The following is a 57,671-nucleotide window of genomic DNA, read 5'->3' as shown; positions in this document are numbered from 1 at the left end:
TCCAACGTGAGGTTTTGAATCATGTGATCGGCCACCGACCCAATGAACAGACCGTTTTCGGCGTTACAGGTGATGTTGGTGAAGCTCACGTTGCGAATCCGCTGGCCGGTCAGGTCGGTTTGCGCGTCACGGGGGAGCAACGAGATGAAGATGGGTTCCCCGGAACCCCACCATTCCTTGCTGTAATGTTTGGTGACGATCGAAATATCGTTAAACCGGATATTTTCGGCACTGCCGGGATCGCGAAGCTGAAAGGTCAGACCCCGGTTGGTATCGGTGATGGTCAGGTGTTGGAAGTGGCAGTTATAGAAGTTACCGAAACTGCTACTGCCAAATTTGACCGCGGAACTCTGGGTTTTTAGGGTGCAATTTTCGACCAAGAGGTTGGTGCAGTCGCTGTACGCCGCGGTCTCTTCGGTACACTTGGGGCAGATGGCGTCGTCGCCGGTGACGATATCGCAGTCGTGAATGTAAGTATTCTTGCTGCGGTCGACGTCGATGCCGTCGGTATTAGGCATGCGCGGTTCGTTATGAATGGTGACGTGGGCGATTTCGGTATTCTGACAACCGACCAGGTGGACCGTCCAGAACGGGGCGTTTTGTAACGTCACGTCTTGTAAACACACCTGGTGGCAGTCTTCAAAGTAGACCGTCATTGGGCGGGGGTATTTGTAGAATTTCAGGTGGACCTCGTCACCTTGGTCCGGGTAAATGAACCGTTGATAGTTACCGTCGATGGTTCCGGCCCCGGTGATGGCGATGTCGGTCTGGCCCTTGGCGTAGATCAAACCGCAGATGGGCGTAGCGTTGCGGTTAAGTTCAAACGGGCCCGGCCGGTGGGTGTACCGGTCTTCGTTGCCGGACCCCACGAGGGTGGCCCCGGCGGCGATATGTAAGGTAACGTGACTCTTTAACACCAGGCCGTCGATGGTGTAGGGGCCGCTACCGGGAATGAGGACCGTGCCCCCGCCGACTTGAGCACAGGCGTCGATGGCCGTTTGAATCGCGGCGGTGGCGTTGGCGCGGACGTCAGCGTAGGTCAGGTGTTCTAGGACGTTTAATTGCATGAAACCACCAGCTTTCTGAGAAGGTACCGGGCTTCTGGTAATTACGAAACCCATAGCAGATACTTCTAGAGTAGCAGGCGAAGAAACCGCTTTCAATAGGTGGCCGATAGAAAATTGCCCCAAATTAAAAAAACTGGTGAACCATCGGAAGGGTTCGCCAGTTGATGCGGTTTAATGAACTTTCGTGAGTCGTTGAATCCGGAGGGCGCCGATGATGGCGACCACGATCAACCCTACGTAAACGAAATTTTGCGGTAGACCGGTGGGATTGACCCGAAAGGCCCAACCGTACAGCGACGGCCCCAGAGCGGCCATGAAGTACCCCCCGGCTTGGGCCATACCGGAGAGACGTGCGGTGGTCAGGGGATCGTCGGTTTTTAGACCGAACATGGTCGTGGTGTAGATGAAGAAGAAACTAATAGCAATGCCGACCAGGATATTTTCGGTCAACCAGAAGCCAAACGAGGCGGTGTTCTGGAAGAAGAGCATGAGACCGGCAATGATTCCGCAGGCCCCGGGGATGGCGACCAGGACCTTTAAGCCGGTTTTTCCTAATTCCATCAAAAGGTGGGGCGTTAAGATGTAGACGGGAATCCCAACTAGCGAGTAAACGGCCATGATAAAGCCGATGTGCCCGGCGCTGAGATGATGGTAGCCCATCAGCACGGGGAACCAGGCGGCCATGGTGTAGTTGAGTAACGACTGACACCCGAAGGTCACTAAGAACAGCCAGGCGTGGGGGTTGGTCCAAATACTCCGGTGCGGCGTGCGAACGGCCTGGTTAGCGGGTAAGGCCTTCATCTTTTCCGGGAGGTGGTGGCTCATCAGTCCCCAAAAAATCATGACCAGTAGCGGCACCACGGTCAGAATCAGCAGGATGGCCTGCCAGCCCCAGTGGGTCACGACTGGCGCGGTCACCAAGTTAAACCCGGCACTTCCCAGGTTCATCGAAAACGAGTAGAGCGTGGTGTACAGGGCAATTTTTAGGGGAAAGTAGGCCTTGATGAACGCCGGCATGAAGACGTTTAGGTGGGCAATACTGATCCCAATCAGGATGGTGCCCAGTAACATGGTGGGCAGGGTAATCACCATCCGCAAGGCCGAGCCTACTAACAGTAGAATTAGCGCCACGGTCATCGCGGGTTTGATCCCCCATTTGGCCAGCGGGAGGGCGGCAAAGTTAGAGAAGAGCAGAAACATGACCAGGGGCAGAGTAGTTAGGATCCCTAAACTCCCGGTCGAGACGGTCAGGTGCTGAGCCAATTGCGTGAGCACCAGGGGTAAGGTGGTGATGGGGGAGCGCATCAGAATTCCGATGGCCAAGACGACCAGCAGGATCTCGGTCGTGTGTTCGATTTTTTTCGCCATGGTGGCCTCCTTAGAGCATAGAAAATGACTAGTCGGGGGACTAGTCATTTATTTTATGTATAAGTTCATTCTATAACTAATTACGGTCGGAAGACAACCGGTAATTGGGCCACTGAGGCCACGCAAAAAGGCCAGCCCGTTATGGACTGACCTTTTCAGTAACTTGTAACGACTTATTTGAAGAAGCCGAAGTAGTTCTTAGCGTTGTTGTAGGAGATATCTTGGACGATCTGACCTAGGTAAGCGTAGTCGTCAGGGACTTGACCCCGGACAACCCATTCACCGATCAGGTCACACAGTACCCGACGGAAGTATTCGTGCCGTGGGTAAGAGAGGAAGCTCCGTGAGTCGGTCAACATCCCGACGAAGTTTGGCAGCAAGCTTTGTTGCGCCATAATGCGTAATTGATCGTGCATTCCTTCGCGGGTATCGTTGAACCACCAAGCACAACCGAGTTGCAGCTTTTGCTTGACGTCGCCTTGGAAGCTTTGCATCCCAGTGGCCAGTTCCAACCAATCGTTCGGGTTGGTGGAGAAGAGGATGGTCTTAGGAATGTTGTTTTCTTCGGCCATGTCACTGAGTAATTTCATCATTTCGCCGGCGATACCTGGTTCGGACCCCATGGAGTCAAACCCAGCATCGGCGCCTAACTTCCGGAACATTGGGCCGTTAGCGTTCCGCAACACGTTCATGTGGTATTGCATAGTGAAGTCGTATTGCTTGTTTAACCGCATGAGTTCTTCTAACAGCAGGGTGGTATAACCGTCAACTTCGGCGTCGGTCAACTGGGTATTGTCCTTAGCGGCCTTAGCCAAAATCTGGTTAAATTCATCCTTGGAAATCTTGCGGTAGTGGTATGAGTTCAACCCGTGGTCGGACAGACGGCCGCCCATTTCGGTGAAGAACTTGAAGCGGTTGTCTAAGGCCTTAACCAGGCTGTCGTAGTCGGTGATTTCGACACCGGCCACGTCGCCTAACTTCTTCAGGTAAGCCCCGAAGTCGCCTTGGTTGATCCGGACCAGGTTATCTGGCCGCATAGCTGGGAGGACCTTGAAGCCGTTTTCAGCTTCGTCTTCTCTGATCAGCTTGTGGTAGTGCAAATCGGAAGCCGGATCGTCGGTGGTGCAGACCACCTTGACGTTCATGTTCTTGATCAGGTTGCGGGGCTTGAAGGCTTCGCTTTGAACCAGTTCGTTGGCTTTCTTCCAGATAGCGGGAGCAGACTTGGTGGTTAAGGGTTCGTCAATGCCGAAGAACCGCTTTAATTCCAAGTGGGTCCATTCGTAGAGGGGATTCCCGATGGACTTTTCGATGGTCCCAGCCCAGGCGAGGAACTTTTGGTATTCGTCGCCGTCACCGGTAATCAGGTCTTCGGGAACACCGTTAGCCCGTTCGAGGCGCCACTTGTAGTGGTCACCTAAACTCCCGTCGTTTAACCATAAACGGGTGATGTTCGGGTAGTTCTTGTTTTCGTAAATGTCTTTTGGTTCCAAGTGACAGTGGTAGTCGATGATCGGCATGTTTTCGGCGTAGTCGTGGTATAACGTCTTAGCGGGATCATTCGTTAATAGAAAATCTTCGTTTAATAAAGTCATGAGAAAACTCCTTCATAAAGTAATGATGTCGTTTATCTGAACCTTAATTGACGTCGGCGCTTAAGGGATTAACCTTCAGCGTTTTCCTTCTTTTCTTCTTCGGCGTTAGCGTTGTGAATCTTAGCTAATTGAGCGGCGTTAGAGTTGACGCGCTTCTTGCTCAGTGGGTAGAAGAAGAGTAACAGTAAGGCAGCGACTAACAGGCAGACCGTTGGGACACCAGTTGCCAAGTTGTAGATCTTGTCAATAACGGCTTGCGACTGAATGGCACCACCACCAGTGGAGGACTTGTAACCGATGAAGGTTAACATGAATCCACCGAAACCACCGGCGATCGCTTGGGCAACCTTACGAGCGAAGGAGTTAACCCCGTATACGATCCCGTCTTCACGGACACCCGTCAAGACTTCGTGGTTATCGATAACGTCGGTGATGAAGGCCCAAACCATCAGGTTGAAGACCCCGGCACCTAAGGAACCAAAGAACATCATCGTTAAGTAGAAGTACATGTTGCTCGTGTGAGAAACCATCAAAGTTCCGTAAATAGCGGCACCGATTAACAGCGCCACGATGGAACATTCCTTACGACCAAACGTCCGCGTCATCCAGTTACTGAATGGGGCCAACAGAATAACGGTCGCAAAGTTGAAGATCAAGGCAATCCCCATGGCAGAGGTGTTCTTGAAGTAGTCGTTAAACAGGTAGGAAATCAAAGTCCCGGACAAGTTTTGGTTAATAACGATCATGATGTCGACCAAAACCAAGACAATCAAGGCCTTGTTTTCGAACATCCCTTTAACCACGCGGCCCAAAGGAACCTTTTCAGACTTTTCAGTCCGGACACGTTCCGTGGTCAGCTTCGTCGTTAATTCGTAGCAGACGTAACCTAAAACGGCACAAGCGACAACCACCCAGAAGAACCGGCTCCCGGAAATCTTTTGGGAAGCCCCGATGTAGATGAACATTGGAATGATGTAGCTGGTAATGGCGGAACCAACGGCGGACCCAATGGAACGGAACGTCGACAGAGACGTCTTGTCGTTCGGGTCACTACTGATGGCAGAGGCCATAGAACCGTAAGGGATGTTAACTGAGGAGTAGAAGATCCCCCAAGCGATGTAGGTGATGAAGACCCACCCAAGACGCATTGGTAATGCCCAATCCTTAACGATTGGTACGAATAACAGAACCAAAGCAATCAGTAATGGGTAACGCATCCGGTTGATCCAAGGCTTGAACCGACCAATCTTATGTAACTTACTGTTATCAACTAAACGACCCACCGTGATGTCGGCAAAGGCATCGACGAACCGAGCGATTAAGAAGATAATCCCAACTTGTGACCCGGTTAAACCAAGCACGTTGGTGTAGAAAATCATTAAGAACGAGTTAACCACGTTAAACGAGAAGTTATTCCCGATATCACCGAACATGTAACCAATCTTATCTTTAATGTTGAACGGCGCCGCGGAAATCGTAACAGTCTTTTGTGTCTTATCCAACGAAATTCACTTCCTAAATAAATTTTTTTGATAAAAGACGTTTACCAAAGCGGTGAAACTGAACAATAGCTAAAACCTCTAAGTGTGTGGTCGTGGTGGGTTAACCAGGACCAAATTATCTGCCTCCAAACTGATATAGAAGTTACCTAGAGAATAGCACGTAAGGAAACCGCTTTCAACATAAAAATGTTAAATCACAATCTTAAAATAAAAAAGATAATAGCGGCAAACCGCTAAACCACGGGGATTGTACGGGAAATTAAAAAAGTTTAGGAATTTCGTTGACAGCGCTTACAGAGTCAATTAAAGTAAACCTGTCACGATATTCTGGTATATCACTTGAAACTAATTAGAGGGTCTAGCGCCGGCTAATGGCGGTTAAGCCTAAGTATGCGGCGGATTTTCTCGTGATTTTAGCGACTTGGCGGCTGCCGAGTGACCGTTAAAATTCGTGAAAGCGTCCTCAAAAGGAGACGGTGATGTGTTAGACTATGACCAATTGAATAGCAACAACCACTAAATTTCGGAGGTGCACGACATGAAAGTTAGTTCTAAACTACTGAACGTCACCGATCATCACGATTATTTGGACGTGGCGACGGATGGTGCTCAGTTCCGCATTTACCTATTGGATGAAAACATCATCCGGATTCGCGGGACCTTTGATCAGGAATTTGCGCCGGAAGAGTCTTACGCCTTAGTCAAGACGGCGTGGGACGATGCCACCGACGACCTATTGGCCGATGAACGGCAACGGGTGACCCCGATTGCCATCGACCTACAGACCACCGATGATGGGTACACGGTCAACAACGGCAAGTACACGTTACATATCCACGCCGATCCGTTCTACTTTGAAATCATCGACGAAAACGGTCACGTGGTCCACAAGGATTTGGCCAAGCGCTCGTTCGTTCAAGACAACCTGGGCCGCAGCTTCCACTACAGTAGCATGGGCGACCATGACAAGTTCTACGGCTTTGGTGAAAAGTCCGGCAAGCTGAACAAGTTTAAGCGCCGGATGCGGATGCACAACACCGACTCACTGGGCTGGAACGCCGAGAAATCGGACCCGTTGTATAAGATGATTCCGTTCTACATCGACTTCGATACGCAAGCCAACCTGGCCAGCGGGTTATTCTACAACAACATGTACGATTCCGTTTTCGACATGGACTGTGAACACAGTAACTACTGGTTACGCTACAGCTACTTCCAATGTGACGGCGGCGACCTCGACGTCTTCTTCATTGGGGGCCCGACCATCAAAAAGGTTGTGGAACACTACACCGACCTGACCGGGAAGACGGCCATGATGCCGTTACCGTCGCTAGGGTACATGGGCTCGACCATGTTCTACACCGAACTGGACGAACATTCCGACGACGCAATCTTGGACTTCGTGGATACGTGTAAGAAGAACGGTATCCCGTGTGACGGGTTCTTCCTCTCATCCGGATACACGTCGGGTCAGGATGGTAAGCGTTACGTGTTCAACTGGAACAAGAAGCGCTTCCCAGATCCAGCTAAGTTTGTGGCCGAACTTAAGAAGCGCGGCGTGCTCTTAGCGCCGAACATCAAGCCGGGGATCTTAACCACCAACCCAATCACGCCCGAGTTTCAGCAAAAGAACGCCTACGTGAAGACGGCGGACGGCACGGCCGATGAAATCGACCAGTACTGGGGTGGCCCGGCACACTTTGTGGACTTTACCAGTCCCAACGGTCGGGATGCTTGGGGGCAAAAGATCATTGAAGCCCTCGCGTCCATCGGGATCACGTCGTTATGGAACGATAATAACGAATTTGAAATCAACGATGACAGTGCGACGGTCGACGCCGACGGGGTGCACCAAACCATCGGGGCCGTGAAGCCCATCATGTCGACGTTGATGGCCAAGACGGGAATTAACGCGTTGAAACAACACGATCCAAACGTGCGGCCGTACTCGATCAACCGGGCCGGCTTTGCGGGGATTCAACGGTACGCACAGACCTGGGCCGGGGATAACTACACTAGTTGGACCAACGTGAAGTACAACATCCCGACGATTCTGGGGATGGGTCTTTCCGGGGTCGCCAACCAAGGGTGTGACATCGGCGGGTTCGACGGGCCGTTGCCGGAACCGGAACTGTTCGTTCGCTGGGTTCAAAACGGGATCTTCCAACCACGGTTCTCGATTCACTCCTGCAACAACGACAACACGGTTACCGAACCGTGGACCTACCCGGCCTACACCAAGTACATCCGGGCGGCCATCAAGTTGCGGTACACCTTAGTCCCGTACTTCTACTCTCTGCTGTACGAAGCTTCGACCAAGGGGTCCCCAATCATGCGGCCACTGGTTTATGAATTCCAAGACGACCCGAACGTGGCCGAAGAAAGTTTCGAATTCATGCTAGGGTCGTCGTTACTGATTGCCAACGTGGTGGACAAGGGCCAAACGGAAAAGGCCGTTTACCTGCCAGCCGGTTGTCGGTGGATCGACTTAAAGACCGCCCAATACTACGATGGTGGCCAAACAATCACGGTACCGGTCGACCTGGGTAGCATCCCGATGTTCCTGCGGACGGGTAGTATCGTCCCACGGAGCTTTGGCATCAACAACCTGCATAACGACGTGATCGATCACCTCAACGTGTTGGTCGAGGCCAGTCAAGACGTCGACTTCACGCTGTACGAAGATGACGGGGTGACTAACGATTACCAGCAAGGACAATCGCTACGGACCAAGTTGAGTGCCCGGACCACGGCCGACGGCGTCACAATTGACGTTAGTCGCGACGGGGATTACCAGACTCAGGTCAAAACCATGGAATTTGAAGTTTGCTGCCCGACAATCGCGCCACTGAGTGTGAACTTAGCGGGACGCGACCTGCCACGGTTCCTGAATTCGGCGAAGTTTGCTGAGACCGACGAGGGCTGGTACTTCGACGGCGAGAAGCGCCAAGTCGTGATTCGTTACGCGAACTTAGCGGCTCAAAACTACCAGTTAGGCGTTAACTTCAGCATTAAGGATTTAATTTCAATCTAGAGAATCACACGCATTTCGTGGTAGCATCAGAATAGTCGGGTGAATGCCACGAGATAGTGACGAGGGGAAATCAATTCGATGAAAATTGGTTTCCCCTTTTGCTTGACCTGATTTGGATTTGAAACGTAGTGTCTTCTGTCGGGGCACTGGCCCGATGGGAATTTCATCAGCGACCTAGCCGAAAAACGGTTCCCCGATGAACAGTTAAACAATCAGCGCTGGGGAAATTGGAAGAAACTACCCCAGCGAAACAGAGTCGACTTGATTTGCTATGGTGAGATTAACCTTAGTCGACGTTCCTTGTCGGCTTAGGTTAAGGTCGTGTTTTGGAGACTCGGGTTGTGAGGCTTCGAAACCGTGCCCACCATAGCTAATCTTGCTCGACGGCGTGAAGCGACAGTGACACTGCAATTAAGGAGGTCCGTTTTGGACGCAATTGATTTAACCCATGGGAGTCCCCTGAAAAAGATTCTGCTCTTTTCCCTCCCGCTGGTGGGGGGCTCCATTTTCCAGCAACTCTATAATTTTATTGATACCCTCATCGTCGGCCGACTGTTAGGTATTGACGCTGTGGCGGCCGTAGGGGTCTACTATCCCCTGAACTTCTTGATTCTGGGATTCATTCAGGGCAGCTGCATTGGCTTTAGTATTCCGTTATCCCACAGTGTGGGAAAACAGGACGACCAGGAAAGCCGCGAGTTTTTGACCAACGCGGTCTGGTTATGCCTGATCATGGCGTTGATCTTTACGCCGGTGATGATGGTCTCGGCCCATAGCCTGTTAGTCGCCTTGAATACGCCTAAGAGTATCCTGAAAATGGCGTTGACCTTTACCACGATTTCGTTCTTTGGGATTCCAGCCAATATTTTATACAACTACTCGGCCGACGCGTTGCGGGCGTTCGGCGATTCGATCCATCCGCTATACTTCTTGATGGCCTCGTTGGTCCTAAACATTATCTTGGACCTTGTCTTTGTGTTAGGTTTTCACCTGGGGATCGCCGGGATCGCCTGGGCCACGGTCATTAGTGAGTTTGTCGGCGGTCTATTGAACCTGATGCTTTTTCGGGGTAATCGGCAGCCCATCACGGTTCGGCGCGCGGACTGGCGCTGGCGGGGCCCCCGGATTAAACGCATGTGCGTGATTGGGTTACCGATGGGCCTGGAATACTCCGTGTCGGCCATCGGGGCCATCATCATGCAAGACGCCATTAACCTGTTGGGGCCGACCATCGTGGCGGCCCAGTCGGCGGCCGAAAAGATCCGTCAACTGTTCACCTTACCGATGGAAAGTGTCGGGGCGGCCATCGCGACCTATCAAGCACAAAACGACGGGGCACAGGCGCGCAAACGGATGAAGGCCGGCATTTTCAGTGGTATTTGGATTCAGGTGGTTTATTCGGCGGTGGCTTTCGTGGTCATCAACCTGTTTAAGACCACGTTTGTCACCATGATCTTGGGCCACCACGCGGCCAGTGCCGTGCAGAGTGCTAACCAGTACATTTTCATTATCAGTTTCTTCTTCCCGGTTCACGGCTTACTGATGATCTTCCGGAACACCTTACAAGGGTGGGGGCATAGTCTTTACGCCATCGTATCCGGAATCGGCGAACTCTTAGGTCGGTCGTTGGCCAGTATCCTGGCCATCACCTCACTGGGCTTCGTGGGTATCTGTTACGCCAACCCGGTTGCCTGGGGTTTCTCACTGATCTACTGTGTCGTTATGGTCGTGTGGGTCTTCCGCCGCGGACACCAAGACGTTACTGCATCAGAACTTTAAACGCTCACCGCATCGCCTAGCGACTAGTTAGGGGTGCGGTTTTGTTTTGATCTGAAAATGCGTCAAAATGAAAACGTGTGAAATTTTAATAAGAAATAAAAATAATTGAAGTTAAATTCGTCTATATAATAGGAAGAGATTGGATACTTTTTAAGTGATATATCAGCTGGTGGGATTGAAGATTTTGGGGGACGTGTTATACTATGAGTATAGAAATGTTCACGTTAACATTTGAAAATTGCACCAAAATGTTACCTAATTTGCGGTCTAAAAGCCAACTGATGTATTAGATTAATAAATAAATTGATTTTGTTTGAATCCGGATAATCGCTGATATAGCAACGATAGTCATGTCAATCCACCTCATTTCCGCAAAAATGCGACTTGACATTTTATCCGTATATTGTAAGATGAAATCGGTTACAAGCCATTACTGATATATAAGTTCACCTGAACCGCATGACATTCAGACTTAACGCAATGGATACGACAGAAGAAAGGATGTTTCTAAATGGTTAAATTAAACGACGATTACTTAAATAACAAGGCCGCCTTTGAACAGGCTGGCATCAAAGTTCCTACTTATGATCAAGCGAAGATCAAGCAAGCAACTGCTGATCATCCTCGCTGGGTTCACTTCGGTGGTGGGAACCTGTTCCGGGCATTCCACGCCGCTATTGCCAACACATTAATTGAAAAGGGCGAACTGGACTCCGGTGTCGTCGTTGCTGAAACCTACGATGATGGCGTTGTTAAGGACATCTACAATGCTTACAACAACCGGATCTTACGGGTTGTCACCAAGGCCGATGGAAACTTCGATAAGGAACTCATCGCATCCGTTGGTGAAGCTCACTTCTTCAGCCCAGCTGACCAAGCTGGCTGGGACCGGATGTTTGAAATCTTCAAGAACCCATCCTTACAAGTGGTAACGTTCTCCATTACTGAAAAGGGTTACAACTTGCGGACCGTTGATGGTGCCTTAAATGACATCACCAAGGCGGACATTGCTAACGGCCCAGAAAAGCCTAAGGGCAACATGGCTGGCTTAGTTTCCTTACTGTTGGCCCGTTACCAAAACGGCAAGACGCCATTAGCTTTACTCAGTACCGATAACTTCTCTCAAAACGGGGACCGGTTAAAGGACAGTGTCTTGACCATTGCCAAGGGCTGGAAGGACAACGGATTCGTTGACGACGCCTTCTTAGCTTACTTACAAGATCCTAAGCAAATCAGCTTCCCAATCTCCATGATTGACCGGATTACGCCTAACCCAGCCGAAGCTGTGAGTGACAAGTTAAAGGACAGCGGTTTTGAAGATTACCAAATCGTGCACACCGCTCGTCACACCAACATTGCGCCATTCACTAACACTGAAGAAGTGCACTACTTAGTTGTTCAAGACGACTTTCCAAATGGTCGGCCAAAGTTCGAAGATGCCGGCGTGATCGTTACTGACCGCGACACGGTTAACGATGCCGACCAAATGAAGGTTACCACCTGCTTGAACCCATTACACACGGCCTTAGCCATCTATGGTAGTGTCCTGGGCTTCACGGCCATCTCCAAGGAATTACAAGACAAAGACTTAGTCGCTTTGATCAAGCAAATCGGTTACGTTGAAGGCTTGCCAGTGGTGACGGATCCTAAGGTTATCAACCCGAAGGACTTCATCGATCAATTGGTTAACAAGCGCCTGCCTAACCCATACATTCCAGATACGCCACAACGGATTGCCACGGATACTTCCCAGAAGATCCCAGTTCGTTACGGCGAAACCATCAAGCAATACGTTGCTCGTGACGGCTTCGACCCATCGACGTTGGAATTCATCCCGTTGACGATTGCCGCTTGGTTCCGTTACTTAATGGCCGTTAACGACGAAGGTCAAGCCTTCGAACCAAGTCCAGATCCAATGATGGATGACTTGAAGAAGTACGTTGGCGACATCAAGTTGGGTGAAGACACTGACGTTCACGCCCACTTAAAGGACATCTTGACCAACACGTCTATCTTCGGTCAAGACCTCTACGCCGTTGGATTGGGCACCAAGGTTGAAGGTTACTTCAAGCAAATGATTGCGGGCAAGGGTGCGATCGTTGCCACGCTTGAAAAGGCTCTGGCTGACCATGCCAAGCCCGTTGCCTAACGTAACCCAACTACTGGAGGAGTGACCAATCATGATTACGATTCAAAATGATAAGTTCCAAGCTATTATCAACGAAGTCGGTGCCGAATTAACGCACCTGGTTGACTTAAAGACCCAACGCGACCTGATCTGGAACAACGACCTGTGGCAGAAACACGCCCCAGTGTTGTTCCCCGCCATTGGCCGGTCGAACGACGATGCTTACCTGATTGACGGGCAAAAACACGAAATGCCCCAACACGGGTTTGTCAGCGGCTTACGGTTTGACGTTAAGGACCAAGCGGTGGATCACGTCACGTTAAGCACTAAGGGTAACGCAGAAACGCAACAATATTACCCATTCAAGTACGAACTGGACATTACCTTTACGGTCGTGGCAGACGGCTTACACCTGAGCTTTACGGTCGACAACCAGGACACCCAAGACCTGTCGTACTCTTTGGGGTCTCACCCAGCCTTCAACGTGCCATTTGAAGACGGTGAAACCTTCGACGACTACGAATTAGTCTTAGACCCGAAGCCAACTAAGTTGGAACAATTTGAAATTGTGAAGACGCCGAACCCTTACCGTTCTGGTAAGAAGTTAGAAGTTGCGCAAACGGATGGGGTCATCGCGTTGAACTACAAGATGTTTGACGCCGGCTTGATTATCTTGGACGACTCAGCTTTGAAGAGTATCACGTTACGCTCCAAGAAGAACGCCCACACCATTAAGTTGGATCTGACGGACTTCGATTACGTCACGTTATGGACCAAGGAAGGCGCTAACGCTCCGTTCTTGTGCCTCGAACCCTTCAACGGGCTCCCTGACGTGAGTGGCGACTTGCGGGAATTAGCGACTAAGGAAGCTAACCACCACTTAGCTGCTGGTCAACAAGAAACCATGCAATACACGATTCACGTGAACTAGAAAAGAGTGCGACGAAGGGCGTTTAGCTGGTGAGCATTAACGACAAGTCAGTGATTATCCTGAACTTTGGATAATGACTGACTTGGGGTTAAGCGGAACCGGCTGCCCGTCAGGAACACGTTTCGACGAGGATAAAACTGGTCGCCTTCCGGCGCTCAGGGGCTGGAACGCCAGTGGGCACAACTTTGAGCCTCGCAAAAAGCGCGAGTCTCAAAGCTTGGCCTTATGGTAAGCCGACAAAAAACGTCGACTAACCATAATTTCACCGGCTGAATATTGAGCATTAACTATTCCTGTGAGAATGGTAGTTGTTTAGTTATCCAAGCCGTGAGGGAGGGCCCAGTGAGGCTAAGTAGCCTCGTTGGTCTTAGCCGAGTGGTTTGCTCGGGTTAGACCAAGACCAATCTTGAAGACCGGCCGTTCTTGGGACGGGCTTCAAGTTGTGTCGGCTACGTTCCAGCCTCGCTGGGCCCGACCGGTAAGGCGACCGATATCATCACCTTAAACAGATAATCTACTATTAATATCTTACGTGTCACCAAGAGAATATGGAGGTCAATTAGAAAAATGTCAGAATATAAGATTGCGGTTGTAAACTCAAGTAGTTTTGGTCAAGTCTTCACGGAACACTGGAAGGAACTCGAAGAAATCGGTGAAGTGAAGCGTTTCATGCTCCCAACCGACATCGACGGTAAGTCCTTAGCCGCTAAGCTGAAGGGTTACAACATCATCATTGCGTCCGTGACGCCAATGTTTGACAAAGAATTCTTCGACAACACGGAAGGCCTATTATTGATTTCCCGTCACGGAATTGGCTTTAACAACGTTGATATCAAGGCCGCTAAGGCTCACGGCGTTAAGGTTACTATCGTGCCACAATTGGTTGAACGGGACTCCGTTGCCGAAAACGAACTGGTTAACTTGTTGACCTTGGTTCGTCGCACGGTGGCTGCTGCTGAACGTGAACGTGACGACCGGTACGAAGACCGGGCCGAATTCATGGGTAACGAACTCAGCGGTAAGACCTTTGGGGTCATCGGTTGTGGGAACATTGGTAGCCGGGTCGCTGAATTATTCAGTGTCTTTGGTGGCCAAGTGTTCATCACCGACCCAGATCCAAAAGCGCCAGAAGGCTGGGTAAAGAGCCACAACGTTCAACGCGTGGACCTGGATACCTTGTTGAAGAACAGTGACTACGTTTCCTTAAACGCCTCACTGAACGATGGCAACTACCACTTGATCAACGCCGAAAAGGTTGCTGAAATGAAGAAGGGCGCTTACCTGTGCAACAACGCCCGGGGTGCTTTAATTGACGAAACGGCCGTCTTAGACGGTATCAAGTCTGGTCAATTATCCGGTTACGCTGCGGATGCGGTTGAAGTTGAACCCGTTCGTGCCAGCCACCCATTCTTACACAACGACCGCGTCTTACTGACACCACACACCTCCGCATACACTTACGAATGCTTACACGGCATGGGCGAAAAGTGTGTCAGCGATGTGAAGAACTTAATTGCAAACAAGCCATTAGTTCGGGAATTAACGAGCACGTTGGCCTAATGAGGTAACCGAATGGGACCATGTGCGTTCAAAACGGCATGGTCCCGTTCTTTACCCTCAAGGTGCTAAATGGTTTGCCCGTTGTGCGATTCTTTACCGGGTAACGGGTTAATAATAGGAAGACCTTCGATTGTCATTGCCACTGGTTAGCGAGCAGCTCGTCCGAGTTGACGGTAGCTATTGGCCGTCGTCTGGCTGAACAGGGCGTTGGCGACCGAAGCGTGATCAACATAGTGTTAAAGTCGGGTTCCCGGCTTTCGCTATCAATAGCCGATCTTTATTTAAACAGAAAGCTGGGAAACGAAATGGACTATTTAATTGGAATTGATGTTGGGACCACGAGTACTAAGGCGGTCATCTACGATAAAAAAGGGAAGATTTACGGTTACGCGAACAAGCTGTACCCACTGATTCAAGAAAACTCCGACATGGCCGAAGAAGATCCAGACGTGATCTTTGACGCCACGGTCGCCGCTTTAAAGGAAGTCACGGGTAAGGTTGATGGCAAGATCTTGGGTGTTTCCTGGTCGACGCAACAGCATAGCCTGATTGCCTTAGACCAGGACCACAAGCCACTGACGAACGCCATCACGTGGGCCGATAACCGTTCTGAAAAGTACGCTTCGGCGATGGACAAGGACGGTTCCGGGCTGGAACTCTACAAACGGACCGGCCTGCCGAACCACCCAATGGGACCCGTTTACAAGATCCTGTGGTTGAAGAACGAACGGCCGGACATCTACAAGCAAACCCGTTACTGGGTTGGCTTGAAGGAATACTTGATTTACCGGTACTTCGGTCAATTAAAGGAAGAATACGGGATGGCTGCGGCCACCGGTCTGTTCAACATCCACACCATGGACTGGGACGAAGAATCCCTGAAGTTGACGGGTGTGACCCGCGACCAATTGCCTGAACTCGTCGAAGCCACTTACCAGGTCAAGGGCCTAAAGCCCGAATACGCCAAGGAAATCGGCTTTGATGCCGACATGCCGTTCATCATGGGGGGGACCGATGGGGCCCTTTCCGGGATCGGTTCCGGTGCGATTGGCGACGGCGAAGTCTCCGTGACGATCGGGACTTCTGGTGTGGTCCGGACCTTCGTGGATAAGCCACAAATCGACCCGAAAGGCCGGATCTACTGCTACCCAGTCATGGATGGTAAATGGATTATCGGTGGACCCGTGAACAACGGGGGGATCGTCTTCCGGTGGGTCCGCGACAACCTCTTTGCACCCGAAAAGGCGTTGGCTAAGGAAATGGGCGAAGACCCATACGACTTGCTGACCAAGATTGCCAGCAAGGTACCAGCCGGTTCCGATGGCCTGATCTTCCACCCATTCTTGGGTGGTGAACGGGCCCCAATCTGGGACGGAAACGCCCGGGCTTCCTTCTTTGGCTTGACCCGGCAACACAACCGCTCCCACATGGTTCGTGCGGCGCTGGAAGGGATTGTTTACAACCTGTACACGGTTGAATTGGCCCTCAAGGAAGCCGCTGGTGAACCTAAGAAGGTCATGGCCTCCGGTGGTTTTGCGCGCTCACCACTATGGCGGCAAATGTTAGCCGACATCTTCGAAGAACCCGTCACGATTGCGGAATCCTTCGAAGCCGGTTGTTTAGGGGCCATGGTGATCGCCCAAATCAGTTTGGGTCTCGCCGACAACCTTTCCGTAGTCAAGAACTTTATCGGGAAGACCAACACTTACCAACCAAACCCAGAAACCTACGCCAACTACCGGGAAATCATGCCGATTTACATCCGCTTGGGCCGGAAGTTGGAATCCGAATACACCGCCATTGCGGAGTATCAACGGAAACGGGAACCGAAAGAATAAATTTCGTTGGATGAAACTGGTCGCCCTCCGGCGCTCAGGGACGAACACTTGGACCGCCAGTGGGCACAACTTTGAGCCTTGCTAAACCCGCCAGTCTCAAAGCTTGGCCTTATGGTAAGCCGGCGAAAAACGCCGACTTACCATAATTTCACCGGCTGAGCCCCTGTTCGCCTCCGGGCTGAATACTGAATACGCTAGTTAAATTACCCGTTGTAGAACGGGAGTTCAGTTGATTGTGCTGGTTTAATAACGGGTCAATTCAGTAAAATGTAACACTTTTTCATAGTTTTACTTGAAATATGTAACTTTTTTTAATATGATAAGGACGACTTAAAAAATGACCCTTATCACTTTACCGAGAGAGAGGAAATTACACGCATGAAAATTGGATTAGTTGGATTAGGCAAGATGGGCTTGAACTTAGCTCAAAACATGATGGACCACGACACCGAGGTCGTTGGGTTTGACCTGAACAAGGACTTCGTTAACGCAGCAACGGGCTTTGGTGCCGAAGCCGCAACGTCATTGGAGGACTTGCTAAGCAAGTTACCTTCGCCTAAAGTTGTTTGGCTGATGTTACCAGCCGGCAAGCCAACCGAAAGCACGATTGCGACGTTGACCGATGTGTTAGACGCCGGCGACTACATCGTTGACGGGGGGAACTCCTTCTGGAAGAACTCCGTGGAAGACGCTGAAAAGGCCGAAGCTAAGGGCATCAACTTCTTCGACTGTGGGACTTCTGGTGGGAAGTCTGGCGCTCGTCACGACGGGAACTTCATGATCGGTGGGACTTCTAAGGAATCCTTTGACGCCGTTTTGAAGCCAATCTTCGAAGGCATCGCCCAAACGAACGGGTACCTTTACACCGGTGCCGCTGGTTCCGGTCATTACCTGAAGATGGTCCACAACGGGATCGAATACGGGATGATGGAAGCCATCGGTGAAGGCTTTGACGTGCTGGAACACAGTGATTTCAACTACGACAACGAAGCCGTTGCCTTACTGTGGAACTCTGGTTCCGTCGTGCGGTCATGGCTCATGGAATTGGCTCAAGAAGCCTTCTCCAAGGATGCTAACCTGGACGAAATCAAGGGAACCATGCACAGTTCTGGTGAAGGTATGTGGACTTTGCAAGAAGCCATGGACCAACAAGTGCCAACGCCAGTTATCGCGCTGTCCTTAATGATGCGTTACCGTTCGATGGAAGACGACACCTTTACGGGTAAGGTCGTTTCCGCTCTCCGGAATGGGTTTGGTGGCCACGCGGTCGACAAAGCCTAAATAAAGTTAATAACATCTGAAAGGCAGTACTTTTGGGTACTGCCTTTTTTGAAAAAATGCTTGTGAAGAAACGTGATAAGATAACGGGCCTCAGTAAGCGCTGAGAACTGAAAAAGACCAACGGGGACTATGTTAAACTAAGAGGACCCGGGCGTCTGTCGGTGAGTTAGAGCCGTCTTGAAGGGAAAGACGACCATCGAGATCGCAAGCGTGTGGGCACAGAGACGAAGACGAAAAACTGGAAAAAGGATGGTTAATTCGCTATGCAATTAAAAAACATGCGGAGCGAAGCGTACAGCCAACTTCGTTACCGAATTATGCACAATAAGTACACCCCCGGACAAAAAATTTCTGAAAAGGTGATTTCCGACGAACTCGGTATCGGTCGGACACCCGTACGAGAAGCCGTGATCCGGGTGGAACGGGACGGACTGATTGACGTGGTGCCGCAAAGTGGGACCTACGTTTCGCGGATTGACATGGCAATGGCTAACAATGCCCGGTTTGTCCGTCAAATTTTGGAAGTCGAGATCATGCTGGAAGCCACCAGTAAGATGAACGATGACTGGTACCGCAAGCTTCAACAGAACCTGGCCAACCAGGTGGTGGTGGCCCAGCAAGGCGATCCCGACGCCTTCTTTGATTTAGACGAAGCCTTTCATAAGACCTTCTACCAAGCCGCAGACCGCGAAGCCGTGTGGAATTGGTTACAGACCCTAAACATGCACCTGAACCGGTTCCGGTGGATGCGTTTGAAGGTGACCAACTTGGATTGGCAGACGCTGTTAGATCAACATCAAGGCATCTTGGATGCGGTCCGTCGTCACGAACTCGACGACGTACGTTACAGCATCACTAAGCATCTACGCTTGATGTTGAGTGAACGGAAGTACCTGCTCAACAAATTCCCCGACTATTTCATGAACGTCCGGCCCGAGGACTTAACCTCAGCCGACGTCCCGGCTCACGAACCGGGAACTCTGGATGTGCGGGGCATCCTAGCACAAACAACAATGGATCACGATTAGAGGAGGTCGCAAACATGGAGATGGGATTCCGGTGGTATGGTCAACAAGACGATGCCGTTTCCCTGGCGAACATTCGCCAAATTCCCAACGTCACCCAAGTGGTGGGGGCGTTATTCGATATTCCGGTAGGCGACGTTTGGCCGCTCGACAAGATTCTGGACCTGAAGCACCAGGTAGAGGCTGCTGGCTTGAAATTGACCACGGTGGAATCGGTGAACATTCACGACGACATTAAGATTGGGTTGCCCAGTCGGGACCAGTACATCGCGAATTACCAAGAAACCATTCGGCATTTGGCCCAAGCCGGTGTGACCACCATCTGTTACAACTTCATGCCGATCTTCGACTGGGTGCGGACCAACCTCCACTACCCGTTGGCGGATGGCTCCACGGCGTTGGCCTTCGAAGAACAGTACACCCAAAAGGCACCCGAAAAGATCATTCACGACGTGCAGAGCCAGGCGAACGGCTACGTGTTGCCCGGTTGGGAACCCGACCGGTTAGCCGAAGTGCAACGGTTGTTTGCCGCCTACGCCGACGTGGATGAGGCCCAGTTAGCGGCTAATCTGAAATACTTCTTGGACGCCATTATCCCGGTGTGCGAGGAGTGTCACGTCCAGATGGCGATGCACCCGGACGATCCGCCGATGCCGATCTTTGGGTTGCCCCGGATTTACAAGAACGCGGCTGACATGCGGGCCATCGTGGCCTTGAACCCGTCACCGATGAACGGCTTTACCATTTGCACGGGCAGTCTGGGGGAGAACCCCGACAACGACGTGCCGGCGATTATCCGTGAGTTCGTGCCCACGGGTCGCGTGCCGTTCGTCCACGCCCGGAACATCAAGCATTTAGGGCATCATCAAGACTTTCACGAGTCCGGCCACCTGTCAAAGGATGGCTCGCTAGATATGTTTGCCATCATGCAGGCCTTACACGATACCGGCTTTGACGGCATTATTCGGCCCGACCACGGGCGGGATATCTGGGGGGAACAGGGGCGTCCCGGCTACGGTCTGTACGACCGGGCTTTAGGGATTGCCTACCTCAACGGCCTGTGGGAAGCGATTAGCAAGACCAAGTAGGAGGTGGTAACGTGGGAACGATTCTAACGATTGGCGAGCCCATGGTGGTGTTTAAGGCCCAAGAGACCAACGTTAGCCTGGCAGAGGCTGCGAACTTCCAGAAGTTTTCGGCCGGGGCTGAGTTGAACGTGGCCTTGGGGTTAGCCCGATTGTGGCACGCAACCGAATACGTGTCGGCGGTGGGGCAGGATCCGTTCGGCGCCTACCTCCAAGCCGAGATGCGCCGCAACCACGTGGGGGTCACCAACCTGGTGACCAAGGCGGCCTACCCGACTGGTTTTTACCTCAAGCAAAACGTGGATCACGGCGATCCGGCGGTCTACTACTTCCGGCGCGGGTCGGCAGCGGCTCACTATGATTTGAACGATTTGCGCGGTGTCGATTTAACTCAGGTTCAATTAGCTCACCTGTCCGGCATCTTTGCGGCGCTGTCCGCGGAGAGTCTGGCGGTGTACCGCCAATTGAACCGCGAGCTGTTGCAGCACAACATTCCGGTAACCTTTGACCCGAACTTGCGTCCAACTTTGTGGTCCTCGACCGCCGAGATGGTCCGGGTGACCAACCAGTTGGCTCAGACGGCCACGGTGGTCTTGCCTGGTTTAGGCGAGGGCGAGACGCTGACCGGCTCACGGGACCCGGAAGCCATTGCGGACTTTTACCTGCACCAAAGCGAGGTCACCCAATTGGTGGTGGTCAAGCTGGGAGCGCAGGGGGCCTTCGCCCAACGCGCGACCGGTGAGAAACTGTGGGTGCCCGGCTTTCACGTGGCACCCGTGGTCGACACGGTTGGCGCGGGGGATGGTTTTGCCGTAGGGCTGATCTCGGCCTTACAAGAGAAACTGTCGCTGGAACAGGCCCTCCGCCGCGCCTGTGCGATTGGGGCCATGGCGGTGCAGGTCATGGGCGATAACGATGGGTACCCGACGCCAGAACAACTAAAAACGTTCTATCAGGAACACCCAACCCAAAATTAGGAAGCTGGCTTGCGGCCACTGGTCCCCAGTGACTGGACCGGAGCGAGGTTCCTTTTTTGGTCGCTTGAACATAGCAGAATATTGATACGTATAAATCATAAGAAACAAGTGTTGTCCGTATCAATAAGCTGCGACTACTTGTTTCTGTAAGTTTTAGGAATAACTTTTTTGCTTTTATTAGCCAGTTAGCCTATTCTGTTAGATAACGATTGTTAAGCGAATGATTAGTGATGCGGTGATAATTGCGACTAGTTAGGTCCAAACAAAGCGACTGATATAGCAGTTCTTGGGAGTCCTTAACGGATAAGTGAGTGATTGCAGAGCCGCGGGGAACGGTTAAAGCGACCGGGTATCAACGATGCCGTTAAGCCAAGACGCTAAGAGCCGGCGGGACTAGTTAGCTTAATGACAGCATCTAAACTCATAAAAAACGTTACGAACCGAGAAAAATCGGCTTTGGGAGGGAACCAAAATGGAAGAAGTCACGATTAGAACAATTGCCCAACGGGCCAACGTTTCGCACACCACGGTGTCGCGGGCGTTGAATGATAGTCCGTTGGTCAAAGCGGCAACCAAAAAAAAGATTCGGCAACTGGCCGATGAGCTCGGGTACGTGCCGAACTTAAACGCCAAGGGGCTCGTGGAGCAACGCTCATTTTTGATTGGCGTGTTCTTTTCTGACCTCGACACGGGGACCTCACCCAGTTTCTTAGTGGATGTGATCAAGCGGGCCCGCGACTTTCTCCCTAAGGGGTACTCACTATCCTTAGACAGCGTGGAGTCGCTTAGCGCCAGTGGCAACGTCTCGCGCCACCAATTCGATGGTGCCATCGTGGTGAGTCAGTCGAAGAAGGATGATCCCTTCATCGCCACGCTGATCAAGCGGCGGCTCCCCATCGTGGTCTTGAACCGAAAGATTGATCGCGATGACGTGTCGAACTTTTCGACCAATGATTATCTGGGCGCCAAAAAGATTTTGGAATACGCCGTTCGGATGGGGCACCGTAAGTTTGGCCTGATTGGTGGGGCGGAAAGCTTCGTGTCTGCGGGGGACCGGCAACGGGGGTTCACCGACGTGATTCGTGAGAACGGCGCCGAAACTCGACCGGAGTGGCAACGGCAGGGGAATTACCTGCCCGAGAGTGGCTATCAGGCCATGCGTGATATTCTGAGTGCGTCCGAAACGCCGACGTGTATCTTCGCCACCAACGATGATATGGCCACCGGGGCCGTGCGAGCCTGTCAGGATTTGGGCTACAAGGTGCCAGCCGATATCTCGATCATCGGGTACGACGACATGAACTACTCGAAGTATTTGGTCCCACGGCTGACCACGGTTCGCAAACCCACCGACAACATCGTGCAAGAGGGCGTCAGTGCGTTAACGGAGTTACTCAGTGACCCCGCCATGGCCCCGGTGAAGAAGATTGTGGAACCAACGCTCATCGTCCGCGATTCCGTCAAAGATTTGCGGAAATAACCCCCAAAAAACTTAAACTCAAGAGACCGACCGATGAGGCGGTCTTTTTTTGTCGGCGGATACGCCTGATTAATTTAAAAAAATCAAAATTTATTCAATTAAATTTGTGAGACTTTTTTGGCGGGAGGCCGGCATTTACCTCACTTTTGAACAAGCGAACTGATATATTTGTTTTAGTTTTTTGCAAATTAATGTTAACGTGTGCAAGAATTTGTGATAAGATAAGCTTTGTTAGATAGAAAGCGCTTACGAAAGCGATAAAACATAGCTTTTAAGAGTTAGCTGCTAATGAAATCTCAGGGTAAAGATTTAGATTTCAGGTGGTACATACCAAAGATTTGTGTTAACGTGTGTATTGAGGAATGAAACCGATTTCTCCACCCCGCGATGGATAATTCAAGGAGGTGCTCTCATGAGCGAGGCAGTAACTAGTCCCCATCCAGAGACTGAAGAACCCAAAGGCGAAATGATTAATGACTCATCTCGTCACATCCCAATGAGCCAAAAGATTGCTTACGGGTTTGGGGACTTCGGTAACGGGTTCATGTTTGACTTAGGTCAAGCATACCTGACGAAGTTCTGGATTGATGCGTGTGGTATTGGTGCCGGTGCGGTTGCCGGAATCTTCGCCTTTACTAAGATTTTCGATGCGTTTATGGATCCAATCGCCGGTTCGGTAATTGATAACCGGAAGAAGATCGGTAAGGCTGGTAAATTCCGACCAGTCATGATGATTTCAGCTATTATTCTCGGGATTATGACAGTCGTTACCTTCACGATGCCTAGTGGGCTGAGTGGAACGCAAAAGATCATCTACGCATACGCTGCTTACATGATCTGGGGTTTGGTTTATTCATTCACTAACGACCCTTATGGTTCGTTAGCATCCGTTATGTCCCGGAACTCCCAAGACCGGAGTTTCATGGCAACGTCTCGGCAGGTTGGTTCCGTTGGGGCCCAATTCATCGCCGGGGTTGCGTTCATTCCTTTGATGGGAATTATCGCTAACGGGAATACCGGGGTCAAAGAAGAACACGGTTACTTCTGGGCAGCCGCCGTCTTCGCCGTTATCGGGGTCCTGATGTTCGCTGTTTGTTACTTCGGGACGCGTGAAAACGTTAAGGTTCACCGGAATACCGGTGCCGATGCCGAAAAGGAAGGGTTCAAAGATTACATCAAAGTTATCTTCAAGAACGGTCCTTTAGGTGCCTTGATTCTGATGACGTTGTTCACGATCTCCGCCATGAACACCAACAACCAAATGATGGTGTTCTACGCACAATACAACTTGGGTAACATTGGTTTACAGCCAATCATCAACGCGATTATGATGGGTTGCTCCATCGTCGGGGTCTTCATGATTCCTACGTTGACTAAGCACTTTGGACAAAAGCGGACTGCAATGTGGAGCTTCGTTATCGGGGCTGTTGCTAACATCGCGAACTTCTTCTTGCCACAAAATGTCATCGCTTTCATCGTCTTAGTTACCATCGGTTACACGGCTTTAGCCATTCCTAACGGGATTACTTGGGCCATGGTTTCCAACGCCATTGACTATGGTGAATGGCGTTCTGGGACTCGGAAGGAAGCCATTACGTACGCGGCTTTCAACTTCTCCCGGAAGATTGCGCAATCCTTAGCCGCTTTGGTTAGTGCCGGGGTTCTGGCCTTAACCGGTTACGTGGCTAACGCTCATCAAACTGCCGGTGCCTTACGGGGTATCAAGGCTGCGATGACGCTTTACCCAGGCTTCTGTCTGTTAGTTGCCGCCGTTGTCATTGGCTTCCTATACAAGCTGGACGAAAAGCGGTTTGCTGAAATTGCTGACGACTTGGATCATGGTCGTTGGGAAGGCGGAAAGCTGAAAGGTAACATCAAGTAACAGTGAGTTTCATCATTAATTCGGGTTTATGTTCCTTAAAACTAGGTACTTACAACTATATTGGAGGCAATATTGATGGATTTACAAAAATTAGTTTCAGACGTCCATGAAATCTTAGCCGCAAACGGCGACTACTCAAACCTGTCAGACAAAGACATTTACGTGAACTCAATCCAAGTTGACGTTCGTAACGTGTACTTTGACTTACACGAAACGGTTAACAAGCAAACGGTCAAGAGCTTAGTCGTTTACGAAGACCGCGACGATGTTAAGGACTTCGACGCCCGCGAAAGCATTGCTGATGACGACAAGACGTTGATCGTCGGTGATTTGAACGAACAAAACTGGCACGCTTTGACGAAGCGCTTCAACTGGTTGAAGCCAACTTCTCGTCACGGCCACAAGTACACCTTTGGTTTAGGTGACCGCTTAGGCTTAGCTTCTAACGCTCACTTACGTTTGTTCAAGGGCCGCGGCATCATGCCTGTTCTGGCTCAACAATCCATCCGTGAACTTCTCTTGACGAACCGGACTGAAACCGACGTTCTGTTGGATGCCGGCTGGGCCGTCTTCGACGAAGGCTTCACCACTGGCTGGGCCGATGATGGTGACCACGTTAAGAACCCTCACGAAGTTGACTACGCCATCAAGGCTGGTTGCACGATGATCACCCTTGACTCCACTGAAAAGATTCACAACGAAATCGCCGACTTAACTGACGACCAATTGGATGCTAAGTACAACGCTTTGGACGATGACCTGGTTAAGTACTTCAACGATACTTACTTGGACAAGACGTTCAAGATCAACGACAACGCTTCCGTTCACTTCAGCAAGAAGGACGTTGAACAATCCGTCTTAATCTTTAACGGTGCCGTTCAATACGCCATCTTCATCTACCACAAGTTCATCAAGCCTTACAACTTGGACTTCGAAATTTCGATGGATGAAGCCATCGTCCCAACCACGCCAGCTAACCACTACTTCTTTGCGAACGAATTACATGAAGCCGGCATCACCCCTGAAACCATTGCACCACGGTTCTACGGTGAATTCCAGAAGGCCATTGACTACATTGGTGACGTTAAGCGCTTCGAAGCCGAATTCGTTATTCATGAAGCCATTGCGGAACACTTCGGCTACAAGTTGAGTATCCACTCTGGTTCCGATAAGCTTTCCGTTTACGAAATCATCGGTCGTTTGTCCAACAAGCACGGCTGGCACGTTAAGACTGCCGGGACTAACTGGTTGGAAGCTCTGCGGGTCATTGCCCACGCCGATCCAAAACTGATGCAAGAAATCTACAAGTTCTCTTACGAAAACTTGGACGATGTCGCAGCCTTCTACGTCTTCAACGCCCAAACCGATGGCAAGGCACCAAAGCCAGAAACCATCAACGACAGCAATGTCATGACGTTGTTACAAGATGACGACGCTCGTCAGGTTCTGCACACCATGTACGGTTCCATCTTGAACTACCAGAAGAGCTACCGTTACGTCTTCCGTGACAAGTTCTTCAAGATCTTGAAGGAAAACCAAGCTCAATACGACAAGTACTTGATTGCCCACATTGCCCAACACATTGACTTACTCCAAGGTAAGGCCAAGACGAAGGCTGAAGTCCAAGCTAAGTACGAACCAAAAGACTAATTCTGAAGACGTCTTAAAGGAGGACAACACCCATGGATTTGCTTGATGACGATTTCTTACTCGGCAATGATATGGCGAAGAAGTTGTTTAATGATTACGCTAAAGACATGCCAATCATTGACTTCCACTGCCACTTGAACCCAGTAGAAATTTACGAAAACAAAAACTACCCGAACATTACGCGGATTTGGTTGAACGAAGGCACTTACGGGGACCACTACAAGTGGCGCCTGATGCGTGCTAACGGTGTCCCTGAAGAATTGATCACTGGTGACGGCGATGACTATGACAAGTTCATGGCTTGGGCTGGCACGATCGAACAATCAATGGGGAACCCGTTGTACGAATGGACCCACTTGGAATTGAAGCGTTTCTTCCACATCGACGAAGTCTTCAACCGTAAGACGGCGCCAGAAATTTGGAAGAAAGCCAACGCTTTACTCCAAACGGACGACTTCAAGCCTCGTAACTTGATCAAGAACATGAACGTCAAGGCGGTCTGCACCACGGACGACCCTGCCGACGACTTACACTACCACAAGATGTTGAAGGAAACTGAAGCTGAAAACGGCTTCCGGACCTTACCAGCGATGCGGCCAGATAAGTTGATCCAAATTGATCGGGACGGTTATGCGGACTACTTGAAGAAGTTGAGTGACGTCTCTGGCGTCAAGATCAACGGCTTCAAGGACATCATGGCAGCGGTTAAGCAACGGTTTAGCTTCTTTAACGACATGGGCGGTCGTTTGTCCGACCACTCCTTATTGACCTACCACTTTGTTGAGGCTTCAGACAGCGAGCTGGATGCCATTGTCAACAAAGGGATCAATAACCAAGACCTCACGCCAAAGGAATTAGACCAATACATCACCATGTTGTTGGAAAACTTGATGGTCTTCAACAAGGAATTCGACTGGACCATGCAATTCCACATCAACTCCATCCGGGACCTCAACCGGCCGATGTTTAAGAAGTTGGGTGCCGACACTGGGTACGATGCGGTTGGGACGCAACCAGACATTGCTGGTGAAATCCAAAAGCTTTACACCAAGATGCGCGACACCAACGACATTCCAAAGACCATCTTCTACTCCTTGAACGACAACGATTGGATGCAATTAGCAACCATGATGGGCTCGTTCCAAGAAGGCGGCAAGCAACGCTTACAATTAGGTGCTGGCTGGTGGTTCAACGATACTGCCGAAGGAATGGACAACCAATTACGGATTTTCGCCCAAGAAAGTCTGTTACCAAACTTCGTCGGGATGTTAACCGACTCACGGAGTTTCTTATCCTACCCTCGTCACGAATACTTCCGTCGGGTACTTTGCAACTTCTACGGTAACTTAGTTGAACAAGGCCGGGTACCAAACGACGAAGCTACGTTAGGGAAGATCGTTCAAGACATTTCCTACAACAACGCCTACAACTTCTTTGGTTTCTTCCCAGATAAGACGCCAGATGAGTTATTTAACACAAGTTATTCAACCAGTAAGTAATTACTGATAAAATACACTTCCTAAATTTCTCGCACGACTGCTTAGTGGTCGTGCGAGATTTTTTGGGATTATAAGAGTGTGATCCCAGGCGGTTAGTCGGCGAGCATTAACGTCATTGGGGTGATTATCCGGGGCTTGGATAATTACCCCAATGGGGTTAAGCGGAACCGGCTGCCTGGGTGAACACGTTTCACCAGGACAACGGCCAGACGTCACATTGGCTAAGTCTTAGGCTGTTCGTTGACCGCCACACAAAATAATTGAGTCTAGTCCCAATCAGTGATTGAAAATAGCGTTTTCTTGTATCACCATAGACGTATAAGGCTATCCGGTCGTGTACCGGGTGGACATTTAAATTTGGTGTTTGGTAGGAGGAGTTTCAAATGAATCAAAATCCTTTAAATATTCTGCACACCATCGGGCTGAAAGAACTTTACCCGATTATTCGGTGCCAAATTAAACTGACCGGTCAGCTGGACGTTGATCGGTTCCGCCGGGCGGTAACCTTGTCCGCTAAGGTCGTGCCCGAACTCTTTTGTAAATACAATCTAGCCGATAATAGCTGGACGCCCGTGGTGGACGACGCCACGACCATGGTAACCGTGGTCGATCAGCTCACGCCGGAACTGGATGCCAATCCCGATTGGTTTAACCAGCCGCAACTGCGGATCTTCATTGAACCCGGTGAAACCACGACACTGGTCTTGACCATGAGCCACATTTTGACCGATGGGAGTGGGTTCAAACAGTACCTTTACCTGTTGAGTGATTGCTATAACCGGGGCGTGGCGGCCGTTAAGGACGTTCATAACACCGTTGAGTTGGACTGGCTCAAGGCGCTATTGAAGACGCACCCGGCCCCGAAGCAGGGCAAGGACGTCGACCATCCAGTCCACGCATTGGGGTTGCCCCGACTAGCAGCGGCTACGGCTGAGCGGAAAGCTCACGTCAGCGGGGTGCGGTTGAGTGCGGTCCTGACCAAGCAACTCCTGCACGCGACTCACGACCAACACGTGACGGTCAACGACGTACTGATGGCGACGTTTGGTAAGACCATCCAGGCTTACGCGCCGGAAGTCACGGATATTGCGATTGCTTGCCCGACGGATATGCGGCAAAGCATTGAACACGACCAGGCCCAGTTGCGAATCGCGAACCACACGGCCCGGTACAATCCCGCTATTCCGGCGCCTTTGGCCGAACCGATTCGCGAATCCGTGCAGAAAATGCACGCGGGAATGGCGACGCTTAAGGAACGCGACCAGTTCTTAGATTCCGTGCGGTCGCTGATGGCCCAATACGAGCACGAAAGTATCGAGCAATTACAGCAAATCGTCGAAGCCAACTATCACGTGCGGCCAATTGGTTACACCAATTTTGGCATCATCGACGATCAACGGCTACGGTTAGACGACACCGAAATCACGGACGTTTTGATGACGGGGTCCTTCCGGTTTGCCCCGATGTATCAGATTGCCTGCAGCACGTTTAAGGGCCAATTGACCTTAGGCTTCAACATGGTGGGAACCGACCAAGAAGTGCAGTTTGGTCGTGACCTCGCCAAGGCTATGGCTGGCCGGATCGAAGATTTCATCGATCCCCAAACGGCGACGACTCAGACGTTATAACTTAAAATGGTGCGCTTCCCAGTCGGGAGGCGCACCATTTTAATTAGGATTTAAAGGCGGTGTTAGCTGGCCGGCCGGTAATGTCGAGGTGCGCCTGCAGAAAGGCGTAGGCGGCCTGCACCGGTTGAGGAATGTCGACGTGGGCGATGTAGTCCTGGCCGTTGGGACCGTAACCGTTGGTATCATCGGTCAAGCGTGGTAATTCGCCCATGAGTAGCGTGATGTAGTCGTGCATGGTCCACATGCCAAAAATCGGTTTGGTGAAGCCTAATTGGCCGTTCCACACCTGAACGTGGACCTGGTAGGCCGCGAAATTGACCAGTTGGGTGTCCGGGGCAACCTTTTGAAAACAAGCGGCCATCCGTCGTTGCATGGTGGCGTCTTGGATGATACCCAGGCGTTTGACAGGGATGTCGTGGGCCTTGAGCACGGCTAAACTATTGGCGACGTTACTACCACAGTTGGTCGATTCGGTTTCGAGTAAGTCGATGTGATCAACGTACGTATACTCCAAGTAGCGCTGGTGCATCAAGGCTTCGCTGGGGTCACCCAGAAAATCAAAGCCCCGGTTAGACAGTTGCGCCTGCAGGGTCGGCGTGGTGTGCCCGCGACCACCGGCAATCAGGTAATGAGTCGCGGCCTGATGGGCCATGGCCTCGTGAAAGACCGAGTCGCCAGCCAGGATACTCCCGCCGAACAAAATCACGGCGTCTAGTGGCTCGGTGAGCGTTGTGCGGGACAGTTCAGAGACGTCGCGGGGCCCCAGATAGTCGGCGAGGACGTTGAGGGCGTCGGCGATGGCGGTTAAATTTTCAGACATTTGGATTCCTCCGTTCGTAATACTTCTAGTGTAAGCCGTTTCACGACCAGAAGAAACCATAAAAATAGCCACCGTGGATGGGGGTCCACGGTGGCTAGGGTTTTATCAATTAAAGGGTAAGCTTACTTTAAAACTTGGGATTGCTTTTGAACCAAAGCCGTGTAAGCAGATGAGAAGGAATGGTTAGCAACGGCAGGGTTCGAGTTGGAAGCGGCGAAAGCTTGGGTGCTAACGAAGGCTCCGGAAACAACAACAGCAACAACAACGATCAGTGCAATAACTTTAGATAAACGCATTTTATAAACATGTCCTTTCAGCTCAAATGGCTTTAACTTTTTTAAGTTCCGTGTTTTCAACATTTGTTAACGTGAACATCATAATTCTTTCAGAAAATTAAATCAAGAACTAATTGGTCATGTAAAGGATTACATTTAAAATTATTTCGTGTAACCGGTTTATTTCAAGGATTTAGGGGGTAGTTTACCCTGTAGTTATAAATGAAAACGGCCTCTTTCACTTTCAAAAAATGGTAGGGCAAAACTCGGACGGAGGACAGCCAATTATGAAAACGCTTAATTTAATAAGATTAACCAAAATGTGACCGGTAAACCTGAGTCATCGCGGAAAACTGGTACGCTAAGAAAGGAGAGGGGGATGCAATCATGTCAAAACGAATTTGGTGGGGGAGTCTGGTAGGAATCGGCTTATTGTTGGTTGGGGGATGGCTGGTCCTGCACCGCTCACCGGTAGGCTATCAGGCGCAGCGAACGATTCAAACCGGACAGTTACGGGCAACCACGTTTGCATTAGTCAGTAGCGCCGAGAACTCGACGACGGCGTATCAGCGGCAGTACCGTTACATCCAAGATATTGGGGATGGTCGGGGATACACCGCGGGAATCATTGGGTTTACGACGGGTAATGGGGATTTACGCCAAGTGGTGCTGCGCTACCGACAGTTACGACCAAACAACGGCTTGAACCAGTTCCTGCCGGCCTTGAGGCGGGTGCAAGGAACGGCCAGTCATCGGGGGCTGGGCCGGCCATTCGTACACGCTTGGCGGCGTGCCGCGACGGACCAGCGCTTTGTACGGGCCCAAAATGACATTTTGAATCAGCAGTACATGTACCCGGCGTTACGGGCTGCCCGGCACGACGATCTGGGCCCGTTGGGACAATATATTTACTATGACGCCTTGGTGGTCCACGGTCCCGGTAACGATGCGGCCAGTTTTGGCGGAATTCGGCGGCGGGCTCGGCGCTTAGCGCAAACGCCGGCCCAGGGTGGAGATCCCGCCACCTACCTACGAGCCTTTTTGCGGGTCCGACAGGGCGTCATGCGACAGGAAGCCGCGCATCACGACCTGTCGCGCTTGACCACCCAGCGCCAATTGATTCGCCAACGCAACTTTGCTTTGCGGCGGCCCCTGGCATGGACGATGTATGGTGATCATTACCGGTTACCGGCATAAGTCCGAACTCTAGGTGCCAGCGGCCCGAACCATCTCCCCAAAACAGCTAATTGATCACGACAGCAAAGGGACGTCACCGAATCAGTGACGTCCCTTTGCTGTAAATTAAGGTTGACTTAACAATCGTGAAAATCTAATGATTAGTCGGTTAAATTAAAGGAAATATCGAGCGCCTGAACACTATTGGTCAGGTAGCCCAACGAGATGAAGTCCACGCCGGTGCCCGCATAGCTTGGCAATTTGGCGGGGGTAATCCCCCCGGACGCTTCGACTTGGATGGTCGGGGGCACCAGTTGGCGCCACTCCCGAACCGTCTTAGGCGATTGATTATCGAACATGATCATGTCGACGCGACTGGTGATGGCCAGTTGTAACTGGTCGAGGGTGGCCACTTCGACTTCAATCAGCTTGGTGGGCCCGATGAGTTGTCGTAAGCGGCGAACCATGGCGGGAAGATCGGTGATTAACCGCCAGTGGTTGTCCTTGAGCATCACGGCATCGTACAGGCCCATGCGATGATTGAGGCCGCCACCACACTGCACGGCGTACTTATCGAATAGGCGTAGGCCGGGTGTCGTCTTCCGGGTGTCCAGAATCCCGATGGATGGGTCGTTCAACGTGGTCACGGCGAGATGGGTCGCCGTGGCGATGCCACTCATGCGTTGCATCAGGTTGAGTGCCACCCGTTCACCGGCTAATAGGGTGGTCGCCGGACCGGTCGCATGACCAACCACGGTCCCGGCTTGAACGAGGGTTCCGTCGGGCACCGTTGGGGTGTAAGTTGCTTGGGGACTTAATAGCGCGTAAATCGCAGCGGGGACACACTGACCCACTAACAAGCCAGCTCGTTTGGCAAGAAAATCACCGTGAACGAGCTGGGGGGCTAGTCCGCTAGTGCTTAAATCCCCGGTCGCCAGGTCCTCTTCCAGAAAAGTTGCCAGTAATTCAGTGAGTCGTTTCGGACTTAACGTCATGGTCGGTGGCCTCCTTTGGCAGGGCCATGGTATCGACCACGCCCACGGCTAACAAGAGCGCGCCGAAGACTAGCAGGACCACGAACAGGCCTAAAACGGTACTAATGGAAAATTTCAATTGAATCAGAAGACCAACTAGGTACGGGCCAATCGTGGCCCCCACCCGGCCAATCGACTGGGCGGTCCCCATCCCGGTTCCCCGAATGGCTTGGGGAAATTGACCCGGCGTCAAGGCAATTAACGTCCCCCAGGCACCCAGGTCGAAGAACGATAACCAGGCACCGCTGATTAGGATTGCTGAATTACTGGTGGCCATACTGAAGGCTAAAACGCTGACGATGGTGCCACATAAGTAGATTAAGAGGACGGTCTTTTGCCGGAGTTTACCCATTAAGTAGGCGGCTAAGTAATAGCCTGGTAATTGGGCCAGACTCATCAGCAGGGTGTAGTTGAAACTATGGACGATGGGGAATCCCCGTAAGACTAGGATACTGGGTAACCACAGGAACATTCCGTAGTAGGTCAGCATCACGATGAACCACAGGGCACTCAGGAGTAGCGTTTGCTGACGGTATTCCGGTTGCCACAAAACCTTATAGGAAAGCTTGGTCATGGGCTTGACCGGCGTATCAGGTAGGTGCTTGCGTAAAGGTAGGGCGTACAGGACGGTTAACGCGGTGATCAGAACGGTCCAACGCCATCCAATCACGGGCATGGCACCAAAGGCCAATACGGAGGCCAGGATCCACCCGATGGCCCAGAAACTATCGGCCATGACTAACATCCGCGAGCGTTGGGTGCCATGATAGCTATCGGCAACCAACGTGGCGGCCACGGGCAGTTCGCCCCCGAGACCGATCCCCGTGATGAAGCGGATCAGGATGAAGATGGTCACGTTGGGCGCTAGTGTTAACGCCAGATTCCCACACGAGAACAGGGCTAAGGTGTAGATGAGCACCTTCTTACGGCCGATGCGGTCGGCTAGGTAGCCACAGATCAGCGCCCCGATGATCATCCCCACGGACGTGGCGGCCCCCACGGTTCCCAATTGCACGGGCGATAGTTGCCACTCGGTCTTTAACAGCGGCATGATAAACGAGAGGATGGCGACGTCCATGGCATCAAAGAGCCAGGCGGTCCCCACCACAAACAATAGGTGATACTTTGACTTCGACATAAAAATCCTCCCCAGAATTATAATAAAAGTAATATTGACCTTTATTCAATTAAAATAAAAGTAAAAACCACTTTTATTTAACTTAGGCCTAAATATAGGCGGATTCTACGCGTTTGTCAAGGGAAGATAGTTTAATCGGTAAAGGGTTGCCGGCCGCCCCGCGCGTTTGGCGGTGGTGGTGCCGACGGCGGTAAACAACTGCCGGTGGTTCTTCTTGAAGTTCGAATTATCCAGGGCGCTGAGTGGTCGCCGTAAGAAGGTGGCGAAGACGGTACGGGCCTCGCGTAACGTAAAGGTGGGCCCCAACGTCAGGAGAATGTTGGGTTGATAGTCGAGCTTGTTGCGGATCCGGTGGCTAGCGACGGCAATCATCCAGTCGTGATCGAAGGCTAGCTGGGTGGCTGGCGCGACGGTTTTAGGCGCCCGGGCCGCGTAGTAGGTGGCTTGGTCGGTCGCGGGGGTGGTGAAGGTCGCCGGTCCGTTTTGAAGCTGGTAGGCGGTGGTCGTGGCACTGAATTGGAACCACTTAGCGGCACTCGCGCCGTTACCTGGCGTTAGCGGCGGCATTTCCGGTAAGAAGGTCATATAGGCTAGGGCCACGCCCCGCGGACCGGGCGTGCGTTGTGGTTGGGTGAAGGTGGTCAATTGTTCGGTGTGCAGGCGGTCTAGCGCCAGACCAATTTTTTCGCGGACCAGACGCAGGGCCGCCGCATCGGCACTTTCATCGGTCCGCATGGTGGTTTCGGGAAGCGCCCAGTGCGTCTTAAAGGGGGCCTGGTCCCGTTTTAATAGGAGTAGGTTGACGTGTTGGGTGGTGCGGTCAAAGCTCCAGATGAGGTTGGTGATGGTAATGGTGGGTGCGGTCAAGGGCCGCCACCTCCTTTCAGGTCTATTTTACTGTACCTGACACTAAAAAGCCCACCCTAAATGGGGTGAGCTAGTGGTGCCACTTAATGTGTAAGATGATACGGACGAAGAAGTTTGTCACGATGGAAATCAGCAAGGAACAGGTGAGGACCACGGCCAGTAACGTCATGACCACGGCCACGCCCTGTAACCAGCCGGCGGCACCGTCGATGAGGGTCCAAGCGGCGGTCACGACCATGATGAGGACGATAAAACCGATGAGTCCCATCTGGGAATTAGCGAAATCGGCGCGACTGAGGTCGAACCCGCCCACGCTGATGTTCATCGCCAATAGGCCCATGAGTAACCAATGCCACCATTGATCGTGGGCGCCCACCACGACCTCTCTGAGTCCTTCCCAGTGCAAGTTTAAGGGTTGACTGACGACCGTGACGAGGCCACTAAAAAGGTCGGGGAGTAACCATGCCGTTAACCCCAGTAGCACTAGGCTACAGCCGAAGATGGGGGCAATCCCGATGAACAGATTCCCCGTACTTTGGTACCAGCTACGTTGGTTCCAGGTATGGTTGACGTAGCCCAAAGCCAAGTCCTTGTCCCCGTTAGCGGTTTGTTGGTGGGGATGTGGACGTTTTAGCAGGCGAAACTTGGTGATGTGGTGACCGAAGAGCAGGGCCACGATGAGGTGACTGAGTTCATGGAAGAAGATCCCGATAAAACCCAGGTAGAGTTCGCTATTGACGCCAAACCCGTTGGCCAGGTATTGCTTGGTGTTGCGGTTCACGCCGGTTAAAAGGGCAATAAAGGCACCTGGTAAGACCAGCAACCAAAACACGATTAAGGCGAGATTCTTCACGAGTAATGCGTAATCGACGGTCATCGGTTACTCCAAAATGTCGGTGAAGGTGCCGTGGACCAACCCGGCTAAATCGTCGGCGTTGACTTCGACCGACCGACCAATCTGCCCGGAAGAGACCAGAATCTGGCCCTGTTCGTGGGCCGTGTTGTCGAGAAAAATCGGAAACTGCTTCTTTTCCCAGATCCCGACGGGGGTGTTGGCGCCGTGTTCGTAACCGGTGGTCTTGACGAGATTCTTCAGGGGGATCATGTCGACTTTTTTGTTACCGGAGGCTTTGGCGAGTTTCTTCTCGTCGAGGTGTTCATCGATGGGCAAAACGCCGACTAACGGACCGGTGACGTTGCCACTGAGGACTAAGGTCTTGTAGATGTGGTGTTCGTCAACGGCGGCGTGATCCACTTCCATCTGGGCGGTATCGCCGTCCATGTGGGTCGCAAACTCGTATTGTTGATAAGCAACTTTATTTTTATCCAGAATCTGTTCGACAAGTGTTTTATGGAGACGTTTTGATTTTTTCTTTTTGGACATGGGGAATACCTGATTGACGGAAATAACGTTCCGTCCCTTTCTTAATGATGGGGTACTGGGAGCGGACAATTAGTCGAATAGTGCCCAGTACGATAATCTTTATAATTGGACCGCACTTTAAAATAAACTGGGACGGTCAATTTTTATGAAAAAGCAGACACCCTTGACAAAACCTGCTATACTTTACACCAGTGAAGCGTCTAGTGAATGAGTAATGAGGAGATATCATGGCAGATTTAGTTTATCGACAGGTCATGCGCGATTTAAAGCAGCGGATCCACCAAAATGAATTTCCCAATAAGCGGTTGCCCGATGAGCGGAGCCTTAGCGAAGCTTATGGTGTCAGTCGTAGCTCGGTGAAGCGGGCGTTGAGTATTCTGGCTAATCAAGGCATCATCTTTAAAAAACGGGGTTCCGGTACCTTTATAAACCCATTATATATGAAAAACCAAACAATTTTTCAATATGAGGGCTCAAATTTGGGAATTACTGATAGTATGCAGTCGGCTGGTAATACGCCCGGTATCCGGTTACTGGGATTCAACGTGGTACCGGCCAGCAAAGAAATCCAACAGGACCTCTTTTTATCTCCGGGTGATTTCGTCTATGAGATCAAACGGTTGCGGCTGTTCAATGATCAGCCCTTTATGATTGAAACGGGGTACATTCCGATCAAGATTGCCCCGAATTTGTCTCAACAGACCGTGGCGAGTTCCATCTTTAATTACCTGGAAAGTCAGGGGAAGGTGGTCACGAAGTCGTTCATGTCAATTCAGGCGGCGCCGTCCACGGCGGATGACCAGGACCTGCTAAAGTTGAAGCCGGTCGAACCGGTGGGCATCATGGAAGGCATCTTCTTCCTAGATGACGGGACGCCGTTTGAGGTCTCGAACATGCGGTTGCATTACCGGTATTTGAACTATAACACCTTTGTGTCGTTGGATGAAGAATAGAGTGCGTTTTAGCGCGGGTAGTCAACGAGCATTAACGTCAAAAAGGCCAACATCCTGATTCTGGATGCTGGCCTTTTTGGGGTTAAGCGGAGTTGGCTGCGCTAAAACGCACGTTTCGGAAGCTGCAGATGGCGTGGCCGTATAAGTACCGTGGGGGTTAAGCGGAACCGACTGCCTGTGGGAGCACGTTTCGGAAGCTGCAAGTAACGTCGCCTTAAGAATACCAAGGGGTTAAGCGGCCGCCTTACTCCTCAAAAAAAGCAGACTCAACGATCAGGATCAAGCCAACTCGGTTTGGTCCTTTTTTAAGTGGTCTATAACTGGTAATAGTTGTGCATAACGATATATGTAGACCATCAACAAAATTGGTATAGTTGTTACCCGGCGTAGCTAACGAAAAATAACGAATTCCAAGGGTAGTTTGTCGCGTTTTCCCCGATTTCTTGGGATAATAACCTTGTCAGCAACTGGTGGTTCTGCTTTTATTTAAATTGGACCGTATCAATTTATAAAAAGGTTGACTTTTTCTCAAAACACGGTATTATAGGAATTGTAAAAAGCGTCCCGGGATTTATACGAGATAAATTTTACGACATTTTCTATCAACTAGAGATGCAGTTACGATTTCAAAGAAGGAGTGTTAATTACATGGCAGCAAATACAAACTTCGACTCCAAGGCTTACTTGGAAGGCGTTGACAAGTACTGGCGCGCAGCTAATTACCTTTCTGTAGGTCAATTATTCTTGCGTGACAACCCGCTGTTAAAGCGCGACTTAACTTCTGACGATGTCAAAATTAAGCCTATTGGGCACTGGGGAACCATCGTTTCTCAAAACTTTATCTATGCTCACTTGAACCGGGTCATCAAGAAGTACAACTTGAACATGTTCTATATTGAAGGTTCAGGTCACGGTGGCCAAGTTATGGTGTCTAACTCATATCTCGATGGTAGCTACAGTGAAATTTATCCAAACATCTCGCAGGACGAAGAAGGTTTGAAGCGTTTATTCAAACAATTCTCCTTCCCAGGTGGTGTGGCTTCCCATGCTGCCCCTGAAACGCCAGGTTCTATCCATGAAGGTGGGGAACTTGGTTACAGCTTGTCTCACGGGACTGGTGCTATCTTAGATAACCCAGACGTGATCGCCGCCGTTGAAATCGGTGACGGGGAATCCGAAACTGGTCCATTGGCCGCTTCATGGTTCTCTGACAAGTTCATTAACCCAATCAAAGATGGTGCGGTTCTGCCAATCATCAACATGAACGGGTTCAAGATTTCTAACCCAACGATTCTTTCTCGCATGAGCGACAAGGAATTGACCGAATACTTTACTGGGATGGGTTGGGAACCTCACTTCGTTGAAATCGACGAAAACGATACCGACATTATGCGGGTTTCCGAAGACATGGCTAAGACCATGGACGAAGCCATTGAAAAGATTAAGGCTATCCAAAAGAACGCGCGGGAAAACAACGACGAAACGTTGCCTAACTGGCCAATGATCGTCTTCCGTTCCCCTAAGGGCTGGACTGGTCCTAAGCATGACCTGGATGGTAACCCAATCGAAGGGTCCTTCCGGGCTCACCAAGTGCCAATTCCAGTTGCCGCTGGTGACATGGAACACGCCGACTTACTGATTAACTGGTTGAAGTCTTACAAGCCAGAAGAACTCTTTAACGAAGACGGTTCTGTGAAGGAAGACGTCCGTGACATGGCCCCTAAGGGTGACCAACGGATGGCTATGAACCCAATCACGAACGGTGGGATCAAGCCAGAACCATTGAAGATGCCTGACTACAAGAAGTTTGCCGTGGACGTTAAGGAACACGGTAAGACGATTGCCCAAGACATGTTAGTCTGGTCTGACTACCTGGCTGAAATGATGAAGTTGAATCCAAACAACTTCCGTGGCTTTGGTCCTGACGAAACCAAGTCTAACCGGCTCTACGCTGCGTTGGATTACGGGAAGCGTCAATGGATGGAAGACATCCACGAACCAAATGACGAAAACATGGCCCACGAAGGCCGGATCATCGATTCACAATTGTCTGAACACCAAGCTGAAGGTTGGTTGGAAGGTTACGTTCTGACTGGTCGTCACGGGTTCTTCGCCACTTACGAATCCTTTGGCCGGGTCGTTGACTCCATGTTGACGCAACACATGAAGTGGTTGCGTAAGGCGGGCGAACAATCATGGCGTCATGATTACCCATCCTTGAACTTTGTCGACACCTCGACTGTGTTCCAACAAGACCACAACGGTTACACTCACCAAGACCCAGGTATGTTGACGCACTTGGCTGAAAAGAAGCCGGAATTAATCCGTGAATACTTGCCAGCCGATGCCAACACCTTGTTAGCCGTTGGGAACGTGGCCTTCCAGAGTCGCAGCAAGATCAACTTGATTGTGACCTCCAAGCACCCACGTCCACAATGGTTCACGATTGATGAAGCCACGAACCTGGTTAACAACGGGTTAGGCTACATCGACTGGGCTTCGACCGACCAAGGTCAAGAACCAGACATCGTCTTTGCCGCTGCTGGTACCGAACCAACTTGGGAATCCTTAGCTGCGATTTCCCTGTTGCACGACGAATTCCCAGAAATGAAGATCCGCTTTATCAACGTGGTCGACATTCTGAAGTTACGTTCGCCTAAGTTGGACCCACGGGCAATCTCTGACGAAGAATTCGATCGTCTGTTCACGACCGACAAGCCAGTTATCTTTGCATGGCACGGCTTCGAAGACATGATCAAGGGTCTGTTCTTCGACCGTCACAACCACAACTTACACGTTCATGGTTACCGTGAAAACGGTGATATCACCACGCCATTTGACATGCGGGTTCTTAACCAGTTGGATCGCTTCGACTTGGCTAAGGAAGCTGTTAATGACATCCCAGAATACGCTGTTAAGGGCGCTTACTTCGTTCAACGGATGGATGACATGGTGGCTAAGCACACGGCTTACATTCGTGAGGTCGGGACTGACTTACCAGAAGTTAACAACTGGGAATGGAAGCCTTTGAAGTAATCTGCGGATTACCGCGTAGGTGACTGGACCACTAAACTCTGATTAATTGAAGACGCGTTGTGCCACTCGTAAGGGTGGGGCAACGCGTCTTTTTGGTATTTAGGGGGTTAAGCAAAATATAATTTATTCACAATGATTCCGCTTACATTTTTGGGAAAATGCTGAAAATAACTTGGCTGGGTTCCCGTCAGACGGGGCTTGATGACCTCTCAGCTGATTACCGCTAACCTTTCATAAATCATGATGATGAAACTTATTTACACACTTTTGACTTGATTTTTGAACAAAGTCCCAGTATACTTTCGATATTGATAAAACGTTATCTAATTCACAAACAATTACGGAGGGCTTAAATATGTCGAAAAAAGTTGCGTTAGTGACCGGTGCCGGTCAAGGAATTGGGGAAGCCATCGCTAAGCGGTTGGCCAACGATGGGTTTGCCGTTTCATTAGTTGGTCGTCACTTGGATAAGGTGCAACGCGTGGCCGATGAAATCATCAAGGCCGGTGGGGAAGCCCTGGCCTTGAAGGCCGACGTCGCCAAGCGCGACGAAGTCTTTGCTGCCGTGGATGCGACCAGCGAAAAGTTCGGCGACTTTAACGTCATCGTGAACAACGCCGGCTTAGGCCCAACCACGCCAATCGACACGATTACGCCCGAAGACTTCGAATGGGTCTACTCCGTCAACGTTGGGGGCGTTCTGTGGGGCACGCAAGCCGCACACCAAGCCTTCAAGAAGTTCGGTCATGGTGGGAAGATCATCAACGCGACGTCACAAGCCGGCGTGGTGGGGAACCCGAACCTGGCCCTGTACAGTGGGACTAAGTTTGCCATCCGGGGAATTACCCAAACCACGGCCCGCGACTTGGCCGAAGAAGGCATCACGGTTAACGCCTTTGCCCCGGGTATCGTCAAGACGCCAATGATGTACGACATCGCCCATGAAGTTGGCCAAAACGCCGGCAAGAGCGACGAATGGGGTATGGAAACCTTCTCCAAGGACATCGCCATGAAGCGCCTGTCCGAACCAGAAGACGTGGCCAACGCCGTTGCCTTCTTAGCGGGCAAGGATTCCAACTACGTCACCGGTCAAACGTTGATCGTTGACGGTGGGATGCAATTCCAATAAAAATCAGCTAAACAAGTAAGAGCCTTCGGGATGGTTTAACCGTCCTGGAGGTTTTTTTGCGACAATGATAATTTTTGTATGCACAATTGATGCACATTTTGTGGGATGTTGGTATAATTCCAATTGAAAGAGGTGAGTCGGCCATGCAAGAACCGAAAAGAGCCAGAATTATTTTACGAACCGATTCAGAATTAAAGGAAGATGCTCAAGCGACCTTTGAGGAAATGGGATTATCCCTGTCTCAAGGAATTCAATTGTATTTGCGTGAAGTGGTAGCAACTGGGAAAATTCCTTTTGAAATTCAAACAAAAGCTGCACGACTAGCTGCTGAAGCGGATGAAGCAGAAACACAAGCGAAGGAAGGTAAGCGGCGGGTGTATACGGTTACCGAGTACAAAGATTACTTAAAACGGTTAGAAGAGGAATCCACACATGGGTAGTCAAGAAAAGGCATGGCGGATTATTACCACTGCTAGGTATGATCGGCAATTGGCCAAGTTGGCTAGAAAACACTATTCAATCACAAAGATTGGAGAAGCAATTGATCATATCATTGCTGATGACCATGATATTTTGATTACTCAGTATCACTTACACTACCTCACAGGAGATAAAAAGGGTATTAGTGAAATTCACTTAGAAGATGATTGGCTGTTGGAATATAAAATTAAGCATAATGTACTTTTGCTTACTTTGTTAGAAACGGGCAGCCATCAGCAACTTTTGGGCAAATAGCAGATAAATTTTGTAAAGACCTTCCAGACAATTAGATTGATTGTCTGGAAGATTTTGCGTTTTAACAAAATAATTAGTCTTCGCCCGATGTGCGCCAAATTGTGACATCCCCACTTCGTATAATACCTTTAATGGTTGCGACCAGATTACATATTTTAAGAATGGAGTGTTTAGAGTGAAGCAACGGGGATTTAAATTAGGACGTCGTTTTTTGGCGTTAGTCGCGGTAAGTTTGGGTGTTGTGACGGCGGGACTGTTCGTCGGGACGACCACGGCTTCGGCGAAAACGACTATCACACCGAGTTATGCGTTCTTCCCATCCAAGACGATCACATATAACATCTCGACGTCTTCGAAGGCTTACCGGAGTATTTGGAAGCAAGCGGTCAAGGCTTGGTCCAAGAACGGGACGGTAACGTTTAAGGCCACGACTAAGAAAAAAGCGATGATGCAATTGGAAGCGGCCCGGCATTTGAACTATAAGGAACCAGGTAATCTTTATTATAAGGGCGATACGATCCTGAATCAGGATACCGGCGAGACCCTCAAGGTATTTAAGCAGGTCGACGGTAAGTTAGACATGGATTATCTGGCGAAGCATAAGCTATCTCGGACTAAAAAAGTTGCGACGGCTGTTCGTCTGATGGGCTTCATGGTGGGTTTGAATAGTTCGAATAACAGTAAGAGCGTGATGGGCGGGCTTCACACGTCCTTAGCGAAGGTTGACAAGCAAGGAGTCGCTTACGCTTATCGACTCGTGAATTAAGGCGAGTAGTTAATAAAACGGTCATCAGGTTAGGAACTAGGCTGACTTGCTGGCCGTTTTTGACTGCCGTGAAATGAATGCCTAGAGGGGAAACTAATTAGACAATTTATGGATGAACAAGCCAATCGGCATGATTAAGACAAGGAATCGATTCAATTATAAAAAGTTTAATTTGAAACTCGTTCACGCTAAATTATGTCAGGGGGGTCCGATATAATGAATCCTGACCGTTGAGTTAATCATTGAGAAATCAACGGTTAACAGATTCATAAGGAGGATACATACATGAAAAAATGGCTTAAAGCAAGTTTATTGATGATGATGGGGATCGGGTTACTAGCCGGTGCATCGACCAACGCCCACGCTGCTAGCAAGGCCCAGGTCGTTTCAACGACCAAGGTGGCCAAGCAGGCCACCATCAAGCGTCACGGTAAGCAGGCCGTCTACAAGTACGTTACGGCTAAAAAGGTTAAAGGCTGGATTAACCAATCTAGTTTGCAGACCGGTAAGGTGACGGTCAAGTCTGCTAAGTTCAACGTGGACGCCGCCAATCAGGCCTTCTTAGCCGAGGTAAACCAGTATCGCCATCAGCACGGTACCGCGGCGATTCAACTTGATAGCCAGTATCAAGCCTTAGCCATGCAGCGGGCTAAGGAACTCTATCAATTGGGTTTCGAACAATACAACGCCCAGGATCAGCCCTACGCCCAGCTGGATGCCAAGCAACTGGGTATCAGTTTTCAGCCTAACGCTTGTCCAACCTGCCTTTACGGCAATGGGCCCATCAGTGAAAGTATTTCGTCAGACTACGCGACGAAAGCCAACCAGGCCAAGGTCGCCGCTAAGGTCGGTAAAGCCCAAGCCAAGGATCTCCTGTACAAGTCCGTTGAAGGCAGCTGGGATAACCGGGAAAACCTGGTGCGTCCTAATTCGACTAAGATGGGAATTGGCTGGTTCGAACATGGTGGGGACATCTACCTAGCCGTTAACGCTGAAGTGACCCCGTTAGCGGATCAAGCCGACGATCTAGATTAAAGAAGCGACTGAATTTTTCCAAATAAAAACGGCGCCATCATCTTCAATTCACCGAAGATGACGGGGCCGTTTTGACGTTAAAATAATGAGACAATCAATTCCAGGTTCAACGCGGTAATGACGCCCGCTAGCGCGTAACCCACCCACTGGGTCACCCGCCGGTTCACGTGGCCGCCCATCAACTCACCGTCACTGGTCAGGCGAACCAACGGGAAGAGGGTTAACGGTAGCGCAATACTCAACGCGATTTGGGCGTAAACGATCAGTTGTTCAAACGCCGCATCGCTGAAACCCACCAGAAAGCCGATAATTAGAATCGGCACCAGGGTGACCGCTCGGGTCAACAGGCGTCGTTCCCAGAGGGGCAAGCGAATGTGCAGGTAACCCTCCATCACGATTTGCCCGGACAGGGTGCTGGTGATCGACGAGATCAGGCCGGTGATCAAGAGGGCGAACGCGAATAACCAGCCCATCAACGGACTAGCCAACTTCCCGACGACCGCCGAATTTTGCAGGCCGTAGAACACGTCCTGTAGGCTTGCCAAGTTCTTGGTGGTGTGCCAGAACAGCGTACCACCCAGGATGAGTAACAGTGCGTTGATTAACAACGCCGCGACCAAATGGACGTTAGAGTCCCAACGGGCAAAACGTAACGCCTCGTTGATCTGTTGCGGGTCGTTGTGGTCGTACCGGCGACTCTGCGCTAGTGAGGAGTGCAAATAAATATTGTGGGGCATGATGGTCGCCCCCATGATGCCCAGGCTTAAGACCAGCTCGGCGTGGTTGGTGAATAACGACGACGTGGGAACTAATCCCTGGGCAATCGCGCCCACGGCCGGGTGCGCGCGAATGACCTCTAACCCGAAGATGATGCCGACCGTTAGAATCGCCAGCAACACGATCATTTCGATTCGCCGAATCCCGAAGCGCAGGAACAAGAGGACCACCAAGACGTCGAGAATCGTCAGTAAGATGCCGTAGAGCAGGGGTAAACCGAATAATAACTTTAACGCGATGGCGGTTCCGATGACGCCGGTCATGTCGGTAGCCATCATCGCCAGTTCGTTGAGTAGCCACAACGTGATCCGCCCGCCCACGGGGATGCGTTCCGCCACGGCCTGGGCCAGGTCGCGTTGGGTGACGACTCCCAATTTAATCGAGAGTGTCTGCATGAACATCGCGACCACGATGGACAGCCACAGGACCGCTAATAACGTGTAGCGGAACTGGCTGCCACCGGCTAATGACGTTAGCCAGTTACCGGGGTCCATGTAGCCCACGGCCACCAGGGCGCCGGGGCCGCTGTAGGCCAGAAACTTCTGGAAGAAGTGGGTGTCGTAAACGCTAGGCACCAGCACGCTTTGGTTGATCTCATCGAGACTGGGGCGGTGGTTAGGTTCGTTGGATTGCGGCATCGCCGAGGCCTCCTTGGTCCGCCTTGACGGCGAGGTCGGCCAGAAATTGGCTGAAGGCCGGGTCAGCGTTCATGGGTGGCACCAGGTCGAGGGTGTCGCCACCGGTGGCTCGGAACGTTTGATAATTCTGCACGCCGTCTTCTTCTAGGGTTTCCAGACAGTCCGAAACAAAGGACGGGGTGACTAGCAACACGCGACGTTTTCCTAGTTCGACCAGTTGCATGAGTTCGTTTTTCAGATAGGGTTTTAACCACGGTGCCGGGCCGAACTTCGACTGGTAGGCCGTGGTGATTTGCTCGTGGGGAATTTCCGGCACGTACGTTAATACGCCGGCCGTGGTCGCCGCACACTGTTGCGCGTAGGGGTCACCGTGGCGCACCATGCTCTTAGGAATCCCGTGATAGCTGAAGACGATGGCGTCGTAATCGTGTTTGAGCCAGGCCGTTTGCAGTTTAGTCGCCAGTAATTTCAGGTAAGCGGGTTCCTGATAGAAGTGTTTCACGATGGTGATGGGCACCTGCGCCGCCTCGGCCGCCTCGATGATGGTCTGGTGCGTACTTTGGGTGTACTGCGGGTAGAGGGGGACCACGATGGTGTGATCACAACCATCCTGAGCCATGGCTTGTAGCGTCGCGGTGATGTGCGGTCCGCCGTAGGTCATGGCGTAACGCACGTCCCAGTCGGGTAAAATGGTCTGAACCTGCTGGGTCATGAGCTGGGTGTAGGCGACCAGCGGTGAACCACTGGTGGTCCAGATATGTTGGTAGAAAGTCGCGGAACGCCACGAGCGTAACGGTAAAATGATGCCTCGCAACAGGGGCTGCCAGAACCATTTAGGGAGCTCGATGACGTTTTGATCGCTTAAAAATTCGCGTAAGTAGGTTTTGACCGCTGGCGTATCGGGCGCGGTCGGTGATCCCAGGTTAACTAACAGTAAACCGGTCTTCATATATGTAGGCTCCTTCTAAAATCCAGTCCTCACGAGGCCGCGGGGACTGGTTGACTAAGCGATAACCGTCTTGATTTAAGAATTGAACGATTTCGTGAGTGGTGTGTGGGAACAACGCTGCTCCCAGAATTCTAAGATTGCGGTGCGCTGAGCCCGACAGCGACCAGCTTAACTTGATAACTAGCGGCGGGGGCGTGAACCGTCACGATGTCCCCCACGTGCTGGCCCATGATGGCCTTGCCTAACGGGGAAACTTGAGTTGTTTTTCCCGCAGCCAGGTCGGCCTCGGCCGTTCCCACGGCCTGGTAGGTCACGGTATCGTGGTCGTCCAGAAATTCGAGGGTGACCCACTTACCCAGTTCGACGACTTGATCGGCACTGGGTGTGACGATACGGGCGTATTGGAGTTCCTTGTTGAGAAAACGTAGCCGGCTTTCCAGGTGACGCAGGTCACGTTTAGCGGCGCTGTACTCCGCATTCTCGGAGAGGTCGCCGTGTGCCCGGGCCTCCGCTAGACTAGCAATCTTATGTGGTCGGTCGGCCTCCAGGGCCGCAATTTCTTGTTCGATTTGGTGGTACCCCGCCGCTGTGATGGGGTTAAAGTCTCGTTGGTTGGCCATTTTCGACACCCCTTGCATTAAAATAATTAAATATTGACTTAGAGTTGATGGGACTGAATCAGCCGGTTTCGGCTAACGTCCCACATCTCTAAACTAAGTTTAACGCAGTTTGTAGAAGGAAGGAAACCGTTGTGAAGCTAACCAGTCGCTACGAGCTTTGACAAGTGGACTCCCCGCAACGTGACGGTTGCCACATTCCACCGAAACCGCCGGCTTAATCTACGAACGCTACCCCCAAACGGTCTGGGTCCAAGCCGCTCCTAAGGCGTCACTAAAGGGGAGAGTTAGTTTTGATTGCAGGTTGTTTGGTCCTGGCTAATTTGGTTATTTTAGTTGGTTTTGTGTCCTATCTAATTAGGCACAATTGAATTGTTGTGAAAATAGGCACTTTAACGTGCATTAAATGACGTTTTTGCGTCTTATCGTCTGAATGGTTAATTCCATGATATTCTTAATGCAGTTGGAAGGGACCAACAACTTCAGGACTTGGTTCCTAACCAAGTGGGGAACATGCGCCCCGCTTTGTAAACACCTAGTTGAGGAACTTTTTTGGGACGTCACAATGTGCTAAGGAGTAAGCTTCAATAAATAACGGATTATTACCAAAGTAGTCAGCGATTAAAATTAAGAACTTGGGGGAGTGCTAAATTTTATCTACTAGTTAATGGAATAATCTGCTTAAAGTATCGTCCAATGGGGGCGGTACTTTTTTTGTCCTTGAGGGGCTTGACGACGGGCACGGGCGATGGTGGTCAGGGAACATGGTCTGGGGATTGTGTGATTTGACGGGGAATCCAGCAAATTACCACACCTGCACAAAATGTAAAGTATAAGTGTGTTTTACCCATGAAAAGGATTGCAACTAGTTCTAAATCACGTTACATTAAGGGTGTTTAGTGAAGGGAGACGATAGCGGTGTTATCGGTCTATTTCTGTGAAGATAACCCCGAGCAACTAGCGCACTACCAGGAAGTTGTTCAGCGGTACATCATGATTAACGATTACAACATGCAGATTAAGCTGGCGACGGTCAGTCCCAAAGAATTGTTAGCGGCATTGGAGGCGGACGCGCCGAAATATGCCCTGTTGTTTTTAGATATCGAATTTCCGGCAGAAGATATGAACGGGTTGGAAACTGCCATTGCGATTCGGCAGCAGCTGGGGTTTGCGGAGATCGTGTTCGTGACCACGCACTCAGAGATGGCGTTATTGACGTTTGAACGTAAGGTGGAACCGATGGACTTTGTGGTCAAGGATTTAGGACGGGAACAGATCGATCAGAAGCTGCGCGAGAACGTGGATTACGGGTATCAACGCTATACGAATTATCTGGAAAATACGGAAAATTTGTTCCAATACACCATTGGGGGCCGAACTTTTAGCTTACCGATGGGCGACGTTTATTTCGTGTCGACCGCGGACACCCCGCATAAGGTGTCGGTACACGCCGCCAACCAACTGGTGGAATTTCCGGGATTTCTAAAGGATATTGCGGACCAATATCCGGACCTCTACCGCACGGACAAAAGTTTTTTGGTCAACCTCGATAACGTTAGCGGGATTGAGTCGACGACGCGCCGGTTGATCTTTCCGAACGGCGATCAGACCGACGTTGCGACGCGCCGATTCCATGAAGTAAAAACCCTGGTGCAGAAGCATTTAAACGAATGATAGGGTGATGAACGTGACTTTTCATTTATTTGATCAAAATTTCTGGGTTAACTTTGTCTTGGCGATGACCATGCAGTGGTTCTGGACGATCTGGATTGGGGAAATTCGGCCCCAAAATTGGACGTTGCCCGTTAAATGGGTTGGTTGGGCGTTGCTCCCGGCGGTGATTGGGGAAGGCTGGAGCTTGGTTATTCCCCCACTAGCGGCCTTAAGTTACCTCGTTCGTCACCACCGGAACTTAGCCCTGGTTTTTCTGAACGCTACGATTATTATTTTTTTGATTGTGGTGTTGGTTAATGATTTCTCGTGGGAACTAATGCGGCAACTCTGGGGGGACGGTGTGGCACAAAGCGTCATGGGCGTGGGTAGCCGACTGACGGTGCAGCTGATTGTCTACTCATTGATCTCCTTGGGAGTGGCGGGGATGCACGTCCAACCGGGGAATCTCGATCAGCTGGCGTTGAGTCGCCGAGAACAGTGGACCGTCTTGTCACTCTTACTGAGTTTATCGGTGTTAGTGGGACTATCGTCGGCCATTATTCACCAGATGAGCCTCAGCCAGGGCATGTTGACGTTTGCTCTGGGAATTGAAGTGCTCATGATTGGTCTGATCGTAGTCAGCCTGTTTATCTTTTTACGGAGCTTTATGATCCGCCAGCGGGTGAAGGCCGATTACCAAACGGCGATGCTCCAAAGCCGGTACGACCGGCGAATTTCGGATCAAGTTCAAAACATTCGGGATTTTAAACGAACGTATCAAGATCAAATGCTCCGGTTGGGGGATTACTTAGACGCGGAAGATTATCAGGGTTTGGAGCGGTACTATCAGACGTTAAACACGCGCTGGCAAACCACTAACCAATTAGCTGGGCTGGAAATTGATGGCTTACAGCGGCTGAACGATCCGCCCTTAAAAAATCTCCTGTTTCAGAAGATCTTAGCGGCGCAAAACCACCACTGGCATTTTCGCCTGGAGGTTCCCGAGGCCATTCAGATGATTCCCATGAATAATGTCCAACTATTACGAGTACTGGGAATCTTACTGGATAATGCAATTGAGGCCCCTTTGGTGGGGGAAATTCCCGAAATCTACTGTGCGATTTTGGATTATCCGGATGCCGTCGAATTGGCGGTCGCTAATCCGATCTCCACGGAAACGCCACCCGCCATCACACAATTTATGCGGGCCGGTTACACCACGAAGGGTGGGGGCCACGGCCTGGGGTTGAGTACGGTTCAAGAAATCGTCGACCAAACCCCCAACGCGTCGTTACAAATTATGATCAAACGGCACCATCTCTACTTTACGATTATTCTAACGAAGACGGGAGGTGACTAGCGTGTTAGCCGTAACGGTTCCTAGCTTTTGGTTGGCCGATTTTGTGATGGGGTTTTGGTTCGTCTATTTTCAATATTATTGGTTGCCCCAATTGCGGGTGCGTCACTTTAGCGCGTACGCTCTAGGATTAGCTGCGGCGTACGCCACGGTGGATTCGTGGTTCATGGTGTTTACCCAGCATGCGTTATTCACTTCGTTACCGGCCTTAATGTTAGTGGGCGGCGAGTGCCTGTTATTGGTTCCCCACAATCGGCGTTATTTACCGGTCTTTGTGAGCATGACGATTTTAGCGTACCTGCTGATCGAGTTTGTGGATACGGTCAGTCTAACGGTCACGATGTTATTAACCAACGTTCATTTTATGAATACGTTGATGGGAAATGCGGTGACGTTAACGTTTGATTCCGTGTTCTTTACCCTGACGCTACTGGGGGCGTTCTCCACTCAGGCGCCCATCGAGAACTTGGTACAATCGATGTTAGGCCGGGATGTGGAGTATCTGTTTTTGAGTCTGATGTCAATCATGATGTTGGTCTTTAGTCTGTTTGAATATTCCCTGCAAGCATTGGACGGTTCGGTGGGGTATCTCGTCTTTCTCATGGGCATCTCGGGCGTCTTGATGTTGGGCTTTACGCTAAGCGCCTATATTCTGGTACAGAGTCACCTTCAAGTGGAACACACCCACGCACAGCTTCAGGATAAACGGTTTCGCGATCAATACGAGGCGGAACTTCACCGGCAAGTGGTGTTAGTCCGCCAGTTTCAACACGACTACCAAAACATGTTGTTGGGATTAGGTGGCTACCTGGCTGCGCACGACTACGCGGGGTTTCGGCAACTCTATATCGATATTCGCTCGCGGTGGACGACCAGTAACGCTGCGGATCTAACGATTGATGATTTAGCCAACATTCCTAAGATTGGGGTTCGTTACGAAGTTTATCATCAGTATTTGGAAGCCCGGCGGCTCGGGGTTGATATGTACGTGAACACTCCGGAGCCCCTGACGTTGACCATCGAAGCGTTGCGTCAATTAGCGCGGATCGTCACGCGAACGTTTCCCATCGTGTTGCCTTACGCCGCCCAGATGCAACCAGCCATGGTGTCGCTGGAGCTGTTAGACACCCAGTACGACGTGCGTTTTCAGTTAACCTTTCCGGTGGGTGATCACGCGCAAGTAACGGCTGCCCATCAACTGACTAGCACTCAAGGCCAGCTAGACTTTAGTCAGGTCACGCAGAATCTGACCTTAGATACCAGTATGGTCCTGCAGGTTAAGCGACACTGGGGACAGTTGGAGATCGTGTTACCTAAGAACGGCCAGAACTGAGGGAGGCGACGACCAAGATGTTAACACCAAGTGGTAGCGATTTTTGGGTCACTAACTTTGTGATGTGTGCGTGGTTCATCTCCTTTCAATTTTACTGGTTTCCAACTTTGCGGACGCGTTGGTTTCAATGGGCTTACGTGGGATTAGCCGTCTTGTTTACGGCACTGAATTTATTAGCCAGGTGGGAAATTTGGGCGTGGCTACGGGGATTTTCGGTGCTGATCCTATTGGCAATTGAGTTGGGGTGGCTGGGTTATCGCAAACGACTGCAATTGATTCCGGCCTTCCTATCCGTTTCGATTCTGGACTACCTACTAAGTGCCTTTGTGAATAGTGTGAGTGTCACGTTGACGGCCCTCTTAACGTCGTATCACTTCACCGTGACGACGTTAGGCGTACTCGTCTTATTGACCTTTAGTTCGGTGATTTTTTCAATGATTGCGTTGGGGTTGTTAGGGACGCAAGCCCCAATGGAAAATTTTATGCAATCCGTGATTAGCCGCCGAACCCAGTATTGGTTACTCTTGTTTATGACGGTGATGTGGGGCGTCTTCATGACGTTTTTGTCGCTATTACGGTTATTACATCGTTCGACGGGGTACCTGCTTTTTCTGGTGGGCATCACGGGGGTGGTCATGGTGAGCTTCTCCGTAAGCGTCTATTTCTTACTGCAGACCCATTTGCAGCAAGAACACGCCCGAAGTCAGCGTCGCCATCAGGCTTATCATCAGCAGTATACGACGGAGTTACAACGGCAGTCGGTGTTGGTGCGTAAATTTCGCCACGACTATCAGAATATTCTGCTGGGCTTGGGGGGCTACCTCAACGAAAAGGATTACGCGGGATTTCGGCAGTACTACATCGATATTCGCTCGAAGTGGAAGACCAGTGACGCCGCGGATTTAACGATCGATGATTTGAATAACATGCCACAAGGCGTCGTGCAGTACGGGATTTATCACGATTATTTATTGGCGCAGCGGCTCGGAGTCAACCTGTTTGTTGATATTCCTAAGCCGTTAATCGCGACGGTCGCGGTTAACCAACGGGTGGGTCGCGTGCTGACCCAGGCCTTACCGGCGACTGTCCGAGCGGTGGCGTCGTTGGAACCCGCGGTGGTTAATCTGAAAATTACGGAATCTGTGGAATTAGCGTGGGTTGAGCTAACCTTTCCGGTGCCCACTGACGTCCAACTCATTCACGGGAACCGATTGATGGGGGCCCATTTTGGGCTAGACTACGCCGATGTCTTGAAGGGGTTACCGCCCACGGTGACCTTACAGCTCGAAACGAAATTACATTGGGGCCGATTAGTGGTTACCTTCCCGATGATTTAGGCGAGGTAAGTAAATTTCACAAACTAAGTAATAACTTATTGTTTATCTAAGAAATGTATAATTGTAAAGAAAGCGCTTGCAATTATAGGTACCTCTGATATACTAAGAGTTGTAATACCAATCAATCTTTCAGAGAAGCTGGGAAATAGAAGCGTTTTGCAGTTTCTTGATTTTGTGAATAAATCCTAATTGTGACGATTAGATTTTATTCATACTTCGAATAACGGTGTGTTGTTCGAGGTTGGCACTGAACAAACTCAATACTACATATTGAGGTTTTAGCTAATTTGAGCGACGACGTTTCCTGACTACAAACTGTGATACGCTTAAACTCTAATGATGCTAGTGGGAACCGGAGTGTGGTTACTCCGGTTTTTTTGTCGATTTACTCGACAGAAATCAGGGAAATGCCTGATTGTGGCGACCGGATGAACACGATACCATAAGGATAAGCTCAGTGATGAACACGGGCTAATCCGTCTGATCAGCAAGCAGACGACAAAGGGGGCCAGGACCTATGAGATTTGGGTTTAACGGAACTTTTTATAAGAATTTCTACTTTTGGCTGGGCGTCGTGTTTTTAATGATTACGGTGCTTGAAAACGTCTATCTCAACGTCGCGTATAATATCGGTGGCGTGGGCGCGGGCCTGCTTTTTACCCTCATGGGGGTCTTTAGCTTCTCCGGGAAACGCACCCGGAATTAAACTATTTATGGTGAGCGGTCGTTGGCAAAAGTCGGCGGCCGTTTTTTAGCGGTCAAAAAGAATGAATCCGGCGATGAAATTTGCTGACCACGGTAAAAGAATGAGTGGATGGTCTAACGGTATTGGCCGGGTTAGTTACTGACTAATGGTCGGTTAGTACGGGAAATGGTCTAGGCCCAAACCGACCCGGACCAGGACAAATGTAATATTTAAAAGCTTGTCAGGGCGGTCGAGGAAGTCTATAGTAAGACTGTTCTATGGAATACATAGTTTTGGGGCATTAACAAAGGCATGACTATTGAACAGCTTGAAGCACCAGCGCTGCCGACCGGGGGGAATGGCGGTGATGGTGGGGGTCGCTTGCGGTCAAAATCAGTTGTGTCATCGTTAATTGCAACCCATTGAAACGAAAATTGGCAATTTGAGCCAAAGGGTAAGCTGGTCATCGGAGACCATACTAAAAATAGCGTTGTCGTCGAGATTGACGGCAACGCTATTTGGGGATTCTGGGGTTAATGTTTACCGTCGGCGACCTTGGTGTACAGCAGTTGGAACTCAACGGAGAGGTCCGTATCGGTGTTGTAGGTGGTGTAGCCCATGCTAGCGGGATAACCCACGGCGGCGTTTAAGTAAAAGTTCTTCATTTTATCGCGATTAAGGGTCTGCTCTAAATACTGAGCGAGATCCTTGACCAGCGTTTTAGCGTCCCCGGTATCTGGATCGACCTTAGTGCCCAAAACTTGTTGGATGTCTTCGGGGAACCACGGGTCCATATTAGCGGTCAACTTATCGTGACTGGAGCCCACCCGACCAGCGGTACTGGAGTAAAGGAAGTTGATGTCCTTGGCCTTGAGTTTGCCGGTGACTTGATCGTAGGGATCAAAATTATCGGCGAAGGCGGTCGTGGTGAGGGCACCGTCCCAATCATCAATATGGGCGAGTCCCTGGTAGGCCCCGGCGAGGTCCTGACTGACCTTGAAGCCGTCCTTGACCAGTTGCGCGGTGACTAGTTGGGTAAAGGCGTTGTTTTGCTGCCCGAGTACGTCGTTATTGGCACTCTTCTGGACCGTAAAACTCTTGGCGGATTGGTTAGCCTTAAGGTCGGTCGTGCTGGTAGTTGTCGCGGGATTATCCTGGCTGTCGGCAGTTTGGGCCTTGAGATAACCGCGCCAGATCCAGCCTTGGAGCTGGCCGTCGCGACTCTTGACGTGGTAGTAAATGGCTGAGCTGCCCTTAGCCTTACGGTAGAGCTTTTCGTGGCCGTCGGTTAACCAGGTCACGTCGGCCGTGTCGGCGTTGTTACCGTACTTGGTTCCCAGGTGCTGGGAATAGCGGGCACCGGTAGTGGCAACGTAAGCGTGTTGCTTCATACTCTTACGCCAGACCAACTTGACGGAATTAGAACGGGCCGCGGAATACTGCCCCTTAGTTGTGGTGGTGTGTGCCTGGGTGGTCTTCAGATAGCCGCGCCAGATCCAGCCCTGAAGCTTCCCGTCGCTGCTTTTAACGTGATAGTAAATGGCGGACGTGCCCTTGGCCGGTCGGTAGAGTTTTTCGTGGGCGTCGGTGACCCAGACCACCGTTTTCGTGGTTGAATTATTCCCGTACTTGGTCCCGAGGTGCTTGGAATAACGGGCCCCGGTGGTCGCGGTGTAGGTCTTTTGGCCCATGCTCTTGCGCCAGACCAACTTGACGGATTGACTGCGCGCGGCCGAGTAACTAGCGGCGTGAGCGGTGGTCGTGGCGGTCAAGCCGAACCACGCACTCAGTCCCAAGCCACAAACCAACGCGCCTTGAACGATTTTGCGCATCTCAAAATTCCTCCTTTAGACTTACTTTCAGTGTAGCACCGGGAGAAATGGCGCACTAGGCTAATCCGCCAAACGAATTGGTATTGTAATAATTGTTACTAGACATTAATCCGCAAAAGAGCGGTTAAATCAAAAAAAGATTGGGCGATTAAGCCTAATCTAGCGTAGAATTTAAAAAGGTCACGGACCGGTCCCTTTAGGCGGGAACCGCGGTCACCACGAAGAATTTACAGAGTAGAAATAACAGGGTCAGTAGCGACAACCAGATGTCCAGCCGGTTGGCCCAGTTGGTATCGCGGGTGTCTTCGAAGACGGTGAAGTGAAATTGAACGCCAATCAGGCCGCAGAAGAAGACGCCGGACAACCAGAGGGCGTCGTGGAGGGCGAGTCCCGCCACTAAGATGGCTAAATTAAACAGAATCATCACGATTTTTGCTAGGGTGACGGGGTAATAAACTTTCGTCATGGTGTTTCTCCTCCAATCTATGGACCTAAACTGAGCTAGTCTTAAACATGAGCTTAGCTATAGGATAGAAGAAGGTGGGGGCGGATGCATCTATTCAGACTCTAAATGCCTAAGTATGTTCACTAGCTTGCTTTGGCGAGGCCGACATTTAGAGTTTAAAGACACCAAGCAGATTAATGAAGGAGAGAGCAAGATGACCCGAAAACAATTATATTTAAAGGGGCTGTTTCCGGCGGCCTTGTTGATTTTGATCAGTGGCATGGAATTGACGCCCATCTCCTTTAGCTGGCACCTGAACGGCTGGGATGGGTATTACCTGTTGAGTTATTTGATTGTTTTCCCGACGGTCTATCGCCGCACGTTCGGCTCGTTCAACCAGACGGCAGATTTGGGTGAAAAGCTACAACACCCGCACGACAATGCGGACCAAGAAGCGGTGCGGACCGGCTCATCTTACGCCAATACCGGCCACTTTGGGGTGGCCCGAATTGGGGATGCCGGGGACCATGAATTTGCCGTTGTGCGCTGGGGAACGAGTCTGATTTACCGGCTGTTCTTGGTGGCGGCGGGCATTTTCGTATTGGCCTATCAGTGGGTCAAACAACGCCGTTAAATCAAAACCGGCCAGCGGCTTGATGAAAAGCGCTGACCGGTTGTTTAGTTCATTTAATCGAGTAAAAAGAGGTAGTCTTCTAACGTGGCCACGTCCAGGGATTGTCCGGCCTGGGTGGCTTGGTCGTCCAGGTAGGTGAGCCACTGACTGCGGGCGGCTTCGTCGATGCCGGGATCGTCGAAGGTGTCGTTGAGGTCGTCGGCAATTTCCTGGTAGGCTAAAAGATCAGTGTACAAGACCCGCTGCGTTTCGGGAATCAATAACAGTGCCCCGTTTTTTTGCGGGAGGGCGAAACATTCGTGGTGGGCCTGAGGATTGAGCATCATTTGGTCACTTCCTTAACCCAAGTGTACCATTGAACTTGTGGTGAATCTAATTAATTGTCAGCGCTTACACAAAACGTAAGAACTTCCCATGATTCGCAGGAATAATTAGTGGCCGGGTTAATGGGTAACGCCAACGTTTTTAACGTTTTCGTTAGGTTTGGGGTGGAGACTTGGAAAGCTATTGCCCGTAATGGGATTCCAATTTATTCTAAGATGAGGTGTTTACCGGTAGGCCACGGGGAAGCGGCAAACGGGTGGTTGCCCGGTGACGCCTAAATTGAACCATTCGGGGGATTACATATTGGAAAAATTTGTCGAACAGTATTTGGGACGATTGGCGGTTGGGTTATTGGTGCTAGAAATTCTGGGCATAGCGGGATGGTGTGTCTACCGGTACGGGGGCACCCACTATGATTTGCAGATCACCCACAGCGTGGGGACGCGGCCGTTAAGTCAGCCCGTTAATTATCAAATCACGGGGTACGTTTACCGGGGCCGCGCGGTGAACGCGGCGGGGCATTCGCAGATGGTGACGCTTAAAACGAACAGCGATAATCCGGGGCCGTTTCGTAAGGGCCAGTGGGTGCGCGTGACGGTGAACCAACATTACGGGGTGACCCATTATCGGGTGCTCAAGGCCGCTCAACACTATTAAAGATGAGAGCGTACAACGCCTAACTTTCGGGTTAGGCGTTTTTGAGTGCATTGAAAAACGACCGCGAAAAGATTTTTCACGGTCGTTGGATTAGGCCCGATTAGGCGTGATTAATTTTAGAAAATGACGGACGGTTCCCACGACACTTAACCCCATGGCGATGATAAGCAGTAGGCGTAAGGCCAGAGCAATCCCGGACCAGCGATCGGTGATGAGGTTGGTCATGAAGTGGGCGAACAAGCCGATTAAATTAGCGTAGAAGATGGTGAGACATAGTGCGCTAAGTTTAGCTTTCATTTAAAGTCGTTTCTCCAATACAGTTAGATTAGTGCCGGGCGCAGGCCCGACAAAATCAACTATAGCATCCGGACTAGATTGAAACGGTCAAAACGCAAAAATCGTTGGGAAATAGGGTGATTTTGAAACGGCAGCGACCGGTAGATAAGGTGTTTATTGGTCGCGAGGCATTAGTAGTTGAACTTCCTTGAAAAATAGGTACGGGTGTTGGGGGTTGTCCCCCCTGATACCGGCGCTTAGAGTGAAGCTAATTCTGGAGAAGGGGATGGGCACGATGCTCATTAACTATACAGGGACCAAGGGCTTACGAATTTTGCGGTTATTAAATGCAGGCTTACTGATTCTAGCCGGCGGGTTACAGCTGGTACGGGTCCGCTGGGGTGTGATTCAACCGGACCGCTCATGGCAATTATTTTTAGGAATGGTGATCTTGTACGGGGTTAGTCTGGGGTTACCGGGAATTTTACACCGGCATTTTG

The 57,671-nt window shown here is 50.7% G+C and carries 49 protein-coding genes (2 of these 49 cut by a window edge); 31 read left to right on the top strand and 18 right to left on the bottom strand.

Going from position 1 to position 57,671, the window contains the following annotated elements:
• The 4 genes from FD25_RS05420 to FD25_RS05405 all read right to left on the bottom strand — a co-directional run.
• On the bottom strand, positions 1 to 1,067 hold the 5' portion of the coding sequence (locus FD25_RS05420; RefSeq protein WP_057802127.1) for a glycoside hydrolase family 28 protein. Its footprint begins 163 nt before the window's first position; the window shows 1,067 of its 1,230 coding nt (coding positions 1-1,067); its start codon is at positions 1,065 to 1,067; its stop codon lies beyond the left edge, outside the window.
• A 171-nt stretch (positions 1,068 to 1,238) separates the two neighbouring features.
• On the bottom strand, positions 1,239 to 2,435 hold the full coding sequence (locus FD25_RS05415; protein ID WP_057802125.1) for an MFS transporter: 1,197 nt from the start codon (positions 2,433 to 2,435) through the stop codon (positions 1,239 to 1,241).
• Positions 2,436 to 2,608: 173 nt separating this feature from the next.
• Entirely contained in the window at positions 2,609 to 4,030 is a 1,422-nt protein-coding gene (uxaC, locus tag FD25_RS05410; RefSeq protein ID WP_057802123.1) for a glucuronate isomerase, read from the bottom strand.
• 68 nt (positions 4,031 to 4,098) lie between these two features.
• Positions 4,099 to 5,532 (bottom strand): MFS transporter, encoded by a 1,434-nt coding sequence (locus tag FD25_RS05405; protein WP_057802121.1) that lies wholly within the window; start codon positions 5,530 to 5,532, stop codon positions 4,099 to 4,101.
• A 538-nt stretch (positions 5,533 to 6,070) separates the two neighbouring features.
• On the opposite strand from FD25_RS05405, the gene FD25_RS05400 reads away from it, so the two are divergent.
• The 15 genes from FD25_RS05400 to FD25_RS05330 all read left to right on the top strand — a co-directional run bounded on the left by FD25_RS05400 (position 6,071) and on the right by FD25_RS05330 (position 29,309).
• Complete coding sequence (locus FD25_RS05400; RefSeq protein ID WP_057802119.1) at positions 6,071 to 8,566, top strand: glycoside hydrolase family 31 protein; 2,496 nt, start codon at positions 6,071 to 6,073, stop codon at positions 8,564 to 8,566.
• A gap of 426 nt (positions 8,567 to 8,992) precedes the next feature.
• Positions 8,993 to 10,345, top strand: coding sequence for an MATE family efflux transporter (locus FD25_RS05395; RefSeq protein ID WP_057802117.1), 1,353 nt, complete (start codon positions 8,993 to 8,995; stop codon positions 10,343 to 10,345).
• A gap of 511 nt (positions 10,346 to 10,856) precedes the next feature.
• Positions 10,857 to 12,494, top strand: a complete 1,638-nt coding sequence (locus tag FD25_RS05390) for a mannitol dehydrogenase family protein (protein WP_057802115.1) — start codon at positions 10,857 to 10,859, stop codon at positions 12,492 to 12,494.
• 31 nt (positions 12,495 to 12,525) lie between these two features.
• A complete protein-coding gene (locus FD25_RS05385) occupies positions 12,526 to 13,404 on the top strand; it encodes an aldose 1-epimerase family protein (protein WP_057802114.1) in 879 nt (292 codons plus the stop codon).
• Positions 13,405 to 13,971: 567 nt separating this feature from the next.
• Positions 13,972 to 14,964 (top strand): D-isomer specific 2-hydroxyacid dehydrogenase family protein, encoded by a 993-nt coding sequence (locus tag FD25_RS05380; protein WP_057802112.1) that lies wholly within the window; start codon positions 13,972 to 13,974, stop codon positions 14,962 to 14,964.
• Positions 14,965 to 15,269: 305 nt separating this feature from the next.
• Positions 15,270 to 16,802: a gluconokinase gene (gntK, locus tag FD25_RS05375; RefSeq protein ID WP_057802110.1), complete on the top strand. Its 1,533-nt coding sequence runs from the start codon at positions 15,270 to 15,272 to the stop codon at positions 16,800 to 16,802.
• Positions 16,803 to 17,180: 378 nt separating this feature from the next.
• Positions 17,181 to 18,083: a phosphogluconate dehydrogenase (NAD(+)-dependent, decarboxylating) gene (gene gnd / locus FD25_RS05370; protein ID WP_057802108.1), complete on the top strand. Its 903-nt coding sequence runs from the start codon at positions 17,181 to 17,183 to the stop codon at positions 18,081 to 18,083.
• Positions 18,084 to 18,346: 263 nt separating this feature from the next.
• On the top strand, positions 18,347 to 19,111 hold the full coding sequence (locus FD25_RS05365; RefSeq protein ID WP_083484099.1) for a GntR family transcriptional regulator: 765 nt from the start codon (positions 18,347 to 18,349) through the stop codon (positions 19,109 to 19,111).
• Between the two features lie 14 nt (positions 19,112 to 19,125).
• Positions 19,126 to 20,196 (top strand): mannonate dehydratase, encoded by a 1,071-nt coding sequence (gene uxuA, locus FD25_RS05360; protein ID WP_057802106.1) that lies wholly within the window; start codon positions 19,126 to 19,128, stop codon positions 20,194 to 20,196.
• An 11-nt stretch (positions 20,197 to 20,207) separates the two neighbouring features.
• Positions 20,208 to 21,170, top strand: coding sequence for a sugar kinase (locus FD25_RS05355; RefSeq protein WP_083484098.1), 963 nt, complete (start codon positions 20,208 to 20,210; stop codon positions 21,168 to 21,170).
• A gap of 472 nt (positions 21,171 to 21,642) precedes the next feature.
• Positions 21,643 to 22,650, top strand: coding sequence for a LacI family DNA-binding transcriptional regulator (locus FD25_RS05350; RefSeq protein ID WP_057802104.1), 1,008 nt, complete (start codon positions 21,643 to 21,645; stop codon positions 22,648 to 22,650).
• A gap of 412 nt (positions 22,651 to 23,062) precedes the next feature.
• Entirely contained in the window at positions 23,063 to 24,532 is a 1,470-nt protein-coding gene (locus FD25_RS05345) for a glycoside-pentoside-hexuronide (GPH):cation symporter (protein ID WP_057802101.1), read from the top strand.
• Between the two features lie 75 nt (positions 24,533 to 24,607).
• A complete protein-coding gene (locus FD25_RS05340; RefSeq protein WP_057802099.1) occupies positions 24,608 to 26,182 on the top strand; it encodes a tagaturonate epimerase family protein in 1,575 nt (524 codons plus the stop codon).
• A gap of 32 nt (positions 26,183 to 26,214) precedes the next feature.
• Positions 26,215 to 27,681: a glucuronate isomerase gene (gene uxaC, locus FD25_RS05335; RefSeq protein ID WP_057802097.1), complete on the top strand. Its 1,467-nt coding sequence runs from the start codon at positions 26,215 to 26,217 to the stop codon at positions 27,679 to 27,681.
• 383 nt (positions 27,682 to 28,064) lie between these two features.
• Entirely contained in the window at positions 28,065 to 29,309 is a 1,245-nt protein-coding gene (locus FD25_RS05330; RefSeq protein ID WP_057802095.1) for a hypothetical protein, read from the top strand.
• Between the two features lie 43 nt (positions 29,310 to 29,352).
• On the opposite strand, the gene FD25_RS05325 is transcribed toward FD25_RS05330, so the two are convergent.
• Positions 29,353 to 30,129, bottom strand: coding sequence for a YdcF family protein (locus FD25_RS05325; RefSeq protein ID WP_057802094.1), 777 nt, complete (start codon positions 30,127 to 30,129; stop codon positions 29,353 to 29,355).
• A 122-nt stretch (positions 30,130 to 30,251) separates the two neighbouring features.
• Entirely contained in the window at positions 30,252 to 30,485 is a 234-nt protein-coding gene (locus tag FD25_RS14050) for a hypothetical protein (protein WP_235807916.1), read from the bottom strand.
• Between the two features lie 306 nt (positions 30,486 to 30,791).
• Here FD25_RS14050 and FD25_RS05320 point away from each other — a divergent pair, with 306 nt between their 5' ends.
• The gene (locus tag FD25_RS05320; RefSeq protein WP_057802092.1) at positions 30,792 to 31,601 is read left to right on the top strand and encodes a chitosanase; all 810 of its coding nucleotides are present in this window, start codon (positions 30,792 to 30,794) and stop codon (positions 31,599 to 31,601) included.
• A gap of 140 nt (positions 31,602 to 31,741) precedes the next feature.
• On the opposite strand, the gene nadC is transcribed toward FD25_RS05320, so the two are convergent.
• The 5 genes from nadC to ybaK form a co-directional block, all read right to left on the bottom strand.
• The gene (gene nadC, locus FD25_RS05315) at positions 31,742 to 32,575 is read right to left on the bottom strand and encodes a carboxylating nicotinate-nucleotide diphosphorylase (RefSeq protein WP_057802090.1); all 834 of its coding nucleotides are present in this window, start codon (positions 32,573 to 32,575) and stop codon (positions 31,742 to 31,744) included.
• The gene (locus FD25_RS05310) at positions 32,547 to 33,752 is read right to left on the bottom strand and encodes an MFS transporter (protein WP_057802088.1); all 1,206 of its coding nucleotides are present in this window, start codon (positions 33,750 to 33,752) and stop codon (positions 32,547 to 32,549) included. Before FD25_RS05310 ends, nadC begins: the two co-directional genes overlap by 29 nt.
• A 105-nt stretch (positions 33,753 to 33,857) precedes the next feature.
• The gene (locus tag FD25_RS05305) at positions 33,858 to 34,619 is read right to left on the bottom strand and encodes an NUDIX hydrolase (protein ID WP_057802086.1); all 762 of its coding nucleotides are present in this window, start codon (positions 34,617 to 34,619) and stop codon (positions 33,858 to 33,860) included.
• A gap of 70 nt (positions 34,620 to 34,689) precedes the next feature.
• A complete protein-coding gene (locus tag FD25_RS05300) occupies positions 34,690 to 35,496 on the bottom strand; it encodes a hypothetical protein (RefSeq protein WP_057802083.1) in 807 nt (268 codons plus the stop codon).
• Positions 35,497 to 35,499: 3 nt separating this feature from the next.
• Positions 35,500 to 36,003, bottom strand: a complete 504-nt coding sequence (gene ybaK / locus FD25_RS05295) for a Cys-tRNA(Pro) deacylase (RefSeq protein ID WP_057802081.1) — start codon at positions 36,001 to 36,003, stop codon at positions 35,500 to 35,502.
• A gap of 227 nt (positions 36,004 to 36,230) precedes the next feature.
• Between ybaK and FD25_RS05290 the strand changes: the two genes are divergently transcribed.
• The 7 genes from FD25_RS05290 to FD25_RS05260 all read left to right on the top strand — a co-directional run bounded on the left by FD25_RS05290 (position 36,231) and on the right by FD25_RS05260 (position 43,657).
• Positions 36,231 to 36,956, top strand: a complete 726-nt coding sequence (locus FD25_RS05290) for a GntR family transcriptional regulator (RefSeq protein ID WP_057802079.1) — start codon at positions 36,231 to 36,233, stop codon at positions 36,954 to 36,956.
• Between the two features lie 648 nt (positions 36,957 to 37,604).
• Entirely contained in the window at positions 37,605 to 39,992 is a 2,388-nt protein-coding gene (locus FD25_RS05285; protein WP_057802077.1) for a phosphoketolase family protein, read from the top strand.
• A 355-nt stretch (positions 39,993 to 40,347) separates the two neighbouring features.
• Positions 40,348 to 41,121 carry a (S)-acetoin forming diacetyl reductase gene (locus tag FD25_RS05280; RefSeq protein ID WP_057802075.1) on the top strand — a complete coding sequence of 258 codons (774 nt, stop codon included), beginning with the start codon at positions 40,348 to 40,350 and terminating at the stop codon, positions 41,119 to 41,121.
• A 143-nt stretch (positions 41,122 to 41,264) separates the two neighbouring features.
• Complete coding sequence (locus FD25_RS05275) at positions 41,265 to 41,561, top strand: type II toxin-antitoxin system RelB/DinJ family antitoxin (RefSeq protein WP_057802073.1); 297 nt, start codon at positions 41,265 to 41,267, stop codon at positions 41,559 to 41,561.
• Positions 41,554 to 41,856 (top strand): type II toxin-antitoxin system RelE/ParE family toxin, encoded by a 303-nt coding sequence (locus FD25_RS05270; RefSeq protein WP_057802071.1) that lies wholly within the window; start codon positions 41,554 to 41,556, stop codon positions 41,854 to 41,856. Before FD25_RS05275 ends, FD25_RS05270 begins: the two co-directional genes overlap by 8 nt.
• A gap of 175 nt (positions 41,857 to 42,031) precedes the next feature.
• A complete protein-coding gene (locus tag FD25_RS05265; RefSeq protein WP_057802069.1) occupies positions 42,032 to 42,622 on the top strand; it encodes a hypothetical protein in 591 nt (196 codons plus the stop codon).
• Positions 42,623 to 42,907: 285 nt separating this feature from the next.
• On the top strand, positions 42,908 to 43,657 hold the full coding sequence (locus tag FD25_RS05260) for a CAP domain-containing protein (protein WP_057802068.1): 750 nt from the start codon (positions 42,908 to 42,910) through the stop codon (positions 43,655 to 43,657).
• A gap of 77 nt (positions 43,658 to 43,734) precedes the next feature.
• Here the strand turns inward: FD25_RS05260 and FD25_RS05255 are convergent, their stop codons facing one another.
• The 3 genes from FD25_RS05255 to greA all read right to left on the bottom strand — a co-directional run bounded on the left by FD25_RS05255 (position 43,735) and on the right by greA (position 46,641).
• On the bottom strand, positions 43,735 to 45,072 hold the full coding sequence (locus tag FD25_RS05255) for an Nramp family divalent metal transporter (RefSeq protein WP_057802066.1): 1,338 nt from the start codon (positions 45,070 to 45,072) through the stop codon (positions 43,735 to 43,737).
• Entirely contained in the window at positions 45,050 to 46,021 is a 972-nt protein-coding gene (gene hemH / locus FD25_RS05250) for a ferrochelatase (RefSeq protein WP_057802064.1), read from the bottom strand. Before hemH ends, FD25_RS05255 begins: the two co-directional genes overlap by 23 nt.
• Positions 46,022 to 46,152: 131 nt before the next feature.
• Positions 46,153 to 46,641, bottom strand: coding sequence for a transcription elongation factor GreA (gene greA, locus FD25_RS05245; RefSeq protein ID WP_057802062.1), 489 nt, complete (start codon positions 46,639 to 46,641; stop codon positions 46,153 to 46,155).
• A gap of 915 nt (positions 46,642 to 47,556) precedes the next feature.
• Between greA and FD25_RS05240 the strand changes: the two genes are divergently transcribed.
• The 5 genes from FD25_RS05240 to FD25_RS05220 all read left to right on the top strand — a co-directional run bounded on the left by FD25_RS05240 (position 47,557) and on the right by FD25_RS05220 (position 53,024).
• Positions 47,557 to 48,312 carry a response regulator transcription factor gene (locus FD25_RS05240; protein WP_057802060.1) on the top strand — a complete coding sequence of 252 codons (756 nt, stop codon included), beginning with the start codon at positions 47,557 to 47,559 and terminating at the stop codon, positions 48,310 to 48,312.
• Between the two features lie 7 nt (positions 48,313 to 48,319).
• Positions 48,320 to 49,651 (top strand): GHKL domain-containing protein, encoded by a 1,332-nt coding sequence (locus FD25_RS05235; RefSeq protein ID WP_057802059.1) that lies wholly within the window; start codon positions 48,320 to 48,322, stop codon positions 49,649 to 49,651.
• Between the two features lies 1 nt (position 49,652).
• Positions 49,653 to 50,981, top strand: coding sequence for a hypothetical protein (locus tag FD25_RS05230; RefSeq protein WP_057802057.1), 1,329 nt, complete (start codon positions 49,653 to 49,655; stop codon positions 50,979 to 50,981).
• A 17-nt stretch (positions 50,982 to 50,998) separates the two neighbouring features.
• Positions 50,999 to 52,318: a hypothetical protein gene (locus FD25_RS05225; protein ID WP_057802055.1), complete on the top strand. Its 1,320-nt coding sequence runs from the start codon at positions 50,999 to 51,001 to the stop codon at positions 52,316 to 52,318.
• Between the two features lie 517 nt (positions 52,319 to 52,835).
• Entirely contained in the window at positions 52,836 to 53,024 is a 189-nt protein-coding gene (locus FD25_RS05220) for a hypothetical protein (RefSeq protein WP_057802053.1), read from the top strand.
• Positions 53,025 to 53,536: 512 nt separating this feature from the next.
• On the opposite strand, the gene FD25_RS05215 is transcribed toward FD25_RS05220, so the two are convergent.
• Both FD25_RS05215 and FD25_RS05210 read right to left on the bottom strand, forming a co-directional pair.
• Positions 53,537 to 54,835 (bottom strand): hypothetical protein, encoded by a 1,299-nt coding sequence (locus FD25_RS05215; RefSeq protein WP_057802051.1) that lies wholly within the window; start codon positions 54,833 to 54,835, stop codon positions 53,537 to 53,539.
• Between the two features lie 196 nt (positions 54,836 to 55,031).
• On the bottom strand, positions 55,032 to 55,301 hold the full coding sequence (locus FD25_RS05210; protein WP_057802049.1) for a hypothetical protein: 270 nt from the start codon (positions 55,299 to 55,301) through the stop codon (positions 55,032 to 55,034).
• Positions 55,302 to 55,494: 193 nt separating this feature from the next.
• Between FD25_RS05210 and FD25_RS05205 the strand changes: the two genes are divergently transcribed.
• Positions 55,495 to 55,914, top strand: coding sequence for a hypothetical protein (locus FD25_RS05205; protein ID WP_057802047.1), 420 nt, complete (start codon positions 55,495 to 55,497; stop codon positions 55,912 to 55,914).
• Between the two features lie 53 nt (positions 55,915 to 55,967).
• Here FD25_RS05205 and FD25_RS05200 read toward each other — a convergent pair whose 3' ends face one another.
• Complete coding sequence (locus tag FD25_RS05200) at positions 55,968 to 56,240, bottom strand: hypothetical protein (RefSeq protein WP_057802045.1); 273 nt, start codon at positions 56,238 to 56,240, stop codon at positions 55,968 to 55,970.
• A gap of 301 nt (positions 56,241 to 56,541) precedes the next feature.
• Here FD25_RS05200 and FD25_RS05195 point away from each other — a divergent pair, with 301 nt between their 5' ends.
• A complete protein-coding gene (locus FD25_RS05195; RefSeq protein WP_057802043.1) occupies positions 56,542 to 56,895 on the top strand; it encodes a DUF1093 domain-containing protein in 354 nt (117 codons plus the stop codon).
• 90 nt (positions 56,896 to 56,985) lie between these two features.
• Here the strand turns inward: FD25_RS05195 and FD25_RS05190 are convergent, their stop codons facing one another.
• On the bottom strand, positions 56,986 to 57,192 hold the full coding sequence (locus FD25_RS05190) for a hypothetical protein (protein ID WP_057802041.1): 207 nt from the start codon (positions 57,190 to 57,192) through the stop codon (positions 56,986 to 56,988).
• A gap of 274 nt (positions 57,193 to 57,466) precedes the next feature.
• On the opposite strand from FD25_RS05190, the gene FD25_RS05185 reads away from it, so the two are divergent.
• Positions 57,467 to 57,671, top strand: the 5' end (the start) of a protein-coding gene (locus FD25_RS05185) for an SdpI family protein (RefSeq protein ID WP_057802039.1). 377 nt of this gene lie beyond the right edge of the window; 205 of the gene's 582 nt are visible here — the first part of the coding sequence; the start codon lies at positions 57,467 to 57,469; its stop codon lies off the right edge, out of view.

Source organism: Levilactobacillus acidifarinae DSM 19394 = JCM 15949, assembly GCF_001434835.1.
In the GTDB taxonomy this organism is placed as follows: Bacteria; Bacillota; Bacilli; order Lactobacillales; family Lactobacillaceae; genus Levilactobacillus; species Levilactobacillus acidifarinae.
The sequence above is the reverse complement of the archived record's forward strand: the minus strand, read 5'-3'. Positions and strand labels throughout refer to the sequence as shown.

Excerpts from the sequence above, each read along its gene's own strand:
- FD25_RS05415 (WP_057802125.1), bottom strand. The coding sequence starts at position 2,435 with ATGGCGAAAAAAATCGAACACACGACCGAGATCCTGCTGGTCGTCTTG.
- uxaC (WP_057802123.1), bottom strand. The coding sequence starts at position 4,030 with ATGACTTTATTAAACGAAGATTTTCTATTAACGAATGATCCCGCTAAG.
- FD25_RS05400 (WP_057802119.1), top strand. The coding sequence starts at position 6,071 with ATGAAAGTTAGTTCTAAACTACTGAACGTCACCGATCATCACGATTAT.
- FD25_RS05390 (WP_057802115.1), top strand. The coding sequence starts at position 10,857 with ATGGTTAAATTAAACGACGATTACTTAAATAACAAGGCCGCCTTTGAA.
- FD25_RS05385 (WP_057802114.1), top strand. The coding sequence starts at position 12,526 with ATGATTACGATTCAAAATGATAAGTTCCAAGCTATTATCAACGAAGTC.
- FD25_RS05380 (WP_057802112.1), top strand. The coding sequence starts at position 13,972 with ATGTCAGAATATAAGATTGCGGTTGTAAACTCAAGTAGTTTTGGTCAA.
- gntK (WP_057802110.1), top strand. The coding sequence starts at position 15,270 with ATGGACTATTTAATTGGAATTGATGTTGGGACCACGAGTACTAAGGCG.
- gnd (WP_057802108.1), top strand. The coding sequence starts at position 17,181 with ATGAAAATTGGATTAGTTGGATTAGGCAAGATGGGCTTGAACTTAGCT.
- FD25_RS05365 (WP_083484099.1), top strand. The coding sequence starts at position 18,347 with ATGCAATTAAAAAACATGCGGAGCGAAGCGTACAGCCAACTTCGTTAC.
- uxuA (WP_057802106.1), top strand. The coding sequence starts at position 19,126 with ATGGAGATGGGATTCCGGTGGTATGGTCAACAAGACGATGCCGTTTCC.
- FD25_RS05350 (WP_057802104.1), top strand. The coding sequence starts at position 21,643 with ATGGAAGAAGTCACGATTAGAACAATTGCCCAACGGGCCAACGTTTCG.
- FD25_RS05345 (WP_057802101.1), top strand. The coding sequence starts at position 23,063 with ATGAGCGAGGCAGTAACTAGTCCCCATCCAGAGACTGAAGAACCCAAA.
- FD25_RS05340 (WP_057802099.1), top strand. The coding sequence starts at position 24,608 with ATGGATTTACAAAAATTAGTTTCAGACGTCCATGAAATCTTAGCCGCA.
- uxaC (WP_057802097.1), top strand. The coding sequence starts at position 26,215 with ATGGATTTGCTTGATGACGATTTCTTACTCGGCAATGATATGGCGAAG.
- FD25_RS05330 (WP_057802095.1), top strand. The coding sequence starts at position 28,065 with ATGAATCAAAATCCTTTAAATATTCTGCACACCATCGGGCTGAAAGAA.
- FD25_RS05325 (WP_057802094.1), bottom strand. The coding sequence starts at position 30,129 with ATGTCTGAAAATTTAACCGCCATCGCCGACGCCCTCAACGTCCTCGCC.
- FD25_RS05320 (WP_057802092.1), top strand. The coding sequence starts at position 30,792 with ATGTCAAAACGAATTTGGTGGGGGAGTCTGGTAGGAATCGGCTTATTG.
- nadC (WP_057802090.1), bottom strand. The coding sequence starts at position 32,575 with ATGACGTTAAGTCCGAAACGACTCACTGAATTACTGGCAACTTTTCTG.
- FD25_RS05310 (WP_057802088.1), bottom strand. The coding sequence starts at position 33,752 with ATGTCGAAGTCAAAGTATCACCTATTGTTTGTGGTGGGGACCGCCTGG.
- FD25_RS05300 (WP_057802083.1), bottom strand. The coding sequence starts at position 35,496 with ATGACCGTCGATTACGCATTACTCGTGAAGAATCTCGCCTTAATCGTG.
- ybaK (WP_057802081.1), bottom strand. The coding sequence starts at position 36,003 with ATGTCCAAAAAGAAAAAATCAAAACGTCTCCATAAAACACTTGTCGAA.
- FD25_RS05290 (WP_057802079.1), top strand. The coding sequence starts at position 36,231 with ATGGCAGATTTAGTTTATCGACAGGTCATGCGCGATTTAAAGCAGCGG.
- FD25_RS05285 (WP_057802077.1), top strand. The coding sequence starts at position 37,605 with ATGGCAGCAAATACAAACTTCGACTCCAAGGCTTACTTGGAAGGCGTT.
- FD25_RS05280 (WP_057802075.1), top strand. The coding sequence starts at position 40,348 with ATGTCGAAAAAAGTTGCGTTAGTGACCGGTGCCGGTCAAGGAATTGGG.
- FD25_RS05275 (WP_057802073.1), top strand. The coding sequence starts at position 41,265 with ATGCAAGAACCGAAAAGAGCCAGAATTATTTTACGAACCGATTCAGAA.
- FD25_RS05270 (WP_057802071.1), top strand. The coding sequence starts at position 41,554 with ATGGGTAGTCAAGAAAAGGCATGGCGGATTATTACCACTGCTAGGTAT.
- FD25_RS05260 (WP_057802068.1), top strand. The coding sequence starts at position 42,908 with ATGAAAAAATGGCTTAAAGCAAGTTTATTGATGATGATGGGGATCGGG.
- FD25_RS05255 (WP_057802066.1), bottom strand. The coding sequence starts at position 45,072 with ATGCCGCAATCCAACGAACCTAACCACCGCCCCAGTCTCGATGAGATC.
- hemH (WP_057802064.1), bottom strand. The coding sequence starts at position 46,021 with ATGAAGACCGGTTTACTGTTAGTTAACCTGGGATCACCGACCGCGCCC.
- greA (WP_057802062.1), bottom strand. The coding sequence starts at position 46,641 with ATGGCCAACCAACGAGACTTTAACCCCATCACAGCGGCGGGGTACCAC.
- FD25_RS05235 (WP_057802059.1), top strand. The coding sequence starts at position 48,320 with ATGAACGTGACTTTTCATTTATTTGATCAAAATTTCTGGGTTAACTTT.
- FD25_RS05225 (WP_057802055.1), top strand. The coding sequence starts at position 50,999 with ATGTTAACACCAAGTGGTAGCGATTTTTGGGTCACTAACTTTGTGATG.
- FD25_RS05220 (WP_057802053.1), top strand. The coding sequence starts at position 52,836 with ATGAGATTTGGGTTTAACGGAACTTTTTATAAGAATTTCTACTTTTGG.
- FD25_RS05215 (WP_057802051.1), bottom strand. The coding sequence starts at position 54,835 with ATGCGCAAAATCGTTCAAGGCGCGTTGGTTTGTGGCTTGGGACTGAGT.
- FD25_RS05210 (WP_057802049.1), bottom strand. The coding sequence starts at position 55,301 with ATGACGAAAGTTTATTACCCCGTCACCCTAGCAAAAATCGTGATGATT.
- FD25_RS05205 (WP_057802047.1), top strand. The coding sequence starts at position 55,495 with ATGACCCGAAAACAATTATATTTAAAGGGGCTGTTTCCGGCGGCCTTG.
- FD25_RS05200 (WP_057802045.1), bottom strand. The coding sequence starts at position 56,240 with ATGATGCTCAATCCTCAGGCCCACCACGAATGTTTCGCCCTCCCGCAA.
- FD25_RS05190 (WP_057802041.1), bottom strand. The coding sequence starts at position 57,192 with ATGAAAGCTAAACTTAGCGCACTATGTCTCACCATCTTCTACGCTAAT.